The organism is Chromobacterium haemolyticum (genome assembly GCF_002081825.1).
Taxonomy (GTDB): domain Bacteria; phylum Pseudomonadota; class Gammaproteobacteria; order Burkholderiales; family Chromobacteriaceae; genus Chromobacterium; species Chromobacterium fluminis.
This window is the reverse complement of the sequence record NZ_MUKU01000039.1, coordinates 1-49,027: the sequence shown is the minus strand read 5'-3', so window position 1 is coordinate 49,027 and position 49,027 is coordinate 1. Positions and strand designations below refer to the sequence as shown.

Genomic DNA, 49,027 nt, shown 5'->3' with positions numbered 1-49,027 from the left:
AGTTTATGTCTGGTGGCCATAGCGAGGTGGTCCCACGCCTTCCCATCCCGAACAGGACCGTGAAACGCCTTAGCGCCGATGATAGTGTGGCATTCGCCATGTGAAAGTAGGACACCGCCAGACGCCCCATTGCGAAGCCCAGCTCACACGAGCTGGGCTTTATGCATTTGCGCCGCCGTTCGGCCGGTACGATTCCTGTTCTTCATCTCTTTGGCTTTCTCCTTGATTATTAAGCCATTGTTCTTTTTCTTTCTGTATTTTCACTTATTTTTACTGAAAATTCGTCTAATTACTCAGCAAAACCTATTGGTAATGAATAGAATTCCAGCATCAAGATCGGGAATCGAGGCGGGAATTTTGAGAAATTTCAGGCGGGACGGCGTGCATTTATTTGTATTGGCCTGGGCCCTCTGCGCGTTGTTGGTGACGGTGCTGTGGGGGATGGGCGAGCTGCAGCGTTTGAGGGACGAGTTTGAGTCAGTGGCGCAGCGAGCGCACGCAATGGTGGCGCGCAAGCTGGATCAGAATGAGTCTGTGCTGTCCTCTGTCGACGCGTTGATGGCGGCTAGCCGGCCATTTGAGGCGTCCGAGTTGTCTACTTTTGCGCGCGAATTATTGCCTCACTATCCGCAGCTTCATTCCTTTATTTTTTTTCAAAGCGTGCCTTTGGCGGAGCGGTCGCTCTTTTTGCGTCAGATGAGCGGCAAATTCGGTGAAACTTTTTACATTCGCGATTTTGATGTGGCGGGAAGCCGTGCGTGGCGACCGGCCGTCGTGCGTTCGCAGTCATTAGTGATTTCCATGCTGGAGCCCGATCGGCCCGAGGCCGGCCCGATGTTTGGCTACGATATTTTGGGCGATGCCTATTTCCGACCGGCATTGAGCAGGGCCTTGGAGACAGGGCAGCGGGTGGCCAGCGGGGCTTTCGAATTGCACGAGGGGGGAGGGCGGGCTTATTTCTTATTCCAGCCCTTATTCGAGGATAGGGAGAAGACGCCGGGCAAATTGGTGGGCGTGGTGGGCTTGGTTGTATTTTGCGATCGCCTGTTGCAGGCGCAGGCTTTGGAGAGTCTGTTGCCGGGGCTGGATTTGACCTTGTACCAGGAGGGCGTCGTTGCGCCTGGGGCGCCGTTGTTTCAGCGTCCGCATACTTCATCCGAGCGTGATTGGTGGCCGGTGTTGCGTCGGCTGGAGGCTCGACTTCCGCTTTCAAGCGTGGCGCAGCCTTTTGTGCTGGGCGTGGCGAGGGATGTCAGGGTAACGGATTTGGCTCTGTTGCCGTGGTTGTGGCAGCAGTCGTTGTTGTTGGCATTTTTCGTGTTCGCCGGTTTGGTTCACTTGCAACGCATGGCTTTACGGCATGAGCGTCAGCAATCGGACGAGGCGATCTTCCTGCAAAGCGAACGGGCATCCGTTACGCTGAGCGCGATTCACGATGGGGTGATCATTCTGCGCCAGGACCATGCGATCGAACTGGCGAATCCGATGGCTTTGGAACTGATGGGGATGGCGGCGGACGAGGTGGTTGGCCGGGTTTGTCACGAGGTGTTCCATTTGCAGGCCGAATTGGCGGCGGAGTTGGCGGAGGATCCTATTCGGGAGTGTTTCCGGACGGCCCAGCCGGTGGTGTTGGCGGAGCGGATGCAGCTGACGTCGGCGAGAGGGCAGATTCGTTCGGTTGAAGGGGGAGTGTCGCCGCTGTTCTCTCGGGAGGGCGGCTTGATCGGTGTTGTGTGCGCCTTGCGTGATCTGGGACCCTTGCGGCAGCGAACGGTGGCGGCGTTGGAGGCCAGTGAGAGCAAGGTCAAAGAGCATCTGGAGAAACTATCCCATGTGGCTCGGCTGCATACGATGGGTGAAATGGCGTCTGGCATCGCGCACGAGTTGAACCAGCCGTTAACGGCGATCGCGAACTATTGCCAGGCTAGCATCCAGTTGCTGGAGGGGGTGGAGGAGGCGCCCGCCCAGGTGAACGCCGCGTTGCGGCTAGCAGTCGCGCAAGCGGAACGAGCCGGGGAGATCATCAAGCGCCTGCGCGCCCTGGTCAGCAAGCGAGCGATTGAGACGCGGCTGATCGACTTGAATCAGGTGGTAGGTAATTGCATGTTCCTGGCCGAGTACGATCTGAAGGAGCGAGGCATTGAGGTCGTACAGTTGTTGTCGGGTTATCCGGTCGCCGTGTTGGCAGACAGCATTCAGTTGGAGCAGGTGGTGCTGAACCTGCTATCGAACGCGATGGACGCGCTGCGGGACGAGCCGATGATGAAGCGCCATGTGATCGTGCATACCCGGCGGGAAGGCAAGAAGGCGATTCTTGAGGTACGCGATACCGGGCGTGGCATCACGCCAAATTCGTTGGAGGTGCTGTTCCATCCGTTCTTTTCGACCAAACCAAACGGCATGGGGCTTGGTCTGTCGATCTGCCAGACGATTGTGGAGCAGTATGGGGGCTTGATCTCGGCGGAGAATATTCCTGCCAGCGGCGCTTGCTTCCGGATCGAGTTGCCGCTGTCGCGGCAGGGGGAGCCGGAGCGTGCCTCGGTGCCATCGCCGGACGGCTGCGGGGCGGGCGTCTGAGCGTTCTAGTTCTTGGGGGCCGGGGCAGCGGTCTGTGTGTGTGTGCGGTGCGAGCGCTCCTCGCGTGGGGTGATGCCGAAATGATTGCGGTAGGTGCTGGAGAAATGAGGGCCGCTGGAGAAGCCGCAGGCAAGGCCGATCTGTACGATGGATTTACTGGTTTGCTGCAGCAGTTGGCGCGCTCGACTCAAACGTAGTTCCAGATAGTATTTGGATGGCACCGTGCTCAGGTATTGCTTGAACAGGCGCTCCAGTTGGCGGCGGGAGACGCCAACATAGTAAGCAATGTCGTCGGTGCTTAGCGGCTCTTCTATATTTGCCTCCATCAGGCTGACTGCCTCGGTCAGCTTTGGTTGGCTGCCGCCGATGCGAGTGGCCAGTGGAATGCGTTGGCGCTCATTGCCGGGGCGAATGCGTTCCATGCTGAACAGTTCCGACAGCTGAGCGATAAACTCGTGGCCGTGCTGATTGCCAACCAGGGTCAGCATGAAATCGAAGGTGGCCGCTCCGCCCGCGCAACTGAGGCGTTTGCCATCGATCTCAAACAGATTGGACGAGGTGATGACATCCGGAAACTCTTCCGTGAAACGGCTGATCTCCCGCCAGTGCGTGGTGGCGCGCAGGCCGTTGAAGTGGCCAGTGCGGGCCAGCCAGTAGCTGCCGCAGCCAATGCCGCCCAATTGGATTTTTTCCGGACCGCAGGCGTTAAGCCCTTTGCTTAAAACGTCCAGGCTGAAGTCGGGATTGATGTCGTCCGCCAGGATCAGCAGGCAGTCCAGCTTGGGGGCGCCGTCCAGCGGCAGGTCCACCGCTAGCCGCGTGCCGTTGGAGAGCGGCACGGCTTGTCCATCCAGGGAGAGCAGCAGGGTTTCGTAGAGCTTTTTCTCCGCCAGCCAATTCGCGTGCAGTAGAACCTCGGAGGCGATGGCGTAATCAGCCATCGAGGCATGGGGCAAGAGCAGGAAGCCGTAGCGCAGTGGCTTGGCGGGGTGGGACGGATGCTGACCCATTGGTTTTCGCGGCGAAGGATGGAGATTACAAAAACACACCATGCCGGGCATGAGGCCGGCATGGTGTGCGACATCTCCCTATTGTACGATTTATTTCAAGCTGCCGGAGAGGAATTGTACCAATCGTTCGCTCTGCGGGCGGACCAGCACTTCCTTGGGGTGGCCTTGCTCCTCTATCTTGCCTTGGTGCAGGAAAATGACGTGGTTGGATACTTCGCGGGCGAAGCCCATTTCGTGGGTGACGACCACCATGGTGCGGCCTTCGCCGGCCAGGTCCTTCATTACCCGCAGCACTTCGCCGACTAATTCCGGGTCCAGCGCCGAGGTGGGTTCGTCGAACAGCATCACTTCCGGCTCCATCGCCAGCGCGCGGGCGATGGCGACGCGCTGCTGCTGACCGCCGGACATATGGGCCGGATACTTGTCTTCGACGCCGCGCAAGCCCACCTTGTCCAAATATTTGCGGGCGCGGGCGCAGGCTTCGTCACGGCTGAGCCCCAGCACATGCATGGGCGCTTCGACGATGTTTTCCAGCACAGTCATGTGCGCCCATAGATTGAAGTGCTGGAACACCATGGCCAACTTGGTGCGAATGCGCGCCAATTGCTGGGCATCGGCGGCCTTGAGAGCGCCGGTTTTTCGGTCGGAGACCAGCTTTAGTTCTTCGCCGGCGGCGAGGATGCGGCCGCTGTTCGGCTGTTCCAGCATATTGATGCAACGCAGAAAGGTACTTTTGCCTGAGCCGGAGGAGCCGATGATGCTGATGACATCGCCGGCGTGAGCGGTTAGCGATACGCCTTTTAGCACCTCGTGAGAGCCGTAGCTCTTATGCAGGTCGCTGACTTGCAGCTTCAGATTCTTATCGGTGGGTGTGTGCATGATGATGTTCCTGTGTCGCTATCCGCATTAGTGCTTGCGTGGCGCCAGATAGGCCAGCCAGCGTTTTTCCGCCTGTTTCATCAACCAGACCAGCAGGAAGGTGAGCGCAAGGTAAATGGCGCCTGCGGTGAGGAAGGGCTCGAAGGCCATGTAACTATCCGCGTAGATGCGGCGGGCTACGCCGGTGATGTCCGCCAGCGTGACCAAGCCGGCGATCGCGGTGCTTTGCAGCATCATGATGACTTCGTTGCTGTAGGCGGGCAGCGCGCGGCGCAGCGCCGAGGGCAGCACGATGCGGCGCATCATCAGCCATTTGCTCATGCCCATGGCTTGAGCTGCTTCGATCTCGCCCCAGTGGGTGTTTCGGATCTGGCCGGCGATGATTTCCGTGGTGTAGGCCGCCGTGTTCAGGGTGAAGGCGAGGATGGCGCAGAAATAGGCTTCCTGCAGGTAGTTCCAGGCCCAGCTGTCGCGAACCCAGCCGAATTGGGCCAGACCGTAGTAGATGATGAACAGCTGCACCAAGAGCGGCGTGCCGCGGAAGACGTAGCCGTAGACGCGGACCGCGCCGGAGGCCAGCCGGTTTTTGGAGACCTGCATCAGCGCCATTGGCACCGCCATCGCCATGCCCAAGGCCAAGGAAATGAATAGTAGTTCCAGCGTCATCAGCAGGCCGTCGCGGGTGCTCATGACGGCGTTGCCGTCGCCGCCGCCGAAAAAGGCGGGCAGTTTATCCAGAATCAGTTGGAAATCGATCACAGTCCGCTCTCCTTGACGCCCAGCGAATAGCGTTTTTCCAGTCTGCCCAGCAATAGATTGGAAACGCCGGTGATCGCCAGGAACAAAAGGCCCACGATCAGATAGACGGTGAAGGGTTCCTGGGTAGTGGATTTGGCGGCGTCGGCGCGGTACATCACGTCGTTCAGGCCGATGACCGAAACCAGGGCGGTGGATTTGACCAGCACCAGCCAGTTATTGGAGAAGCTGGGCAGGGCGAAGCGGACCATCTGCGGCACGGTGATGCGGAAGAAGACGCGCAGCGGGGTCATGCCGTAGGCCATGCCGGCCTCCATTTGTCCTTTGGGCACCGCCATCATCGCGCCGCGAAAGGTTTCCGTCATATAGGCGCCGAAGATGAAGCCCAGAGTCAGCACGCCGGCGACGAAGGGGTCGATATTAGGACTTGCCCAGCCCATGCGGTCGCAGAGGTCATTGATCATCATCTGGACGCCGAAGAACAGCAGGAACATCCAGACAAGATCGGGCACGCCCCGGACCACGGTGGAATAGAGTTCCGCCAGCCAGACCAGTGGTTTGGAATGGGCGGACTTGAACAACGCGCCAATCAGGCCCAGCACGATGGATACGAGCAGTGCTGAGCCGGCCAGCTGCAATGTGAGCACTGCTCCTTGCAATATGCTGGGAAGGTAACCTTGCAAAAACATGGTGTTACTGCCTCATTCATCAGCCTTGCGCGCAAGGCCGGTCCTTGCTCGGCCTATCGGAGGCGGCCGAACAAAAAAGTCCCGGCTTGCGCGTGGAGCGGGCGGCAGTAAGCCGCCCGGCGCCATGGGGCGCTCGACCGGGACGGTGCGATAGTTGAGGGGATTAGCCGCCGTAGACGTCGAAGCTGAAGTACTTGTCTTGGACTTTCTTGTAGCTGCCGTCCTTGCGTACTTGGTCTATCGCCTTGTTCAGGCGATCGGCCAGCGCTTTGTTGCCTTTTTTGACGGCGATGCCCGCGCCCAGGCCGAAGTATTTGACGTCGGCGTAGTTCGGGCCGACAAAGGCGTAGCCCTTGCCGTTGGCGGTCTTCAGGAACTCTTGGTCGCCAACGGCGCCGTCGACGAAGACGGCGTCAACGCGGCCGGACTTCAGGTCCAGGAAAGATTCGGGCGATTTGGCGTACGGTACGACGGTGGCGCCCGATTTACCCCAGTAGTCCTTGGCGAACTTCTCCTGGGTGGACGCGCGCAGCACGCCGATCTTCTTGCCCTTGAAGCTGTTCTGGTCAACGGCGGTGCCGGATTTGGCCACGATGCGGCTGGCGATGTTGTAGTACTTGCGGCTGAAGTCGACGGCTTTCTTGCGCTCCTCGGTGATCTGCATCGAGGACAGGATGGCGTCGAATTTGTTGGCGTTGAGGGCGGGAATCAGGCCGTCCCAGTCTTGCGGAACGATTTGACAGCTGACTTTCATGGCGGCGCAAAGGGCATTGGCCATATCGATGTCGAAACCTTGCGGCTTGCCATCGGCGCCTTGTTTGGAGAACGGCGGGTAGTTGAGGTCAACCCCAAAACGCAGTGTCTCTGCTTGGACGGAAAAACCGGACAGCAGGGCTGCCGCTGCGGAGGCGATCAGGACTTTTTTCATGGCGTGGTTTTCTACTTCTCTATCGGGTGTTCGCGTCGTTTGGTCGGACGCAAACCCAAGCTTGTAAACCCGGCGCTTGGAACGAGGCTGCTCACGGTGTCTCGCCCAAGCCGGAACCATTGTAGTTATTTCTACTTTTGCCAGTAGTTGGCCGCAGCTTGCAACGGTTATCCGCCGTGCGCAAGATGGGGCCATTGTCTGGCAATCGGTGTGAGCAAGTGTTCGTATTTTAACCGATATTCTTGCTTGATGTGAAATTCCTAAAAAATCAATGAGTTATATTTCGTTTTTGGACTTGTGTACAATGTGGGCCTGGGAGAGAAACTTGTAAGCCGCCGTCGCATTGCTATAAGGCTAAAAGTGGCGTCCGCCACGATTTATTCTTGCGGCATTAGGAGGGGACGAGCGGGCTTTCCCATGAAAATGTACGTCCACGTCGCATTAAGGAAATCCCGGCATGATGGGGGTATCTACAATGCCTCGACACACTCCGTGCACACAACAAGAGAAGCAACATGTCGCTTACCAATAAGACCGAACTCGCGAGCCTGATCGCCGATATTCAGGCCGTAGCAGAGACCAAGCTTTCCGAAAAGGAGAAACACCAGCTCGAGCCTTTCTTCCCGATTTACTTTGAGGAAGCCGAGCACGCCGACCTTAGACAGTTTTCGTCGCTGGACTTGTTCGGTGCCGCGTCGGCGCATTACGCGTTCGGCGCCAAGCGTCTGGGCGGTCAGAACAAGGCGCGCATTTACAACCCCGATTTCGAGCGCGACGGTTGGCAAAGCACCCATACCGTGATTGAAGTGGTCAACGACGATATGCCGTTCCTGATCGACTCCATCACCATGCTGCTGTCGCGCCATAGCCTGAACCTGCACCTGCTGGTGCACCCGGTGCTGTCGGTGGGCCGAGACAAGAACGGCGTGATCCAAGAGGTCAAACGCACCGAGGACCGCAGCCTCCCGCTGGAATCCTTCATCCATGTGCAGATTGATCGCGTGACCGACGCGGCCATCCTCAAACAGCTGGAATCCGAGCTGAATCGCGTGCTTTCGGATATTCGCCTGGTGGTAAGCGACGAACCGACGATGCGCGAAGTGTTGGCCGACATCAGCAAAGACCTGTCCCTGGTCAAAGGTAAGCGCGCGGCGGAAGCCAAGGAAGCGGTGGACTTCCTGGCCTGGATGTCCAAGCGCAACTTCCTGTTCATGGGATATTGCGATTACGATCTGGTGCGCCGCAACGGCAAAGACAGCCTGAAGATCGTTAAAACTTCCGGCCTGGGCATTTTGAAAGACCAGGGCGACAAAGAATATTCCGCCAGCTTTGAACAGCTGCCGCAGGAACTGCGCGAGCTGGCCCATCTGCCGCAACTGATCATTCTGAACAAGTCTCAGACCCGCTCCATCATCCACCGCCCGGCTTATATCGATTTTGTCGGCATCAAGCGTTTCAACGACAAGGGCGAAGTGATCGGCGAGCGCCGTTTCCTGGGCTTGTACACCGCCAGCGCCTACCAGGACTCGCCCAAGGACGTGCCCATCCTGCGCCAGAAAGTGGCGACCGTGGTCAGCAACTGCGACTATGTGGACGACAGCTACAAGTCCAAAACCTTGAGCTTTGTGCTGGAGGCTTATCCGCGCGATGAGCTGTTCGAAATTCCGGCCGAGGTGCTGGGGCCGATCTCCGAGGGCATCGTCAGCCTGCAGGAGCGTCCGCGCGTGCGCCTGTTCGTGCGCAAGGATCGCTACCATCGCTATGTCAGCTGCCTGGTGTACGTGCCGCGCGACAGCTTCAACACTGAAGTGCGCCTGAAGATCGAAAAAGTGTTGATGAACGCTTTCAACGGCACCAGCGCCGAGTTCAGCGTACAGATCAGCGACGGCTCGTTGGCCCGCGTCCATTACATCATCCGCACCAACGCCGCCAAGTTGCCGGAATTCCACGAAGCCGACATCGAGGCCGAAATCGCCCGTCTGGTGCGCGGCTGGGTGGAGGAACTGCATCAACTGCTGGTGGAAACCCACGGAGAGGAACTGGGCAACGCCTTGTTCAACCGCTACAAGGGCGCTTTCCCGGTGGCTTATCGCGAAGAGTTCGCGGTGCGCAACGCGGTGCTGGATATCCAGCATATCGAATCGGTCAACGCCGATTCCCCGTTGGCGATGAAGCTGTACCGGCCCTTCCATCGCGGCGCTTCGGCGTTCAATCTGAAACTGTTCCGCGAAGGCGAGGCGCTGGGCCTGTCGGCCAGTCTGCCGATTTTGGAGAATATGGGCGTTAAGGTCCGCGACGAGCACCCGTACTGCGTGCAGCGCGCCGACGGCCGTCAGGTGTGGATCAGCGATTTCGGCCTGGATGTGGGTTCTGCGGAAGAGCAGATCGCCAGTGAAGAAGTGCAGCTGGATTTCCAGGAACTACTGACCCAGGTATTCGCCAAACGTTGCGAGAACGACGGCTTCAACCGCCTGGCGCTGGTGGCCGGATTGGACTGGCGTGAAATTTCGCTGGTGAGGGCCTTGGCCAAGTACCTGCGCCAGGGCGGTCTGACCTTCAGCCAGGCTTACATCGAGCAGTGCGTGGCCAATTATCCGGCCATCACCCGAGTGCTGGTCGAGCTGTTCTCCGTGCGTCTGGATCCGACGCATGCCGACGACGCGCGCGCCGACGCCTTGCTGGCCAAGCTGCGCGAGCAGCTGGACGGCGTGGCCAATCTGGACGAAGACCGCATCCTGAACGGTTTCCTGTCGGTGATCCTAGCCACCCGCCGCACCAACTTCTGGCAGAAGGGCGCAGACGGCGAGTTCAAGTCTTATATCTCGTTCAAGCTGGAGTCCAATCGGATTCCCTTCCTGCCGCAACCGCGCCCGATGTTCGAAATCTGGGTGTACAGCCCGCGCGTGGAGGGCGTGCATCTACGCGGCTCCAAAGTGGCGCGCGGCGGTTTGCGCTGGTCCGATCGCATGGAAGACTTCCGCACCGAAGTGCTGGGCCTGGTGAAGGCGCAGATGGTGAAGAACTCGGTGATCGTGCCCATGGGCTCCAAGGGCGGTTTCGTCGGCAAGCAACTGCCGGCGCCTAGCGACCGCGAGGCCTTCCTGGCCGAAGGCGTTGCCTGCTACAAGATCTTCATCTCCGCGCTGCTGGACGTCACCGACAATCTGGTGAACGGCCAGATCGTGCCCCCGGCGGACGTGCGTCGTCTGGATCCGGACGATCCGTACCTAGTGGTGGCGGCCGACAAGGGCACGGCCACGTTCTCCGACATCGCCAACGGCATTTCCGCCGATTATGGTTTCTGGTTGGGCGACGCCTTCGCTTCCGGCGGTTCCGCGGGCTACGACCACAAGGGCATGGGCATTACCGCTCGCGGCGCCTGGGAATCGGTCAAGCGTCATTTCCGCCACCTGGGCGTCAACACCCAGGAGCAGGACTTTAGCGTGATCGGCATCGGCGACATGGCCGGCGACGTGTTCGGCAACGGCATGCTGCTGTCCGAGCACATCTGCCTGAAAGCGGCGTTCAACCACCTGCATATCTTCCTGGACCCGACGCCCGATGCGGCCAAGAGCTACGCCGAGCGCGCGCGCTTGTTCAAATTGCCGCGTTCCAGCTGGACCGATTACAACCGTGAGCTGATCTCCAAGGGCGGGGGCATCTTCGAGCGCTCCGCCAAGTCCATCCCCTTGTCGCCGGAAGTGAAGGCCTGGCTGGAAACGGACAAGGACAGCATGGCGCCGAACGAGCTGATCCACGAGATCCTCAAGGCCAAGATCGACCTGCTGTACAACGGCGGCATCGGCACCTATGTCAAGGCGTCCAGTCAAAGCCACGCCGACGCGCGCGATCGCGCCAATGATCCGGTGCGCGTGGACGGCCGCGATTTGCAAGCCCGGGTGGTGGCCGAAGGCGGCAACCTGACGTGCACTCAGCTGGGACGCGTCGAATTCGCGCTGAATGGCGGCCGCATCGCCACCGACGCCATCGACAACTCCGCCGGCGTGGATTGCTCCGACCACGAGGTCAACATCAAGATTCTGCTGGGCGGCGTAATGCAGGCCGGCGATATGACCTTGAAGCAGCGCAACCAACTGCTGGCGGAAATGACCGATGAGGTGGCGCAGCTGGTGTTGCGCAACAATGTCCTGCAGACTCAGATTCTGGCGATCAAGCGTCAGGAGGCCGCCGCGATGCTGACCACCCATGCGCGCATGATCGCGCACATGGAAAAAACCGGCGAGCTGAACCGCGAGATCGAGTACCTGCCGTCTGAAACCCAGATCAATGAGCGCCGTTTGGCCCGCCAGGGTCTGACTGTGCCGGAAATCGCGGTGCTGTTGTCATACAGCAAGATTTCGCTGGATCAGGCGATCTTGGCCACCGATGTGCCGGACGACGCGGACTTCCTGTCCATCCTGACCCATTACTTCCCGAAACCGCTGCAGCAGCGTTTTGGCGCGCAGATGCAACAGCATCAGCTGAAGCGCGAGATCATCGCCAACCAGTTGGCCAACCAGATCATCAACCGCATGGGCACCACTTTCGTGTTCCGCATGCAGGAAGAGTCTCCGTTCTCCGCCGGCGACATCGCCCGCGCCTGGTGGATCGCCAGCCGCGTGTTCGACGCCGAGCGCCTGTGGAGCGAGATCGAAGCTTTGGACAACAAGGTGCCGGCGGATCATCAGGTGGAAATGATGGTGCTGGTCCGCACGCTGGTGGAACGCGTGACGCGCTGGGTGCTGCGCAACAAGCGTCCGTTCACCTCGGTGAACGCCGTGATCGAGCAGTACGCGGCCAAGGTGCAGGCCCTGTTGGCGCAGTTGCCCCAGTTGATCGCTTCCGGCGGCTACCCGGCGGTGGCGGCGCTGGAAGAGCGTCTAAGCCAGCCGGGCATGCCGCAGCCGCTGGCGCAAGTATTGGCGCGACTGGAGTTTGCCGTGCCGCTGATGGACATCATCGAAATCAGCGAAGGCAGCAAACTGCCGCTGGAGCTTTTGGCCAAGAACTACTACCAGTTGGGCCACGCGATGCAGTTGGATTGGCTGCGCGATGCGATCACCAGCCTGCCGCGCGACAACCGCTGGCAGTCGCTGGCGCGCTCCGCGTTGCGCGACGATCTGTACCGCGTGCATCGCAATCTGGTGGGGCAGGCGTTGCAGGACGCCGCCGGCGTGGAGGCCTTTGCGCAACAGTGGATGGAGAAGCGCCACCAGCAGGTGGAGGTTTGCGCGCAGATGTTCGCGGAACTGCAGTCGTTCAGCGTGCTGGATTTGGCCATGTTGTCGGCCGGCATGCGCGAGCTGAGCAACCATCTGCTGTCGTAAGCGACCTGCGGATCGCGTCAATTGAAAACCGGCTCCTTGGAGCCGGTTTTTTTACGCCAGGAAGATAGGGGTTGGAAGCGGAGCCGCTTGGTTTAGAACAGGTCGATTTCGCCGAAACGTTGCGCACTGTCGAGCTGGCCGCCTGCGACCAGTTCTTCGTAACCGCACACCAGATTGCGGCCATGGGTCTTGGCGTAATACAAGGCGCGGTCCGCCTGCTCCACCAGTTGTCCCGGCAACAGCTGCGGCAGGATTCGGGTGAAGCCCAGGCTGACGGTCAGGCGGCCCACCTGGGGGAAGGAGTATTGCTCGACGCGCTGGCGGAAGCGTTCCAGCGCCACCGCCGCTTCGGCCGGAGGCAGTCCTTGAAAGATGACAGCGAACTCCTCGCCGCCGTAGCGGAACAGGCTGTCGTCTTCGCGAAACGACTGCTGCATCAGCTGCGCCAGCAAGAGCAGCACCTCGTCGCCCACCATGTGGCCGAACTGGTCGTTGACCCTCTTGAAATGGTCTACGTCCAGCAGCGCCAAGGTGCAGGCGTGGTTTTCGCTTGGAGATTGCAACTGCGTGGCCATCAGGTTGAACAGGCGCAAATCGAATTTGCGGCGATTGTTCAGCGCGGTGAGCATGTCCCGGTCCGCCTCGAACAGCAGGCGCAGGAAGTTCTCGTGAATCCTGGCCATGGCCTTCAGCATGGCCTTGTTGACTTTCTGTTCGGAGGTCACGTGAATGACTAGCAGGGATACGATGCTGCCCATGCAGCGCAAGGGCAGGCACAGGCCGTGGGGAATACGGAAAATGCCGTCGTCCCTGTCCAGCGCGTTAAGCAGGTCGTAGAGGAAGATCGGCGGAGGCAGCCAGCTGTCGCTGGAGGTTTCCGTAATCTGTGTTTTGCCGTCGATGGAGGCGGCGCTCAGTCTTCGGCGGGTGTAGGGGACGCCGTTGACCCAACGACAGGCGAACAACTCCACCTTGTCCACGCGCATCACCTCGACCAGAGTGGAGGCCAGGCTGCTTTCCAGCATGTCCTGTTCGCGTTGGGAGGTCAGCTCGACGAGATTGTCGAGAATCCGCTTGCTGTCGTCCTCTTGGGGGCTTTGCTTCATGCCGGCGCATCCTTCTTTGCGAGGGTTGGGGACAGCGTGGCGTACCCGGCAAGCTCCGGGCCCGACGGGAGCCGCGTGTGCGGCCACCGCGGCCGCGCGGGATCGCTCCCGTTCAGTGTGAGTATAGGCAATCGCGAGGCGGCCGGCCTCAGTTGCGTCCGGTGCTGCCGAAGCCGCCGTCGCCGCGCTCCGAGCTTTCGAAGTCGTCGACGATATTGAAACCTACCTGAACGATGGGCACGATGATCATCTGCGCGATGCGCTCCAGAGGAGTCAGCCGGAACGGCTCATGGCCGCGGTTCCATACCGACACGAACAATTGTCCCTGGTAATCGGAATCGATCAGGCCCACCAGATTGCCCAACACGATGCCGTGCTTGTGGCCAAGGCCGGAGCGCGGCAGCAGCATGGCGGCCAGGTTGGGGTTGGCGATATGGATGGCCATGCCAGTGGGGATCAACTGGGTTTCGCCCGGGGCGATGGTGATGTCCTGCTCGATGGCTGCGCGCAAGTCGAGTCCGGCGGAACCCGGGGTCGCGTAGTTGGGCAGGTTTTGTTTCAGACGCGGGTCCAAAATCTTGACGTCGATGATGGGTTTTTTCATGAGAGTCCTTTCGTGTCGGCTGCGCGAGGCAGCCGCGGTGTCGATTGCTTATCGGTTTTGCGGCAACAGCTTGGCCAGATGTTGGACAATGGCCTTGGCCACGTCCGGCTTGGGCATGCTGGGCAGGGGGTGGGAGCCGTCGCGGTCCAGCAGCACCACCTGATTGTCGTCGGCGCCCATGGCCTGCTGCGCCAGGTTGGCTACCAGTAGCGGCAATTTCTTGCGCTGGCGCTTGGCTTCGGCGAACTCCAGCAGGTTTTGGCTTTCCGCCGCGAAACCAACACAGAACGGGGCGGCGGGAAGGGAGGCGACAGCGGCGAGAATGTCCGGATTTTCCTCCAGTTCCAGATTAGGCGGCGTGGCGCCTTTCTTGATCTTGTGGGCGGACGGGGTCTTGACCCGGTAATCGGCCACTGCTGCGACGGAAATGAAAATATCGCTTTGGCCCACTTCGGTCATGACCGCATCGTGCATTTGCCGGGCGCTGGCCGCGTCCACGCGACGCATGCCCAGCGGGGCCTCCATGCCGGTGGGGCCGGAGATCAGGGTGACTTCGGCGCCGGCGTCGCGGCAGGCGCGCGCCAGCGCGTAGCCCATCTTGCCTGAGCTGATGTTGGTGATGCCGCGCACCGTGTCTATGGCCTCGTAGCTGGGGCCGGCGGTGAGCAGCACCTTCTTCCCGGCCAGCACCTTGGCGCAGAAAAACCCTTCCAGCAATTCCGCGATCTCCTCCGGTTCCAGCATGCGGCCTTCGCCGGTTTCGCCGCAGGCCTGGGCGCCATTGGCCGGCCCGAAAACGGCGACGCCGTCGGCGCGCAGCTGCGCCATATTGCGCTGATTGGGCGGATTGTCCCACATTTGCCGGTTCATCGCCGGCGCCACGATCAGCGGACAGGCGCGGGCGGCGGCCAGCGTGGAGAGCAGGTCGTCGCAGGCGCCGTGGGCCAGCTTGAACAGGGTATTGGCGGTGGCCGGCGCAATCAGGAAAACATCAGCGCGGCGCGATAGATCGATATGAGCCATCGCGTTGCTGGGGCGCTCGTCCCAGAGGTCGGTGTACACCGCGTGGCCGGACAAGGCCTGGAATGTGGCCGGGGTCACGAAGCGCGTGGCCGACTCCGTCATCACCACTTCCACGCTGTGGCCGGCTTTGACGAGAAGGCGGGTCAACTCCGCCGCTTTGTAGGCGGCGACGCCGCCGGTAATGCCTAGCAGAATTTTCTTGCTTGTCATGGGCTTGTCGCAACAGGCGGTAAATGTCCAATTTTAGCGGATTTCCACGGACTGGGCGCGCTGGCCGGCATGCGGCTTCGATGATATGGTAGGTCATGCTTCATCGCGTTTGGTCTGACCCTGAAAACAGTGCTATAGCCAGAGGAGGAGCGTGCAGATGTCTATCGCCCAGTGGCCGGAGGCCGAGCGTCCCCGTGAAAAGCTGTTGGCCCAGGGAGCCGCCGCGTTGTCGGACTCCGAATTGCTCGCCATTTTTCTGCGCACCGGCATGCGAGGGCTGAGCGCGGTGGAGATGGCCAGACAGTTGATGCTGGACTTTGGCTCGCTGTCCGGTTTGCTCAACGCCAGTTTTGACGAGTTTCGGGCGCGTCGAGGTCTGGGCGCCGCCAAGTACGCGCAGTTGATGGCTTGCAAGGAGTTGGCGCAGCGGGCTTTGGCGGAGGATATGAGCCTGACGGACGCCTTGTGCAATCCGCGGCAGGTGCGCGACTTCTTGAGACTGGCGATTGCGGGCAAGGATGTGGAAGTGTTCGTCGCCGTATTCTTGACTGTGCAGAATCGCGTGATAGCGGTAGAAGAGTTGTTTCGAGGCACCCTGACCGAAACCCGGGTCTATCCCCGCGAACTGGTGCGGCGGGCCCTGGCCAATAACGCGGCGGGGGTGATCATTGCCCATAACCATCCATCCGGCGTATGCGAACCATCCGCCGCCGATCATTCTCTAACCAATACATTAAAAGCTGCGCTGCAGTTGGTCGATATAAGGTTGCTGGATCACTTCGTCGTGACCGGCGCGCGGGCGGAATCCTTTGCCGAGCGCGGCTGGCTGTAGGCGTTGAGACGTTGTGGGGAGCGCTCGCGACGCCTGGAACCAGTACGCGATTGCTGTCTTGTTGGACCTTGTCTCTCACCGCATCATTAGGAGGTCGCCATGAACATCCTGCGTCTGCTGAATGAGTCCGACTATATTCAGGTTAACAATCAGTTCGTGAAGCCGGATTTCCATACGGCTTCCGAAGAGTTTTCCGATGACGATGATGTGGTGCTGGAAGCCAATCTGGATGGCCAGGAGCTTGTGTTGACCGTGGCGGATCTAGAAGAGGCAACGCCGTTGGCCGATGGCGGGTTTTGGTTGGAAGGCGTTGGTTATTTACGTTTTCTGTCGCAGCAGAATCTGCATTGAGTTCATCCGAAGCGTCATGTTCACAGGCCCGGCGATGTCCGGGCCTGTTGCATTGTGGGGCTTCCCCGCGGCTCCGCTTGATTTGGCTCAAATAGCGACCAGGGTTAAAGCTGTTACAGTGCAGTGTTTATTTGATAGTCATATTTGGGTGGCCGCATGGAGCAGATCAAAGTAGGCATGATAGGCGCGGGTGAAACCGGAACGCCGCTGTTGCGGCAGCTGTTGGACGCGCCGTTTGTCGGAATGGTGGGCGTGGCGGACTTGAACCTGGATTCGCCAGGCATTCTGCTGGCCCAGCAGCGTGGTATTTCCGTCACGGATAATTTCATCGAGTTGGCCGAGCAGGGCAGCAGTATCGACATCATCATCGACGTGACCGGCTCGCGCAAAGTGCGGGAGGACTTGCGCCGTTACATGCAGTTTTCCGGCAATACTCATACGGTGATCGTCCACGAGCGCGTCGCCTTGCTGATGCTGTCCTTGGGAGCGGGCAAGCTGGTGGCGACCCGGCATGACGATTCGCTGGCGTATTGATTGAGAAATCCAGGATTTGACTGGCGGGCAGCTGGTTGAATTTTGAGGACGCTGGGGGGCTTTCGCCCCCCTTTTTTATTCTTGACGATTCCTCTCCTCGGCTTGATCGGGCTGCTCTTTCATGCTTAGGTGCTATATTTTGATGGCGGCGTTGGCGCCGCGCCTATTCTGAAGTCCCGGACAAAGCATCCAGGGGCGGCTGTAGTTTCCATTTGATGGGGGGTATTCATGCAGACGTCTTTCATGGCGGGGCGCGCCTTGTTGCTTGGCCTCAGCCTGTTCTCCGGCCCTGCCTTGGCCACCTTGGGGCAGCCCTTGCCGGCGGGGCGCGCGGTTGTCGCTCCGCAAGCTCTGGCCTTGAAGGCTGCGTCGTCGGCGCTCTATTCCGTGGCGCAGAGCCGGGACGAGGCCGGCCGCCTTATTCGCGAGTTCGCCCGGCAGGCGGACGGCGTGGTGTTCGCGGTGGCGTGGCAGGGTGCGTCGCTGCCGGATATGAGGCAGCTGCTTGGCGACTACTTTTCCAGCTATGTTTCCTCTCAACAGTCCAATCAGGTGGGGCTTAATCGCTTGGAGGGACGCAAGCCGGGGCTGACGGTGATCTCCGCCGGGCGCGCTCGCGCTTTTTTCGGTCTGGCCTATGTGCCCGCGCTGGTGCCGGCGGGGCTCGACATCGATCAACTCAAATAATTCGGGCGGGGACGAGATGAAACAGGCTATCTTGTGGCTGGGGCTGACGTGCGCGCTGCTATTGACGGCGTGCGGAGGAGGCGGAGGAGGCGGTGTCGGTAGCGTTGTGCCGCCGGATAACGGCGGGTCGACGGCCAATTCGGTGACGATGACGATAGATGGAGGCCCGGTAGCCAATGTCTATCAGATCAATATGCCCTATGTCTCGGTGACGGTGTGCGCGCCGGGCGGCAGCCAATGCCAGACGATCAGCCGGGTGCTGGTGGATACCGGCTCCAGCGGTTTGCGTTTGTTGGCCAGCGCAGTGGGTGGATCGACGTTGGGCAGTCTGCCCGGAGTGACGACGAATAGCCGGCAATTGGCGGAGTGCATGCAATTCGCCAGCGGCTTCACCTGGGGCAGCGTCCGCTACGCCGACGTTAAAATGGCGGGCAAGACGGCCTCTTCCTTGCCCGTCCAGATCATCAGCGATCCGGCCTACAGTTTTATCCCGGCCGCCTGCAGCGGGGTGGGGAACAATTTGGGCAGCCTGTCGGCTTTGAAAGCCAACGGTATTCTGGGCGTCGGCCTGAGGCAGCAGGATTGCGGGAGCAACTGCGTCAACTTTAGCAATAACGGTTATTACTACGCCTGCCCGACCGCCCTGACCTGTCAGCAGGCCCAGGCGGCTGCGTCCTTGCAGGTGTCCCATCCTCTGGTGGGTTTCGCCGGCGACAATAACGGCGTGATGCTGCAATTGCCCGCAGTGGCGATCAGCGGCGCGCCCAGCGCCGCCGGGACGTTGTATTTCGGCGTGGGCACGCAGAGCAACAACGCTTTGGGTTCGGCCAAGGCCTTCCCCACCACGCTGGACGGCAATGGCGTGGACGCGATCACGACCAGCTATAAATCGCTCAGCTATAGCAGCTTTCTGGATAGCGGTTCCAATGGGCTGTTTTTCCCCGATGCCACGATCGCCACCTGCGTGGTGGGCAGCAGCACTTGGTTCTGCCCCGGCGGCACAGTCAACCTCAACGCCAGCTTGAGCGGCGGCGGCAACAGCAGCGCGGTGGCCTTCAATCTGGGCAATGCCGGGACACTGTTGTCGCAAGGTTATTCCGCTCTTCCGGCGGTGGGCGCGCCGGCCAGCGGCTTTCTTAGCAGCTACTTTGACTGGGGCTTGCCCTTCTTTTATGGCCGCAACGTGTATATCGGCCTGGAAGGAAAGAGCAATCCGCTAGGCAGCGGGCCGATGTTCCTGTTTTGAGAAGGCTTTGCGGGATTCTTGCAACGCAATATAAAGCGTCCTATATCTGGATAGTCATCTCGATGACTTCTCCTTTGTTGACATTAGCAATCTGTACGCCCGGCGAGCGCCGGGCTTTTTTTTATCCGCGTCGGATAGCTATTGGTATCTCCGGCTAGAATAGCCGCTTCGTGTTTTCTCGAGTGTGCCCATGTCCCGTTTGCTCGCAGTCGATCTGGCAAAATCCTATCGTTTATTGAACCATGGTCCTACGGTGTTGGTGTCCAGCGCGGCGGGGGAGCGCAGCAATGTGATGGCGGCGGCCTGGGCGATGCCGCTGGATTTCGATCCGCCCAAGGTGGCGGTCGTCATCGACAAGGCGACCCACACCCGGGAGCTGATTGAGGCGTCTGGCGAGTTTGTGCTCAACGTGCCTTGCCGCGCTCAGGCTGCGGAGGTGCTGCGCGCCGGCGGCGCTGACGGCAGGCAAGTGGACAAGTTTACGCACAGCGGCCTGAGCCGGCTTCCGTCGCAGCGGGTGGGCGCGCCGCGAGTGGACGGCTGTATCGCCTATCTGGAGTGCAAGGTGATCAGCGAGCCGCTGAATCAGCAGCGCTATGATCTGTTTATCGGGGAAGTGGTGGCGGCGGAGGCGGACGCGGAGGTGTTCGCCGATGGCCATTGGCGTTTCGACGACGACGCCAAGCGCAGCTTGCACTATATTGCCGGCGGCGCTTTTTTCGCGACAGGGGAGGCTTTCGAGGTGAAAAAATAAGGTTCCGACGATAAAAAAAGCGGCCGTGACGGCCGCTTGGTCTTATGCGCGCCTTGCGCTCAGCGCCATTCCACCAGCGCGTAATTCTTCTTGCCGCGCTTGAGCAGGGTGTAGCGGCCAAACAGGCGTTCCGCGTCGCTGAAGCGCTGCTCCAGGCTGTCGGCTTTGTCGCCGTTGACGCTGACCGCGCCGCTCTGGATGAAGGTGCGTGCCTCGCTCTTGGATTTGGCCAGGCCGCCGGCGGCCAGCGCGTCGATCAGGCTGTCGGCGTCGCGTTCAAGCTGGATGCTGGGCAGGCCGTCCTGAGCCAGTTGAGCGAAATCGTCGGCGGTGAGGCTGCTCAGGTCATTGTTGAACAGGCTTTGAGTGATGCGCTGCGCCGCTTCCAGCGCTGCGGCGCCGTGCACCATGGCCGTCATCTGTTCGCCCAGGATGCGCTGCGCTTCCGGCTTGCCGTCGCGCGCCTGGTCGGCGGCTTCGATCGCGGCGATTTCTTCCAGCGACAGGAAGGTGAAGTAGCGCAGGAATTTGTACACGTCGGCGTCGGCGGTGCCCAGCCAGAACTGATAGAAGGCGTACGGCGATGTCTTTTTGGCGTCCAGCCAGATGGCGCCGGATTCGGTCTTGCCGAACTTGGTGCCGTCGGATTTCGTCACCAGCGGCACAGTCAGGCCGAATACCTGCTGCTGTTGCAGGCGGCGGGTGAGGTCGATGCCGGCGGTGATATTGCCCCATTGGTCGGAGCCGCCGATCTGCAGCTTGCAGCCGAAGCGGCGGTTCAACTCGGCGAAGTCATAGCCTTGCAGCAGGCTGTACGAGAACTCGGTGAAGGAGATGCCCTGGTCTTCGCGGTTGATGCGTTGCTGCACCGATTCTTTCTTGATCATTGCGTTGACCGAGAAATGTTTGCCGATGTCGCGCAGGAAATCCAGCGTGTTCATTTGGCCGAACCAGTCGTAGTTATTGGCCATCAAGGCGGCGTTGTCGCCTTCGAAACTGAGGAAGGGCTCGACTTGGCCGCGGATCTTCTCCACCCAGCCCTGGATCACGTCCGGCGTGTTCAGTTTGCGCTCGGCGGCTTTGAAGCTGGGGTCGCCTATCATGCCGGTTGCGCCGCCCACCAGCGCTACCGGGCGATGGCCGGCCTGCTGGAAGCGACGCAGCATGAGCACCGGCACCAGATGGCCCAAGTGCAAGCTGTCGGCGGTAGGGTCGAAGCCGCAATAAAGGGTTACCTGCTCCTTGCTCAGAAGTTCTTCCAGCGCAACGGCGTCCGTGGTTTGCGCAATCAGGCCGCGGGCCTGCAGATCCTGAATCAGGGGGGCATGGTTCATTTATCGGGTCTCCAACAAGGTGATGCGCGGCAATGGCGGGATGAGGGCGCCGCCGCAAAAAGTTAGGCCGCCCGTTGGCGGGCGGCGTAGCCGGACTCGCCAAGCGAGCCCAATCAAGGATATTAACCGAAAACCAGTGGTTTTTGCCCCCTTTTTGTCGGTAGAATTGGGTAAAACCCCATTTGGGTTAGGGTTTGTCAGTCCTGCACGGTAATATCATGTTGCAATGCACTAACTCAGGTAATGCTTGGGCGGGCGGATTTTGGATACACGGAGTGAAAGCGCGATGACGCAATTGGTAAAAGTGTGGGATGTTCCCACTCGCTTGTTTCACTGGGCGCTGGTGATTCTGTTCTGCGGCATGTGGTATAGCGGCGAGCAGGGCGGAGATTGGCTGCAATACCATATCTGGTGCGGTTCCGCCCTCGCCAGTCTGCTGCTGTTTCGTTTGATATGGGGCGTGATAGGGAGCCAGACCGCGCGTTTCGGCAATTTCATCAAGGGGCCGCGCAGCATTGTCCGCTATTTGCGCGGCGAGCTGACCGAGAACGAGCAGCCGGGCCACAACCCTTTGGGCGGCCTGATGGTGTTGGCGATGTTGTTGGCCTTGCTGGCCCAGGTGGGCACCGGACTGTTCGCCGCCGATGTCGACAGCTATTTGTACGACGGCCCGTTGGCCAAGCTGCTGAGCGGCGATGCGGCCGAAGCCGCCACCTCGTTCCACAAGGGCTTCTTCAATGTGATCCTGGGGCTGGTCGGCCTGCACTTGCTGGCCATCATCGCTTACCGTTTGTTCAAGAAGAACAATCTGGTGAAGGCGATGATCACCGGCAACAAAGCCATCGCCGGCGATGTGCCGCGTCTGGAGTTCGCGCCGGCCATCATCGCGCTGGTGGCCTTGCTGGTGTCCAGCGGCGGCATTTATGTGCTGTTGACGCGTTTGTGAGCGCAAGTCGCGGAGCGCTGTCCGCGTCACGTAGGCAGGCAAGAAAAAGGGCGGTCAACACCGCCCTTTTTTCATGGTCGCGATTTATTTTTCCGGGCCGCGGAAGGCGTCGTGACAGGACTTGCAGCTTTGCGCCACCGCGCCGTAGTTTTTCTTGATGGCGGCGAGGTCGCCGCCTCGGGCGGCCTGTCTCAGGTCGGCCACGGCTTTGAGGAAGGCGTCCTTGTCGGCCTGGAACTTGGCGGGCTGGCTCCAGATTTCCGGCTTGGCTCGGCTTTTGCCGCTGATGCTGTTGGCGGGGAAGTGATTGAAGGGCTCGGCCGCGATCAGACTCAAGGCGTCCGCCTGACGGATGAAGGCGTCTTTCTGGTACGGATCACGCCCACGCACCACCGTGCCCATGGGTTCGAAGGCCAGCAATACTTTCTTGAAGGATTTGGTGCGTGTTTCGGCCGGCGTGTCGGCCAGTGCCAGCGGCGCCGCGATGGCGCCCAACAGCAATACGGTCAGCAGTTTTTTCATTCCGGGGTCTTCGAGGTGGTGTCTGACTGCGGATAGGCAAGCAAACAGCCCGCTGGCGAGCGGGCTGCGGGGGCCGACGCGAAGGACTTAGTCCTTGCGGAATGCGTCGTGACAGGCTTTACAGGTCTTCTGGGTGGCGCCGAACTGTACCTTGATTGCGCCCAGATCGCCGCCGGCGGCTACTTGCTTCAGTTTGGCGGTGGCGGCTTTGTGGTTGTCGATGGCTTTTTGCCATTCGGCGGGCTTGCTCCAGATTTCCGGCTTGGCGTCGGTCTTGCCGGTCCCGCTGCCGGCCGGGAAATGCTGCCACGGTTTTTGGGACAGAGCTTCCAGCTCGCCGGCCAGCTTGGCGAACTCATCCTTGTTATAGGGCGTTTCGCCCTTCACCATCTTGCCCATGCCGCCAACCACCGGCTTGTATTGCTTGAAGACGTCTTTGCGCTGAGCAATCGGATCGGCGGCAAAGGCCTGGCCGGCGAGAGTGGTGGCAAGGGCGAGCATCAACAGCTTTTTCATGTCATTTCCTTATTATGAGCAATGGGTGGTAAGCCATAAGCCTATCATGGGCATTCTGGGGCACAAAGCTATCATGACTGGCGGGCCTGATAAACCGATGAATGATTAATCCTTGTGAATTTGAGATGTTATACAGTAACATTGCATCCTGATTAAACAAGCGGGTGTCCGAAATGGACCATCAAGCCTATCTGGCCGCTGCGGAGCGGCATTGTGAACGGCGCGGCAGCAAGCTGACCGCCTTGCGCCGCCAGGTGCTGGAACTGGTGCTGCGTTACAGCGGGGTGGTCAAGGCTTATCAGGTTCTGGCGGATCTGCAGCAGGAGCGCGGCGCCGCCGCGCCGCCCACCGTGTATCGCGCGCTGGATTTCCTGGTGGAACACGGCCTGCTGCACAAGGTGGACGCCTTGAACGGCTTCATCGTCTGCGATCACTTCGAATGTCAGCATGAAGGGCTGATCCTGGTTTGCGGCGACTGCGGCCAGGTACAGGAGATCGATGCCGCGCCGGCCTTGAGCGCGTTGCGTCTGGCCGCGCAGGCGGTGGCTTTTTCTCTGTGCCCGCAAAACCTAGTGTTGACGGGGCGTTGCCAGTCCTGCAGCGCCTGAATCCACGAATTCCCTGATACATGAAAAAAACCATAGTCAACTTGTTCACCGGTTTTCTCGGGGTGGGCAAGACCACGGCGTTGCGCCATTTGATTGAGCATCGTCCCGCGCATGAGAAGTGGGCGATCATCGTCAACGAGTTCGGCGAAGTCGGCATAGACGGCGCGGCCCTGAGTCAGGACGACCTGGCGGTGGCGGAAATCGCCGGCGGCTGCCTGTGCTGCGTGGCCGGTCCGCAGATGACCGCCACGGTGGCGACCCTGTTGCGCCGCGAACGGCCGGATCGTCTGCTGATTGAGGCCAGCGGCCTGGCGCACGCGGCCGGCGTCATCGACGAATTGCGCGACAAGCCCTTGGGCGAGGCGCTGGAGGTAGGCGCGGTGCTCACTCTAGTGGACCCCCGCCAGTTCATTCAGCCGGATTATCATCGCCAGCCGCTGTACCGCGACCAGATTTCCATCGCCGACGTGCTGGTGGCCAACAAGATAGACACGGCCGACGTGCCGACGATGGAAACTTTCCGTCAACAGGCGGGGGCTTTGTTTCCGCCCAAGTCGCTGGTGGTCGAAGTGCGCAACGGCGAACTGGATCCGGCCTGGCTGGACGCCGCCGTCGCGCCCAAGCCGCGTTACCGGCCGGCGGTGCCGGACGACGCCGCTGCTCAATGGCGCTCTATGGGCTGGACTTTCGAGCCGGAGCAGGCTTTCGACGGGGAGAAGCTGACCCGCTTCTTTGATGAGCTACCGGCCTTGGTGCCGGGCCTGGTGCGCGCCAAGGGCGTGTTCAAGGTGCTGGACAGCTGGGTGTGGTTGAACTGGGCGGCGGGGCAGTGGGGAGCGGCCCAGGTGTCCTGGCGGCGCGACAGCCGCTTTGAACTGATTGCCGAGGATTTCGACGCCGCCGTGGTCGAGGATAAGTTGCGGAGGTGCTTCGAATGACGCCCAAACATCAGCATGACCATGCGCATCGGCATCTGACGCCGGCCAACTTCAAGGCGCCGTTCAGTCTTCTGGCGATGTCGGCCTGGCAACGGCTGGGGCTGGCCAGCGCCGCGCTGGCAGTCTTGTGGGTCCTGGTGATCTGGGCTTTGAGGGAGGCGGCATGAGCGTCAGTCTGCGGAACCTGACCGTCTCTTATCAGCGCCATCCGGCGGTGCACCATGTCAGCGGCAGTTTCGTCGCTGGGGACGCTACCGCGATTTTCGGTCCCAACGGCGCCGGCAAGAGCACCTTGCTCAAGGCCATGATAGGCGCTTTGAAGCCGGACTCCGGCTCGGTGCAGCTGGGCGGCTTCCGGCGCCGGGACATCGCCTATCTGCCTCAGCAGTCCGAGATCGACCGCTCCTTGCCGGTCAGCGTGCTGGACCTGGTGTGCACCGGCTTGTGGCACGACACCGGCGTGTTCGGTGGCGTTAGCCGTCGCGGCCGCGATCAGGCCTTGCTGGCCTTGGAGCAGGTGGGCCTGGCCGACTTCGCGCTGCGGCCGATCTCGGCGCTGTCCAGCGGCCAGTTTCAGCGCGTGTTGTTCGCCCGCATCCTGGTGCAGGACGCCCGCCTGATCTTGCTGGACGAACCGTTTAACGCGGTGGACGCCAAGACCACCTACGATCTGCTGGAGCTGGTGCGCCATTGGCGGGAAGAGGGCCGTACCGTGGTGGCGGTGCTGCACGATTACGAGCAGGTGCGGGCCTATTTTCCGCACACCTTGTTGCTGGCGCGCGAAGTGGTGGCCTGGGGCGATACCGCCGAGGTGCTGTGCGACGCCAATCTGAAACGCGCGGTGGACACCGCCGCGCATTGGCAATCCCAGGCTGCGGTCTGCGAAGTGGATGGAGCGCAAGCCTGATGTTGCACTTATACGATTTACTGGTGGCGCCGTTCGCCGAGTTCGCCTTCATGCGCCGGGCGCTGATCGGTTGCCTGGCCCTGGCCTTGGGCAGCGGCCCTATCGGCCTGTTTCTGGTGATGCGGCGCATGAGCCTGATGGGCGACGCGATGAGCCACGCCGTGCTGCCCGGCGCCGCGGTGGGCTTCATGATGGCGGGCCTCAGCCTGCCGGCGATGAGCGTGGGCGGTTTCTTCGCCGGCGTGCTGGTGGCGCTGCTGGCCGGTCTGGCCACGCGTTTTACCAGCATCAAGGAAGACGCCAGCTTCGCCGCCTTCTACCTGCTGTCCTTATCCATCGGCGTATTGCTGGTGTCGCGCGGCGGCAGCAATGTGGACTTGATGCACATCTTGTTCGGCTCTGTGCTGGCGGTGGACGACGCGGCCCTGTTCCTGGTGGCCGGCGTTGCATCCTTCACCTTGTTGGCGCTGGCCTTGATCTACCGCCCTCTGCTGCTGGAAAGCCTGGATCCGGTCTATTTGCGCGCCGTGGGCGCGCGTGGTGGCTTGTGGCACATGTTGTTCCTGATGCTGGTGGTGCTGAACCTGGTGGCCGGTTTCCAGGCGCTGGGCACCTTGATGGCGGTGGGCCTGATGATGCTGCCGGCGATCACCGCCCGCTTGTGGACCGAGCGCATCGAAGCCTTGCTTGGCTTGTCGGTGGCCATCGCTTTCCTGGCGGGCTTGGGCGGCCTCTTGCTGTCCTACCATTTCGAACTGCCCTCCGGGCCGGCCATCATTCTGCTGGCGGGCCTGGTCTATCTGCTGTCGTTGCTGTTGGCGCCGGTGGGCGGGGCTTTGCCGCGCTACATCCGCGCCCGGCATCTGGAATCCTGAACCCTTATAAGGAAGTCGCCGATGAAGAAATCAATCATGGCCCTGTTGTTGCTGGGCTTGCCCTTGACCGTCTGGGCCAAGCTGCCGGTGGTCGCCAGCTTCAGCATCATGGCCGATATGACGCGGGAGATCGGCGGAGATCGCGTCGACGTATCCTCGCTGGTGGGACCGGACCAGGACGCCCACGTGTTCCAGCCGTCGCCGGCCGACGTCAAGAAAGTGGCCGGCGCCAAGCTGTTGGTCACCAACGGTCTGGGCATGGAGGGCTGGATGGTGCGGCTGAGCAAGGCCGCTCATTTCAAAGGCGTACAAGTGGAGGCGGGCAAGGGCATCAAGACCCGCGAAGCGGAGGACGAGGATCACCATGGACATGATCACAGCCATGCCGGGCATGACCATGGAGCCATCGATCCGCACGCTTGGCACGATCCCAAGCGCGTGCTGACTTACATCCGCAATATCGAAGCCGGCTTGAGCCAGGCGGATCCGGCCGGCAAGCAGGAATACGCTCGCCGTGCCGCCGACTACGCGGCCAAGGTGAAGGAGATGGACGCCTGGGCGGCCAAGGCCTTCGCCGCCGTGCCGGCAGCCAAGCGCAAGATGCTGACTTCGCACGACGCCTTTGCTTATCTGGGCGAGCGTTACCAACTGCAAGTGCTGGCCATTCAGGGAGTGAGCACCGAGTCCGAGGCGTCGGCCAAGGCGGTGGCGCGTCTGGTACGCCAGGTGCGGCAGGAGAAAGTGTCGGCGGTGTTCATGGAGAACATGACCGATAAGCGTCTGTTGGAGCAGTTGTCGCGCGAGGCCAAGGTGACGATAGGCGGCAAGCTGTATGCCGACGCGCTGTCAGGTCCGTCCGGCCCCGCGCCCAGCTATCTGGCGATGTTCCGCTACAACGTGGATACCATTCTAAAGTCGTTTAAATAAGCGCTCGCAGCAATTGCCAGGCGCCGATGCCAGCAACGACCAGTCCCGCCGTTAGGCGGACTGGTCGTTGTTGCATCCAGCGGCGCAGGCTGTCGGCGAAGGCGCCCATCAGCAAGAGATTAGGCAAGGTGCCGAGGCCGAAGGCCAGCATGGCCAGCGCGCCGCCGGACGTGCTGCCGGTGGCCAGCGCTGACAGCGAAGCGCTGTAGACCAATCCACAGGGCAGCCAGCCCCAGACCATGCCGGCCAGCAAGGCGGATTGCGGCGAGCGGACCGGCAGCAGGCGCCCCAGCAGCGGCTGCAAGCGTCGCCATATCGGCACGCCCAAGCGCTCGATCAGATTGACCGCTCCAGACAAGCCGGCCAGGTAGAGGCCCATGGCCACCAGCATCAGGTTGGCCAACAGCGCCAACGCCAGTTGAAGGCCGCGGATGTTAAGCAGGGCGAGGCTGGTGGCGGCCAGGCCGCCCAGCAGCGCGCCGATCAGCGCGTAGCTGCCGATGCGCCCCAGATTGTAGGCCAGCATGATGCGCCAGCGGCCGGTTTCGGGGGGCAGATTCAGCGTCAGCGCGGCGACGATGCCGCCGCACATGCCCATGCAGTGGCCGCCGCCCAGCAAGCCCGCCAGAAACAATATCCACCCGCTCGTTTCAATCATGCCGCAACCTGTCTCAGAAAGCTCTATGGTAACAGAGTGGCGTCCCTGGCTTGCGCGCGCGGTAGTCATATTTGCTTTTGGCATTTATTGCCTTTATCAAAATTTTACTTGGCATCTCCTTAAAGAAAGTTATAAAAAAAATGATGGTCTTGCTGGTCGACTACTGGTCAAAAGGTCAGTTTGCAATGAGAATGCTGCTTTGGCTTCGGACCTATGCGCAATGGGTCCCCCGCTGAGGATCCAGGCGCTCGACCTGGTCAAAACATATGCATAAGCGATGTAATCCATGGGGATAGAGTGAGGAAAATATGGCCAAGTATCTGACACTTGAGCGGCTGGGCCAGTCAGCGATCGTGACTCTCAAAAACGCGCCGGCAAATCTGCTGACCACGGAGAGCCTGAATGAGCTGGCTACGACGATGCGGTCGCTGGATGCGGATCCGGCTGTGCGTTCGGTGGTGCTGACCGGGGCGGGCGACGCGTTTTTTTCCGCCGGCGCCGATTTGAAGCAGTTCGCGTCCGGCGACGCGGCCGAGGCCGACAAGGTATTCGACGCCTTCGCCGGCGCTTTGCGCAGTTTGCAGCAATACCACGGCGTCACCGTGGCCGCGATCAACGGCTACGCTTTGGGCGGCGGTTTGGAACTGGCGTTGGGCTGTGATTACATGGTGGCCGAGCGCGGAGCCAAGCTCGGGTTGCCGGAGGCCAAAGTGGGTATCATTCCGGCGGCGGGCGGCACCAAGACGCTGGCGGACAAGGTGGGTGTCTCCTGGGCCAAGCGCATCATTCTAGGCGGCGAAGTGGTGACGGCGGAGAAGGCCCTGACCATAGGGCTGATCGAGGAGGTGGTGGATCAGGGCTTCGCCAAGATCGTGGCGATCAGCCTGGCCAACAAGGTGGCGAACCAAGCGCCGGGCGCGGTGGCCGCGGCGCGTCGTCTGATCGAGGAGAGCGGCAACCTGACGCTGGCCCAGCATCTGGAGCGCGAGCGCGCCGCGGTGCGTCAGCTGATAGGTGGCGCGGAGCAGATCGAGGGCGTCAACGCCTTCATCGCCAAGCGCAGCCCCAGTTGGGTCGAGTCCAGCGATGATTGAACATCGCGCATCCCATGCAAAACCGCCTGTCGCCGTTTCGGCCGCAGGCGGTTTGTTTTGATGCCCTGCTCGCGTGGCATCAGTTGTCGCCTGCGAGATAGCTGATCTTGCCGTTGTAGAAGCGAAACTCCGAGCGTCCGCTCAATTCCAGCGTGTCCCCGCCTTGCCGCCGGTAGGCAGAACCTGAGCCAAAAGGGTCTGGCAATAGATGCGGGCGCCGGCGAGGCCGAACGGCAAGGCTTCCGCCGTTTGCCGTCGTTGGCTGAACCATGCCCGTTCCGCCAGATGGCCGCTGTGAGTCGGCGGACGTTCGCCGTTGGTGTCATTCTCGAACACCGCATCCGGGCTGAGTTGAGCCAGCATGCCGGCGATGTCGAATTGCCAGTAGGCGGCGATATAACGGCCAACCAGGGGTTGCATCTGTTGCCGTTGCTTGGCTCTTCTTTCTGCCGGATGGGGCGCGTCAGCGCAGTTGGCGCAACAGGAAGACGTATTCCATCGCCGCGATATCGGCCTCTTGTTGGTGGTTGGCGGCGGCGCCGTGCCCGCCTTCGGTGCGTTCGAAATACTGCACCGGGGCGCCCATCGCCTGCATGGCCGCGAACATCTTGCGGGCATGGCCGGGGTGGACCCGGTCATCCAGCGTCGAGGTCATGAATAGGGTGGCCGGGTAGCGCGCGTCCGGCTTCAGGTTCTGATAGGGCGAATAACGGCGGATATAGGCCCAGTCTTCCGGCAGGTCCGGGTTGCCGTACTCGTCCATCCAGCTGGCCCCGGCCAGCAAGCGGTTGAAGCGGCGCATGTCCAGCAGCGGCACCTGGCAGACCACGGCGTTGAACAGCTCCGGGCGCTGGGTGAGCATCACCCCCATTAGCAGGCCGCCGTTGCTGCCCCCTTTGATGCCCAGATGGCGGGCATCGGCCACGCCTCGCTTGGCCAGGTCCTCGGCGATGGCGGCGAAGTCGTCGTAGGCGTTCTGGCGCAGGTGTTTGCGCGCAGCCTCGTGCCAGGCCGGGCCGTATTCGCCGCCTCCGCGGATATTGGCCAGCGCGTAGACGCCGCCGCGATCCAGCCAGGCTTTGCCCAGCGCGCCGTTGTAGCGCGGGGTCAGCGACACTTCGAAACCGCCGTAGCCGTACAGGAGAGTGGGGTTGGTGCCGTCCAGCTTGATGTCTTTGCGGCTGACCAGGAAGTAGGGCACCCGAGTACCGTCGCGAGAGGCGGCGAACCACTGTTGGATGCGGTAGGGGCTGGCGTCGAAAAAGCCGGGTTGCTGTTTCAGCATCTGGCGTTGATCGCTGCCGGCCTCGGCTAGCGCCAGCGTCGGCGGCGTTAGAAAGTCGGTGAAGCTGTAGAAGTAGCGATTGTCCCGATCAGGGTCGACCGCGCGCACGCTGATGCTGCCGAAGTTCGGGGTATCTACGGTGCGGGATTGCCATTGACCGGCCACGACCTTCCACTCCCGCAAGCGGCTGCCGACATTGTCCAGCGTGGTCAGCAGCAGGCTGTCGCGGGTGGATGTCTGTTCCGCCAGCGAGACGGTGGCGCTGGGCTCGAACAAAGGGGTGAAGTCACGCGTCCCGGCCAGGTAGGCTTCGACATCGATGGCCAGCAGGGAGCCGCCTCGCCAGGTTTTTGCGCCGATTTTCCAGTCCTGCTTGGGCGTCAGTAACAGCCAGTTGTCGAAAAAGTCGACGCCGACATGATCGGGCTTGTCCAGCCGCCGCCATTCTCCGGCGACCAGCAGGCGGGTTTCCGTGGTGAAGAAGGTGGGCGCGCGCGTGATCACGTCGTAGCGGCGGCCTTGGGCGTCAATCCTGGCCGCGTGCACGGCGACGTCGGCTTGCCGGCCTTCGAACACGGTTTGCGCTTGGGCCAGCGGCTGGCCACGGCGCCAGGTTTTGACGACGCGGGGGTAGCCGGAGTCAGTCAGCGATCCAGGGCCGAAGTCGCTCATTACATAAAGGGAGTCATGGTCCTGCCAGCTGACTTCGCTCTTGGCTTCCGGCAACTGGAAGCCATCCTTGACGAAGGCTTTGGCGGCCGGATCGAATTCGCGCACCACCGCGGCGTCGCCGCCGCCGCGGCTCAGGCGCAGTAGGCAGCGCTCTTGATTGGGGCGCAGGCAGTCGGCTCCTTGCCAGACCCAGTTTTCCCCTTCGTCTTTGGCCAGACCATCCAGATCCAGCACCGTTTCCCATTGCGGCGCGGCCTTGCGGTATTCGTCCAAAGTGGCGCGCCGCCACAATCCGCGCGGGTGATCCTTGTCGCGCCAGAAGTTGTAGTACAGCCCGCCTATCTTCTCCACGGAGGGGATGCGGTCGTTGGAGTCCAGGATGGTCAGCAGTTCGCGGCGCAGCGTCGGATAGTCGGCTTGCTGACTGAGGTCCTGGCGCGTGCTCGCGTTTTGCTGGCCAACCCAGGCCAGCGCTTCTTTGCCTTGAATCTCCTCCAGCCATAGATACGGGTCTTGAGCGGCGCTTGCCGCGGCACTGAGCGCGAGCAGGGCGAAGGATAGTGGGGGGCCTAAGGTTTTCATCCGGACGGGTTTCCCTTATTTCAGCCAAAGGCTGTAGACAGTGAATTTGTTTTGATGTGTCCGAATACTGTAGCGCCCGTGAATTTGTTTGTCATCAACTGCCGCGCGGGCGGAGAAGGCGAACGGCGGCCATGTCCAGACGTGGCCGCCGTTGGCGGGGAGGGCGGGGGCGGGGCCTTGGAAGTCGCTCACGGTAGGCTGCGCGGCCTAGAGCGCGACTCGGTGCGTGCCGCATTCGGAATGCTCATGCGTCCCATGAGCAAGGCCGCTTTTTCAGTGCTTGCTTTCACCAGGTCGCGCCCCTGCGCGCGGTTTTGAACAGGTGCTTAGCAGCCGTCCAGTCCGCACATCGGCGGCAGCTCGGCCGAGCCTGAGAGGGTGGCGGCACCGAGTTGCGCCAGGTGCTGGCTAAACATGTCCGGCTTGCCCAGATAGGAGCCCAGATCCAGGGCTTGGAAGCGGCCGTCCACTTCCAGCGCCGCGGACGGGAAGCCGCGCAAGCCCAGGCGGGTCATCAGCCGGCGGCTGTGGTCTATATGCTCGACACTGCGCGCCAGACCGCCGGCGTAGGCGTCGGCGAAGCGGTCGGCGGACACGCCCAATTCGGCCGCTAGCCGGGTGAGCACGGCGACATTGGCAATCTCCAGGCCGTGCAGATAATGAGCGGCTTGCACGCGGGACAGCATGGTTTGTGGCGAGATGCCCAGTTCCGGGGCGGCCAGAACGGCGGCGATGGGCGGCGTCGAGTCCAAGCGCGCGTCGCTGCGCAGCAAGCCGTCGAAGTAGGCGTCGCCGAAGGGCTGGCCGCTAAGGGCGGCGATGCGGTGATCGTGCGGCATTACATAGCCGCGCCATTCCAGGTTCACGCGGCGGTTGTGCGGCGCGCTCAGCATGCCGCCGCCGTGCAGCGCCAGTTCGACTTCCGGCCGCGCCGCGGCCGCCAGCAGCAGCGGCGAGGCGCCGTAGCACCAGCCGCACAGCGGATCGTAAAAGTAGTGCAGCCGGATCGTGGAGGCGCTTACCATTTCATTTCGCCTTTGTTGACCTTGGCGCCGATCTCCAGCGACATGTCTTCGCCCGCTTGCGGGAAGGCTTGCTTCATCGCCTGGATCAACTGGGCGCTATCGGCCGACTTGGCCAGATTCAATTCGAAGCGCTGCAAGTATTGGCGAGTGAAGCGCACTGCGCTCAGATCGGTTTTGTCGCCCGCTTGCATGTGGCCCGGCACCACGATCGCCGGTTGCAGGGCTTCCATTTCATCCAGCTGCTTGATCCAGGCCTGGCGTTCGGCCGGGCTCTGGGTGTCCGCGGTCCAGACGTGCATGCTGGGAGCGGTGACGCCGACATTGCCGACAATCGCGCGGATGGATGGAATCCACACATAGCCGCGGTGGGCCAGTACGCCGCGAGTGCCCTTGATTTCCAGCGTCTTGCCTTCCAGTTCCAGGCGTTCGCCTTTCAGTTCATCGGGCAGCAGCGGCGCGCTGGGCGCGTTCGCGCCCATTTTCGGGCCCCAATAGGCGAGCTTGCCCTGGATATTGGCCTTTATCTTGGCCAGGGTCGGACCGTTGCTGAGTACTTCGGCCTGCGGGAAGGTCTTCTTCAGTTCGGCGGTACCGAAGTAGTAGTCGGGATCGGCCTGGCTGATATAGATGGCTTTTAGTTGCTTGCCGCTGTCCAGCACCTTGGCGGCGATGCGATGGGCGTCAGCGCGGGTGAAGCCGGTGTCGATCAGGATGGCGTCTTTTTCGCCGCTGACCAGCACCGAGCTGACGTTGAAGCTATTGCCGTCGGCGTTGTAGATGGACAGTTTCAGCGGTTCGGCGGCGAAGGCGGCCGTTGCCGCCAGGGTCAGGGCGCCGGCGATCAGGGTTTGACGGGGCATCGATTCATTCTCCATATGGCCCGATATCTATCGCGGGCAGTGGGTGGTGGATAGCGACGCTCACTATAAAACGCGCGATTAATGGGAATAAACAATCTAAATCGTACTAAATTGTTGCTTATTTCGATCTAATTGGCACTGAGACCGGAGCGTTCGCCATACCGTCCACGCAGTCTGCCGCAATCTCCGATGCGATGACGCGGCCGCATGGAAGTCGGTTGCGTATCGAAGGCGCGCCGCCGCACCGGGGCGTGTGTTGGCGGTTCTATAAGACAAGTTGCAGCCAAGATGGGTCGGATGGGCTATGTTTTAGCCATAAATGTGTTCAGCGAGGAATGTCGGATGGGCGCTGAATGCGATGGTCTCGTTTTTGCTTGATGTACGATGCGTCGCGCTGTGTAATTTTTGTCTGCGTCGGGTGTCTTTTTGGGAGATTGTATCCATTCGAATCACGAAAGCGATCGAATGTTGTAATGCGAATTCTTTGATGGGTGTCTTTTCGAAAGCGAACATATTTTGCGCAGAAGCATGATCAAAATCTGAAAAACAACCTGCTGGCTTAGGGTTTGTCTTTATCCAGAGAAATTCAAAATTTCTTTGGCCGGTTTCGTCTTGTTTTTCAAAAAAATATATGAAAAACAATGTATTATATTGTTTTTAAATGAGCTTGATTTGGTGCCATTTTAACCAATCTTTAAGATTGACAGTCGCTCGAATCCACCTACATAATCCGTTCGCCTGTCTGACAGAATCCAAATAATCAAGGCTCGTCCGGGCACTCAAGAACAGGCAGCAGCCAATAAGAGGGAAAGCCCCGCAAGCTGCCGGTCGTCAATACAAAGGAGATCTCCCAACGTGGACATTTTTCTGCAACAAATCCTGAACGGTCTCGTTCTGGGTAGCATTTATGCGTTGATCGCATTGGGCTACACCATGGTGTACGGGATCATGGGGCTCATCAACTTCGCTCACGGCGAAGTGGTGATGTTCGGCGCCATGGTCACCATCTCCGTCGTCAACGCCTTGTCCGGTTCCGGCCTGCCCGGTCCCGCCCTGGTGCTGATCGGTCTGCTGGTGGCGATTGCTGCCTGCATGCTGCTGGGCTTCACCGTAGAGCGCATCGCTTACCGCCCGCTGCGCGGCAAGCAAAGACTGGCGCCGCTAATCACCGCGATCGGCCTGTCCATCGTGCTGCAGCAGGTGGCCATCCTGATCTGGGGCCGCAACTACATTCCGTTTCCGCAAATCCTCGACCATGACGTGGTGTCCTTTTTCGGCGCCAGCATCACCAAGCTGCAGATCACCATCATCGTGCTGTGCCTGGTGATCATGGCCGGCCTGCTGTTGATGGTGGAACGCACCAAGCTAGGCCGCGCCATGCGCGCCACCAGCCAGAACCCGGCGGTGGCCGGCCTGATGGGCGTCAACGTCAACACCATCATCTCCGCCACCTTCGTCATCGGCTCCGGGCTGGGCGCAGTGGCCGGCGTGATGGTCGCCACCAACTACGAGCAGGCTCATTACTATATGGGCTTCATGATTGGTCTGAAGGCCTTCACCGCCGCGGTGCTGGGCGGCATCGGCAATCTGGGTGGCGCGGTGGCTGGCGGCTTGCTGCTGGGCATCATTGAAAGCCTGGGCGCCGGTTATATCGGCACGCTGACCGGCGGTTTCCTCGGGTCCAACTATCAGGACATCATCGCCTTCATGGTGCTGATCCTGGTGCTGATTTTCCGTCCGTCCGGCTTGCTGGGCGAAAAGATGGCCGATCGCGCCTGATCACGGAGCAGACATATCATGACCATGGCACTCAATATCAATAAGATGGACACCGGCAAGAAGGTCGGCCTGTTCATGCTGTCCGCGGTTGCGCTGGCGGTGCTGCCTTTTCTGGTGGGCGGCTTGCTGGGCAATTCCTGGGTCCGCATCGTCGATTTCGCCTTGCTTTATGTGATGCTGGCGCTGGGCCTGAACATCGTAGTGGGCTTTGCCGGCTTGCTTGACCTGGGCTTCATCGCCTTCTACGCAGTGGGCGCCTATACCTTCGCCTTGTTGGGCTCGCCGCATTTCGGCCTGCATCTGCCGTTCTACATCAGCATTCCGCTGGGCGCGGTGGTGGCGGCGTTCTGCGGCATCTTGCTGGGCACGCCGGTATTGCGGCTCAAGGGCGACTATCTGGCTATCGTGACGCTGGGTTTCGGGGAGATCGTGCGCATCTTCATGAACAACCTGAACACCCCGGTTAACATCACTAATGGCCCGCAGGGCATCAACCTGATCGATCCGATCAAGGTGGGCGGCGTGTCGCTGGGCGATACCATGGAGTTGTTCGGACTCAGCTTCCACAGCGTCTATCTGTACTACTACCTGTTCCTGGTGTTGACCGTGGGCGTGGTGATCATGGCCTGGCGCTTGCAGCATTCGCGAATCGGCCGCGCCTGGGTGGCTTTGCGCGAAGACGACATCGCCGCCGCGGCGATGGGCATCAACATCCGCAATATCAAACTCCTGGCCTTCGCCTTGGGCGCTTTGTCCGGCGGTGTGGCCGGCGGCCTGTTCGCGTCTTTCCAGGGTTTCGTGTCTCCGGAATCGTTCAGCCTGCTGGAATCCATCATGATTCTGGCGATGATCGTGTTGGGCGGCATGGGTCATATCCCTGGCGTGATTCTCGGCGCCGTGGTGTTGACCATCGCGCCGGAAATCCTGCGCGATGTGATTGGCCCGCTGCAGATGAAAACCTTCGGCAAAATGCTGATCGATCCGGAAAACGCCCGCATGCTGTTGTTCGGCTTGGCGATGGTGGTGATGATGCTAGTGCGGCCGGAGGGCATGTGGCCGTCCAAGCGCCGTAAAGCCGAATTCCGTGACGATAGAGAAGCCGCAGGGCAGAAAGGTTGAGCATGGCTGAAGTTTTGCTGAAGATAGAAGGCATCCATAAACGCTTTGGCGGCCTGCACGCGCTCAACAATGTGGCGCTGACCATCAACAAGGGCGAGATTTACGGCCTGATCGGCCCCAACGGCGCGGGCAAGACCACGCTGTTCAACGTGCTGACCGGCTTGTACGTGCCGGACGAGGGCGTGTTCGAGTTTGACGGACACAATCTGTTCCAGCAAAAGCCCCATGTGGTCGTGGCCGCCGGCATCGCGCGCACCTTTCAGAACATCCGCCTGTTCGCCGAAATGACGGCACTGGAAAACGTGATGGTGGGACGCCACATTCGCTCCAAGGCTGGAGCGCTGGGCGCAGTGCTGCGCGACAGGCGCACCATGGCCGAAGAAAAGGCGATTACCGACAAGGCATGGGAACTGCTGGAATACGTGGGCATCGCCGACGTTGCGCATGAGCGCGCCCGCAATCTGTCCTACGGCCACCAGCGCCGGTTGGAAATCGCGCGCGCGTTGGCCACCGAGCCCAAGCTCTTGGCCTTGGACGAACCGGCCGCCGGCATGAACCCGCGCGAAACCGAGGAGTTGAAGAGCCTGATGTCTAAAATCCGAGCCGGAGGCGTGACCGTGCTGCTGATCGAGCACGACGTCAAATTGATGATGGGCCTGTGCGACCGCATCGCGGTGCTGGACTACGGCAAGAAGATTGCCGAAGGCGTTCCCGAAGAGGTGCGCAAGAACCCGAAAGTGATTGAGGCTTACCTGGGAGCGGCACACGCATGAGCATTTTGGAAGTCAAAGACCTGCAAGTGGCCTATGGCGGCATTCAGGCGGTCAAGGGTATCGATTTTCACATCAAGCAGGGCGAGTTGGTGACCCTGATCGGCGCCAACGGCGCCGGCAAGACCACCACGCTGAAAACCCTGGTGGGCATGGTGAAGAAATCCGGCGGCAGCATTCACTACGACGGCAAAGATATCTCCACTATCGCGCCGCACAACTTCGTGCGCCACGGCCTGGCCATGGTGCCGGAGGGCCGCGGGGTGTTCGCCAAGCTGACGGTGGAAGAGAACCTGCTGATGGGCGCTTACTATCGCGACGACAAGGCCGCGATCCTGAGCGAGGCCGAGCGGGTGTACGAGCTGTTCCCGCGCTTGAAGGAGCGGCAGAAACAGCTTGCCGGCACTTTGTCCGGTGGTGAGCAGCAGATGGTGGCCATGGGCCGCGCGATGCTGTCCAAGCCCAAGCTGCTGCTGCTGGACGAACCGTCCATGGGCCTGGCTCCCATCATCGTGGAGAAGATCTTCGAGATCATTCAGATGGTGGCTAAGGAGGGCGTGACCATGCTGTTGGTGGAGCAAAACGCCAAGCTGGCGCTGGAAGTGTCGCAGCGCGGCTACGTGATGGAAAGCGGCCGCATCACCATGAGCGGCCCGGCCAAGGACCTGCTCAACGACGAACGCGTGCGCAACGCCTATCTGGGCGAGTGAGTTCGCCGCGCGTCGCCAAACCCCGGACTTGTCCGGGGTTTTTTGTTTTCAGAGCGCGGCGTCAATGGCGGCTTGCAACATGGCCTGGACGCCCGGATGTTGCAGCCGGCGACGGTTGGCGATGGCGTAATAATGTTCCCAGACGCCGTCGACCTCGCCCAGCGCCTGCGGCGCGTTCGCGTCCCCGCCGCTGGGTGCCGTGGTGGGGAACAGACCGAAGCCCTGGCGGCCGAAGGCGTCCAGCAAGGCGCCGTCGTCGAACTCCGCCACGATGTCCGGCTTGATCCTGCGTTCTTCAAACCACTGGTCCAACTGGCTGCGCAGCACATGGTGGCGGCTGGGCAGCAACATCGGCGCTTGGTTCAGGCTGGCGGGGAATCCCTCGGCGTAGCGCCGCCATAATTCCGCCGCGCCGGCGATCTTTACCGGGCAGCGCATCAGCAGCCAGGATTGAAAGGGCTGCGATCCGCCGGCCGCCATCGGCCGGTCCGCCAATACCACGTCCAGCCGGTGGCGGGTCAAGTCGGCCAGCAATTCGTCGAAATCGCCTTCGCCGCATTGCAGCCTGACCTTGGCGTCCAGCCGCAGCGCCGGTTCCAACAGCTTGAGCGCGATGGCCTTGGGCAGCACATCCGAAATGCCAGCCGCCAGGCGGATGGTCTTGTCCAGCTGGGCGTCTTCCAGCGTTTCCTGCAATTCCTCGCCCAGCATGAAGATCTGGTCGGCGTAGCGCAGCGCCACATGGCCGGCTTCGGTCAGAACCAGCTGGCGTCCCTGTTGTCGGAACAAGGTTCGCTCCAGGCTCTGCTCCAGTCGCGAAATCTGGCCGCTGACGGTTTGAGCGCTGACGCCCAGTTGTTCCGCCGCGCGGGTGACGCCGCCGGTGTGGGCGACCGCCCAAAAGTAATGCAGATGCTTGAAGTTGATCCGTTCGGACATAATGGTTCGAAAAAACTTGATGTATTTTCTGATTATATTTGATTTTTTCCGAGGAACGCAGCGTCTAGAATGCACTTTGTCGAGCGTTCCGCGGAATGCCGTCGAATTCAACGCAAAGGCCAACACCATGAAACGAGTCATCCTATTAATCGCCACCAACATCGCCGTGATGGTGGTGCTGAGCATTGTGGCCAGCTTGTTGGGGCTGAACCGCTACATGACGGGCAACGGCCTGAACCTGGGCACGCTGCTGGGCTTCGCCGCGGTGATGGGCTTTGGCGGCGCCTTCATCTCGCTGATGCTGTCCAAGACCATGGCCAAATGGAGCACCGGCGCGCGCGTGGTTGAAACGCCCAGCAACGATACCGAGCGCTGGCTGGTGTATACCGTGCAGAAGCTGGCCAGCCGCGCCAATCTGCCGATGCCCGAGGTGGCGGTGTACGAGGGCGAGCCCAATGCCTTCGCCACCGGCCCGAGCAAGTCCAACTCGCTGGTGGCGGTGTCCACCGGACTGCTGGCCTCGATGACGGAAGAAGAAGTGGAAGCGGTGCTGGCGCACGAAGTCGCCCATATTCAGAACGGCGACATGGTGACGCTGACGCTGATCCAGGGCGTGGTCAACACCTTTGTGTTCTTCCTGGCGCGCGTGGTCGGCTATCTGGTGGACAACTTTTTGCGCCGCAACGACGAAGAATCCCGCGGGCCGGGCATTGGCTATATGGTGACCGTGATCGTCTGTGAGATCGTGTTCGGCATCCTGGCCTCCGCCATCGTGATGTATTTCTCGCGTCAGCGCGAATTCCGCGCCGACGCCGGCGCCGCCACGCTGCTGGGCGGTCCGCGTCCGATGGTCAACGCCTTGCGCCGCTTGGGCGGCGTCGCCGCCGGCGATCTACCGCAGAACATGGCGGCCTCCGGCATCTCCGGCGGGCGCGGCGGCCTGATGGCGCTGTTCTCCAGCCATCCCAGCATCGAGGAGCGCATCGGCGCGCTGGAACACGGTCGTTAAGCTTTGATCCGCCTCCGCGTTAGCGGGGGCGGCGTTTGTGAGTTCAGGCCCCGGGGCGGTTCGCTCGGCCCGGGGCCTTTCTATTGCCGAAAGGAATGCTTATGGAATGGTTGAGCGCCGGCTTTGCCGGCTATCCCTTGTGGGTTTGGCTGATGTTCATGGCCATCGTGCTGGCCCTGCTGGCTTTTGATTTGGGCGTGCTGCACAAGGAAGAAAAAGAGATCGGGGTCAAGGAAAGCCTGATGCTGTCTGCTTTCTACATCGGCGTCGGTCTGGCCTTCGGCGGCTGGATCTGGTGGTATCAGGGCGCGGACGCCGGCATGCAGTATCTGACCGGCTATGTGGTGGAGAAGTCGCTGTCCATGGACAACGTCTTCGTGATGTCGCTGATCTTCTCCAGCCTGGCGGTGCCGCGCTTGTACCAGCACCGGGTGCTGTTCTGGGGCATTCTCGGCGTGATCGTGATGCGGGCCTTGATGATAGGCCTGGGCGCGGCGCTGGTGGCGCAGTTCCAGTGGGTGTTGGTCTTGTTCGGCCTGTTCCTGATCGCCACCGGGATCAAGATGCTGTTTTCCGACGACGAACACGCGCCCATCCAGGAAAACCGCATGTACCAGTGGTTGCGCGGCCATTTGCGTTTGACGCCGGACTTGCACGGCAAGCATTTCCTGATACGCGGTGAGAAGCATGGCTTGGCGCGCGGCTGGTGGGCGACGCCGCTGCTGTTGGCGCTGATCATGGTGGAGAGCGCCGATCTGGTGTTCGCGGTAGACAGCATTCCGGCCATTTTCGCCATCACTCAGGATCCGTTCCTGGTTTACACCTCCAACATCTTTGCGATTCTGGGCCTGCGCGCGCTGTACTTTGCGCTGGCGGCGATGGTGCATCGTTTCCACTACCTGAAGTACGCCTTATCGCTGGTGTTGGTGATGATAGGCGTCAAGGTGGGCCTGGTGTTCTTCAACGATGTGGGTTGGGTGACTTTCAAGATCCCCACCGCTTGGTCCTTGGCGGCGACGCTGGGCTTGCTGCTGGCGGGCGTGCTGTATTCGCTGCACAAGACGCGCGACCAGAATCCCAACGATTGAGGCGGGCGCATAGTCAGCGCCGGAGCATGGCTCCGGCCGAGAAAGAGAGGCCGGCCACGCGAGATGCGCGTGGCCGGTTTTTTGTAAACCTTGTGTAAACCTTTCTCATTTCCCCACGATTTCTCCCTCAGCCCTGCGGGCGGGCGCGGTATCCTAATAACAAAGCCGCAATGGAGATGAGCTGTTATGACTGTCGATTTGCCAAGACTGCTGGTAGTGGATGACGACCCCGATCTGCGCGATCTGCTGCGCGACTACCTGGGCAAGCAGGGCTTCGCCGTCGACGCCGTCGGCGACGGCCAGGCCATGCATCAGGCGATTGCCGCGCAGAACTACAATATGTTGATTCTGGACCTGATGTTGCCGGGCGAGGATGGGCTGACCCTGTGCCGCAATCTGCGCGAGCGCTCCTGCATGCCCATCCTGATGCTGACCGCGCGCGGCGACGAACTGGACCGCATTATCGGTCTGGAAATGGGGGCGGACGACTACCTGACCAAGCCATTCAGCCCGCGCGAGTTGCTGGCGCGGATCAAGAGCATTCTGCGCCGGGTGTCGGATCAGCCCGCGAATGCGGCTAGCGTGCGCCGGCTGCGCTTCGCCGGCTGGATGTTGGACCTGAACGCCCAGCATCTGCTGGACGAGGCCGGGGTGGTCACTCCGCTGTCCGGCGGCGAATTCAAGCTGTTGCAGGCTTTGGCGGAAAACGCCAACGCCGTGATGTCGCGCGATCAACTGATGGAGGCGATGAACGGCAAAGAAGCCGGACCCTTCGACCGCACCGTAGATGTGATGATAGGACGGGTGCGCCGCCGGCTGGGAGAAGACGCGCGCGAGCCCGTGCTGCTCAAGACCATACGCAGCGGCGGCTATATGCTGGCCTGCGAGGTGGAAGCGCTGAGATGAAGTGGTTGCCGCGCACATTGTATGGCCAGATTTTGCTGACCTTGGTGGGGGGCTTGCTGTTGGCCAACGCCTTGGGCATCTATTTCATTCTCAGCGACCGTGATCGCTTGAGCAACTCCTTGCGCGTGCAATACACCGCGCAACACATCGCCGACATCGTCAATCTGTTGGACGAGTGCCCAAGCAAATATCGGGAACAGGTGATTTCCGCCCTGAACCAGCCCACGCTGCTGGTGCGCATGGACCGGTTTTGGGAGCAGCCAGAAAATACGCTGAGCCGGCATGGCCGCTCGTTTCAGCAATTGATCAAGCGCGACCTTATCAAGCCTTATCAGCTGCAGGTGTTGTCCAAGCAGCAGGACTCGTCGGCGGGCGGCCGCGCGGCCTTGATCGATAGGGTGGGCGGGCTAGGGATGAAAAACTTCACGCCCACGCGGGACGCCGGCCTCGCCGGCTCCATTGTCAGTGAGGAGTTGACCGCGCTGGGCCCGCTGGCCGAGTTCAAGACCCACCTGGCCACGGTGCAGGCCAGGCTGAGCGACGGCACGGTGCTGACCTTCAACGCCTCGCGGCCCATTTCTCTGGCCGATCAGCCCATCCGCATCCTGGCCTGGCTGCTGCTGGTGGCCTTGACCGCCGCTATTCTGGGCGCCTGGGCGGTGCGGCAGCTGATCCGGCCGCTGGGTCTGTTCGCGCAGGCGGCCCGGGGTCTGGCCAGCAATCTTAATCAGGCGCCCTTGCCGGAAACCGGTTCCGAAGAGGTGGCTGAAGCCGCCAGAACCTTCAACCGGATGCAGACCGAGTTGCAGCGCTTGCTGAAAACCCGCAATCAGATGCTGGCCGGCGTGTCGCACGATCTGCGCTTGCCCATCACCCGCATCCGCCTGCGTCTGGAAGGTTTGGCCGAATCGTCGGAAAAACAGGCGATCGAGCGCGACCTGCTGGAAATGGACCAACTGATCAATGATTCGCTGACCTATTTGCGTGGCGGTTGCGGCAGCGAGCAGGTGGTGAAGTTTAATCTCAACGCCTTGCTGGAAAGCGTGGTGGAGGATATGGAGGCCTTTGGCGCCGACATCCAGCTGCACAGCGAGCCGGTGGCGCCGGTGACCGGCAAGGTCGGCGCCTTGCGCCGCTGTCTGGGTAATCTGCTGGAGAACGCTCGCCGCTATGGCGGCGCGGCGATTGAAGTCAGCCTGCGGCAGCGGGAGGACTGGGTGGAGGTGCGTATTCAGGATCAGGGGCCGGGTATCGCTGAAGCCGACCTGGAACGGGTCATGGAGCCTTATGTGCGTTTGGAGGACTCCAGGGCGCGCCATACCGGAGGCAGCGGCCTAGGCCTGGCTATCGCGCGGGCGATTGCGCGCGACCACGGCGGCGACCTCAAGCTGAACAACCGGCCGCAAGGCGGCTTGTGTGTGCAATTGAGTTTGCCTGCTGGACATTAAACGCGTTGATCTTATGGCAAGCCGCGCTAGCGCGGCTTTTTTCTTGGCCTTTCGCCTGGAGATGATGGGGGAAAGTGCCGGGAGGTGGCTTTGTATCCGCCGAATTCTCAAAATTTACGATGTGTTCACACTCTATTTACATTAAAGCCGTATTGTAAATGGACATTTACAAAGTGATTGATTACAATCAGTGTCAGAATTCACTGATACAGATTCTTTTTCGCTTCTTTGAATTCGAGTCAAGTCTATCCAATCTTCAGCCCGCCGCGTGCGGGCATTTTTTTGCTCAAATGCTTGTGGTTAATGAATTTTAACAAGTTGAGGGTGAAACTTCGTCTGAGTGTTCCAGTCTGATTGCCTGAAGTCTGATGTTGTTTTTTTGACACTACTGTTGTTTAATGACCACAAGTTTGCATGGCTAGTTGCAAATGTGAAACACAGCAACTAGTATTCGCTCACTTCCTAAGTAAACAAGAAGGATAGCCACATCATGAAAAAAAGTCTGATCGCTCTGATGGTTGCCACTCTGCCGGCAGCCGCTTTCGCCGACGTTACCGTGTTCGGTACCATCAAAGGCGGCGTTGAATACGTCGACAGCAGCAAGGGCACCAAGCAAACCAATATCGACGACCTGGGTTCCCGTATCGGTTTCAAGGGCAATGAAGATCTGGGCAATGGCCTGAAAGCCATCTGGCAAGTTGAAACCGGCTTCGGCATCGACGGCCAGAGCCGCACCGGCGATAGCAGCGGCACTTTCGCCAGCCGCGAATCTTTCGTTGGTCTGTCCTCCAACTTCGGTACCTTCCGCCTGGGCCACCTGGCCAACTACGGCGAGTCCGATATGGCTCAAGTTAACCCGTGGGAAAGCAGCAGCAACGCGCTGCAACTGAACGCCTTCACCCGCGGCGACGGCTATGTTAAGAACGCCGTGCGTTTCGACACTCCGGAATTCGCCGGCTTCAAGGCTGCCTTCCTGTACGGCACTAAAGAAGACAAGCGTGGCTTTGATGCCTCTGGTAACCCGAACGTTGTTCAGAACACCGATCGTGAAACCTACAACCTGGGCTTGTCCTACGAGAACAGCGGCTTCTTCGGCAAGTACCAGTTCATCCACGAAAGCCCGATCGTTGCCGGTCTGAACCTGAGCAGCAAGGCTAATAACAAGCACCGCATCGAAGCTGGCTACAACGCCAACAACATCTTCGTGGCGCTGGGCTATCGCAATGACAAAGGCGACTTCTCCGTTACCCCGTTCAGCTTCTTGAGTGACAGCAGCGCTGTTAACAACAGCAAGTACGAGTCGCAAGAATACGCGCTGACCGCCGGCTACCAGATTGGCGCCTTCATGCCCAAGTTCACCTACGCTCAGTCCAAAGACTACAAAGTTGATGGCGTGAAGAAAGACGACAGTGGCTACAAACAGTACCTGCTGGGCGTTGATTACAGCCTGTCCAAGCGCACCGTTATCGGCGCTCAGTACGGCGAAATCAAGGCTGATAGCGCTTTCCTGAAGAGCAATAGCAACAACACCGACAAGATCAAGGCCTTCGGTCTGAACGTCGTACACAAGTTCTAAGCGTTACGGGCTAGACGTAAAGCTGCGAACAGTTTGGAATGCCGCCCCTGGCAACAGGGGCGGCATTTTTCATGTTCGTCGCGCGTTAGCCGTACGGGAGCGAAAGCTTGTCGCGTCGGATCGGGGACGGCGAGTTTGGGGCGCAACCGGGCATCCCTCTTCTTGGCCGGGGCTCCTGTTGTGGAGGCGCGGATGAATGGCGTGATTCAGGCGCGGTTCAGGGCTTCAAGCGGTCCGCCGCTCGCGGCCGGTCACTCAGGCCAGCAGCTTGGCCACCGCGCTTATTGCCTTGGCGGTCAGCTTGATGGCGTCGCCCACGCGTTGCAGCTGCCGCCCAGCGTGGTCGGCCGCCTCGGTCGCCGCTTGCAGCGCGGCGATAGCGTGTTGGAAGTCTTCTGTGTCGGCGTTCAAGTCCCGCGCGATCAGCGCCAGGGTCTGGTTGGCCAGTTCATCCTGCTGCGCCAGCAAGGTTCGGCTGTCCGCGCCCAGGCTGGCGACCGCCAGGTTGTTGATGCGGGATGCCAGGCCGCTGGCAAGCTCGGTGACTTGGTGGTTGTCCATATGCTGCCTCCTTTATTTAGCGGGCAGATCGCGATAAAAATTGCGCAGCCGCCTGGCCTCGGCGGCGAAGTCGCGCAGCGCTTGCAGTTTGGGTTGGGGCGTGTCCAGGCTTTGCAGCAACTGGCGGTTGGTATCGGGAAAGCCTTGAATCGCTTTGTCGCTAGCCTGCAGCGCGGCTTCGATCTGCTCGAATTCACGCAGCCGGTCGGAGATGGAGAGGTCAAACTGGTAGCGCTCCCAGCTGCCGTAGGGCGGTCGGCTGAAATTGGCGTGACGCAGCAGGCTGTCCCTGAGCACGCTCAGGTAGCCGGGTAGCGCGCTCAAGACGCGGTGGCTGTTGAGGGCCAAGAGGTCTAGTCCGGGCTGGGCGGTGGCCATGGTGTTGCGCAGCGCGTTCTTGCGCTGCGCGGTGGTGAGCTGGCGACCCAGCGCGTCGGCCGCGGTGGCCAGAATCTTGGCGGCGGTCTCGTCGCCGCCGCGCAGTTTGAGATCCTGAACGCTGTCGGCCAAGTCCTGGGCTGCGGCGTCGACCCGGGCCTCGGCCTCCCGGTCTCCAGCCAGGCTGCGCAGGGTTCGGGCGTATTTTTCCAGCGCGTCCAGCGTCGCCTGAAGCTGGGCCAGGGCGGGGCTGAGGTCGTAACTGGCGCCGTTGCCGGCTTGAGGGCGGAAGGTGTCCGCGCGCAGCGGGGCGTTGGGTGCAGTGAGCACCGCGTTGAGTCGCGCATTCTGCTGGATGCGCGCAAAGGTGCCGGTGGAGCTTTGAGTGACGCTGCGGGCGGCGTTGTCGAAATCGGCGAATGGCGTGTCCGGAGCATTGGCGCAGGCGGCCAGCAGCGGCAGCAAAGGCAGCAAGCGAAGAAGGGGGCTGGCGGGCATGGCGCTGCTCCATCGGCAGGCGGGCGCTGACGCGACCGGGCGGTTTGCGGGATGAAACGTGCGCGGACGCTATGGCGGGCGCATGTCGTGGTATAGACGATCCGTTATCGTCGCGAGCCTGTACCAATGATACGGCAATGAAAAGGGCGCTCCGGTACTCCCTTGGGTTTGGCCGCTTTCATCGTTCTATCGAGGTTGGCTAGGGTGGTTCCCTCACACGTGAGCGCATCTAAGCGGGTTTCGAGCTTTATCATCAGCACCGCGGTGGCGAATGGCGAGCATATCGACATCTGAGCGCAGGGTGGTGGGCCAGTCGTTTGCCTGCGGCCCGCCAGAACTTCGGCGATGGCGAGTTCGGTCGCCCGGTGCGTTGCGGAAATGTCACCGGCGGCTATGCCGCAACTGGCTTGGCCGGAGGCGGTTTTGGGCGACGGAGGCGCGACTTGATAGCGGGTAAAATACTGGTCTTACTGGTAATACCAGTTAGACCAGTGTAGTTTGCCGTTTATGACTAATCATGTTTTTGATCGCCTGACCGCCATGTTCACTTCTTCCAAACTGGGCGATGTCGCCGCCCGCAATATTCTTGATGCCATCAAGCGCGGCATTTGGCTGCCTGGAGAGATGCTGCCGTCGCAGCGCGATCTGGCAGAGCAGTTTGGCATCAGCCGCCCACCGCTGCGCGAGGCGATTTCGGTGCTTGAGGCCTTGGGTTTTGTCCGCTCCCATCCCGGCAAGGGGGTGTTTGTGCTTAGCACCGATCCCCAGGGCGAGCCGTTGGCGCCGCCGACGGTGCGTCCGGAGGACGTGTTTCAACTGCGTCTGGCGCTGGAGCCATTCGTGGTGGGCTTGGTCGCGCAGTCGATAACTTCCGAAGAACTGATGCAGTTGCGGCTAACGCTGCTGGATATGCGCGAGGCGCTGGCTGCGGGCGAAATGGCTGCGGCGGTGGAGGCGGATATTTTGTTCCACCGGCAGTTGGTGGGATTTAGCCGCAACCCAGTGTTCAAGCAGTCGATGGAGCAGGCCAGCGAAGCCATCGGTCACGCCCGGGCCATCATGCTGGCGCGGCCGCAAGAGTTGCAGGCGGCGCTGATCGAGAAAGAGGCCATTTTGCGGGCTATCAAGGCGCATGACAGCGCGGCGGCCAGCGCCGCCATGCAGCGGCACATCATCCATGCTTGCGAACGCTTGGCGATTCCTGTTCGCGGCGCATCTGTCGTCTGGTCACAACAAGGGGGGGATGGTGCCTGAGCCAGTTGGGTGTTAGAAGCCGTCCCCGAAGGGTCGCCGCGTCATCCGTTTCGGCCCGGATGATCCATCTGGGGCGGCTTCTCGCCATGCCTCCTCGTCAGGAGAAAGGGAAGCCATGCTGCGTTTGACTAAGAAGTCGTTGTTTATGCGGGTCATGATCGGACTTGTCCTTGGCATCTGCGCCGGTTTGTTGTGGCCGGAGCAGGCGCTGCATTTGAAACCGCTGGGCGACGGCTTTATCAAGCTGATCAAGATGTTGATCGCGCCGATTGTATTCTGTGTGGTGGTGAGCGGGATTACAGGCGCCGGTGACTTGAAAAAAGTGGGCCGGGTGGGTTTGAAGGCCATTGTGTATTTTGAGCTGGTCACGACTCTGGCTCTGGCTTTGGGCTTGCTGTTGGCCCTGCATAGCAGCATCGGTCTGGGGATGAACGTGGATGTCGGCTCGTTGAATACCCAAGCGATGGCCGCCTACACCGATAGAGCCCAGGCTTTGCAGCATGGCAGCGCCTGGTCGTTTTTCATGAACTTGATTCCTGGTACGGTGTTTGGCGCGTTGGCCTCGGGCGATATCTTGCAGGTGCTGGTGTTTGCGCTATTGTTCGGCTGCGCCTTGAATTTGGTGCGCGATTCCGCTGGAGGGGTGATTCGGCTGGTGCATGAGGCTGGCCATGTGTTTTTCAAGCTGATCGGTCTGGTGGTGCAATTGGCGCCGCTGGGAGTGTTCGGCTCCATTGCCTTTACCACCGCCAGTTACGGGGTATCGTCCTTGCAGCAGTTGGGTGGTCTGGTGCTGATGTTTTATCTCACTTGCGCTTTGTTTGTGCTGGTGGTGCTGGGGACGATTTTGCAATTGGCGGGTCTTAACATCGTAGCGTTTTTACGCTATCTGAAAGACGAGTTATCTATCGTGGTGGGGACGGCTTCGTCCGACGCGGTGTTGCCGCAAGTCATGCGCAAGCTTGAACATCTGGGCATCGGCAATGCCACCGTGGGCCTGGTGATTCCCACCGGTTATTCGTTCAATCTCGATGGTTTTTCCATTTATCTGACTCTGGCGGCGGTGTTTATCGCCCATGCCACCAATACGCCGCTGTCCAATTACGATTTGTTGACCATTCTCGCGGTGTCGTTGGTGACTTCCAAGGGCGCGCATGGAATTCCTGGCTCTGCCTTAGTGATTCTGTCGGCGACTCTGTCGGCGATACCCGCCATTCCGGTGATCGGGCTGGTGTTGGTGTTGTCGGTGGACTGGTTCATGGGCATTGCTCGGGCGTTGACCAATTTAATCGGCAATTGCGTGGCCGCGGTGGTAGTGGCGCGCTGGGAGCGGGATATGGACTTGGAGCGGGCGCGCAATGTGTTGAGACGCAAGCAGGGTTATGAATATGTGGCAGAGCCCGCTGTCAGCGTCGGTTCCTTGGCGGATCGTTGAATCAGGTTTTAGCGGCGGAGGCTTTAGAGCCTGTTCAAAGTCTCGCGAGCTAAGGCGAGACAAGGCGAAAACGGCTGAGAAAGCGGAATGTACGCGTGGTACATGAGCATTTCGAAGGTGTTTTCAACGCCGTATCGCCGACGCGCAGCAGACTATGAACAGGTTCTTAGAGCCTGTTCACGATCTTTTCGTCCTGAGATAATTGCCGCATGCGAAGAAGCCATTATCCAAGCGACGTAAGTCGTGAACAGTTCGAACAGATCAGACCGCTATTGGAAAGCGTACGCAAGAAAAC

The 49,027-nt window shown here is 60.8% G+C and carries 46 protein-coding genes, 1 rRNA gene and 1 pseudogene; 29 read left to right on the top strand and 19 right to left on the bottom strand.

What is annotated here, in order from left to right; translation table 11 throughout:
• Positions 1-8: 8 nt before the first annotated feature.
• Positions 9-123, top strand: a 5S ribosomal RNA gene (gene rrf, locus B0T39_RS20915).
• A gap of 99 nt (positions 124-222) precedes the next feature.
• Positions 223-2,577, top strand: coding sequence for an ATP-binding protein (locus B0T39_RS20910; protein WP_141111333.1), 2,355 nt, complete (start codon positions 223-225; stop codon positions 2,575-2,577).
• Positions 2,578-2,582: 5 nt separating this feature from the next.
• Here the strand turns inward: B0T39_RS20910 and B0T39_RS20905 are convergent, their stop codons facing one another.
• The 5 genes from B0T39_RS20905 to B0T39_RS20885 all read right to left on the bottom strand — a co-directional run bounded on the left by B0T39_RS20905 (position 2,583) and on the right by B0T39_RS20885 (position 6,839).
• A complete protein-coding gene (locus B0T39_RS20905; protein ID WP_081550076.1) occupies positions 2,583-3,587 on the bottom strand; it encodes a GlxA family transcriptional regulator in 1,005 nt (334 codons plus the stop codon).
• A 90-nt stretch (positions 3,588-3,677) separates the two neighbouring features.
• Positions 3,678-4,466 (bottom strand): ABC transporter ATP-binding protein, encoded by a 789-nt coding sequence (locus tag B0T39_RS20900; protein ID WP_081550074.1) that lies wholly within the window; start codon positions 4,464-4,466, stop codon positions 3,678-3,680.
• Between the two features lie 27 nt (positions 4,467-4,493).
• Positions 4,494-5,225: an ABC transporter permease gene (locus B0T39_RS20895; protein ID WP_081550072.1), complete on the bottom strand. Its 732-nt coding sequence runs from the start codon at positions 5,223-5,225 to the stop codon at positions 4,494-4,496.
• Positions 5,222-5,911, bottom strand: coding sequence for an ABC transporter permease (locus B0T39_RS20890; RefSeq protein WP_081550070.1), 690 nt, complete (start codon positions 5,909-5,911; stop codon positions 5,222-5,224). The genes B0T39_RS20895 and B0T39_RS20890 overlap by 4 nt, the downstream gene beginning before the upstream one ends.
• Before the next feature lie 163 nt (positions 5,912-6,074).
• Entirely contained in the window at positions 6,075-6,839 is a 765-nt protein-coding gene (locus B0T39_RS20885) for an ABC transporter substrate-binding protein (protein WP_081550068.1), read from the bottom strand.
• A 515-nt stretch (positions 6,840-7,354) separates the two neighbouring features.
• On the opposite strand from B0T39_RS20885, the gene B0T39_RS20880 reads away from it, so the two are divergent.
• Positions 7,355-12,166, top strand: coding sequence for an NAD-glutamate dehydrogenase (locus B0T39_RS20880; protein ID WP_081550066.1), 4,812 nt, complete (start codon positions 7,355-7,357; stop codon positions 12,164-12,166).
• Positions 12,167-12,258: 92 nt separating this feature from the next.
• Here the strand turns inward: B0T39_RS20880 and B0T39_RS20875 are convergent, their stop codons facing one another.
• The 3 genes from B0T39_RS20875 to coaBC all read right to left on the bottom strand — a co-directional run bounded on the left by B0T39_RS20875 (position 12,259) and on the right by coaBC (position 15,109).
• Entirely contained in the window at positions 12,259-13,272 is a 1,014-nt protein-coding gene (locus B0T39_RS20875) for a GGDEF domain-containing protein (RefSeq protein ID WP_081550064.1), read from the bottom strand.
• 148 nt (positions 13,273-13,420) lie between these two features.
• Positions 13,421-13,876 carry a dUTP diphosphatase gene (gene dut / locus B0T39_RS20870; protein ID WP_081550062.1) on the bottom strand — a complete coding sequence of 152 codons (456 nt, stop codon included), beginning with the start codon at positions 13,874-13,876 and terminating at the stop codon, positions 13,421-13,423.
• A 48-nt stretch (positions 13,877-13,924) separates the two neighbouring features.
• Positions 13,925-15,109: a bifunctional phosphopantothenoylcysteine decarboxylase/phosphopantothenate--cysteine ligase CoaBC gene (gene coaBC, locus B0T39_RS20865; RefSeq protein WP_081550060.1), complete on the bottom strand. Its 1,185-nt coding sequence runs from the start codon at positions 15,107-15,109 to the stop codon at positions 13,925-13,927.
• Between the two features lie 157 nt (positions 15,110-15,266).
• Here coaBC and radC point away from each other — a divergent pair, with 157 nt between their 5' ends.
• The 6 genes from radC to B0T39_RS20835 all read left to right on the top strand — a co-directional run bounded on the left by radC (position 15,267) and on the right by B0T39_RS20835 (position 19,513).
• Positions 15,267-15,941, top strand: coding sequence for a RadC family protein (gene radC / locus B0T39_RS20860; RefSeq protein ID WP_081550058.1), 675 nt, complete (start codon positions 15,267-15,269; stop codon positions 15,939-15,941).
• 99 nt (positions 15,942-16,040) lie between these two features.
• A complete protein-coding gene (locus tag B0T39_RS20855; RefSeq protein WP_019101157.1) occupies positions 16,041-16,292 on the top strand; it encodes a hypothetical protein in 252 nt (83 codons plus the stop codon).
• A 156-nt stretch (positions 16,293-16,448) separates the two neighbouring features.
• Entirely contained in the window at positions 16,449-16,826 is a 378-nt protein-coding gene (locus B0T39_RS20850) for an oxidoreductase (protein WP_081550056.1), read from the top strand.
• Between the two features lie 228 nt (positions 16,827-17,054).
• A complete protein-coding gene (locus B0T39_RS20845; RefSeq protein WP_081550054.1) occupies positions 17,055-17,513 on the top strand; it encodes a DUF2844 domain-containing protein in 459 nt (152 codons plus the stop codon).
• On the top strand, positions 17,464-18,759 hold the full coding sequence (locus B0T39_RS20840; protein ID WP_368651291.1) for a DUF3443 domain-containing protein: 1,296 nt from the start codon (positions 17,464-17,466) through the stop codon (positions 18,757-18,759). Before B0T39_RS20845 ends, B0T39_RS20840 begins: the two co-directional genes overlap by 50 nt.
• 190 nt (positions 18,760-18,949) lie before the next feature.
• Complete coding sequence (locus B0T39_RS20835) at positions 18,950-19,513, top strand: flavin reductase family protein (RefSeq protein WP_081550050.1); 564 nt, start codon at positions 18,950-18,952, stop codon at positions 19,511-19,513.
• Between the two features lie 59 nt (positions 19,514-19,572).
• Here the strand turns inward: B0T39_RS20835 and tyrS are convergent, their stop codons facing one another.
• Positions 19,573-20,847, bottom strand: a complete 1,275-nt coding sequence (gene tyrS, locus B0T39_RS20830) for a tyrosine--tRNA ligase (RefSeq protein WP_019101162.1) — start codon at positions 20,845-20,847, stop codon at positions 19,573-19,575.
• 286 nt (positions 20,848-21,133) lie between these two features.
• Here tyrS and B0T39_RS20825 point away from each other — a divergent pair, with 286 nt between their 5' ends.
• Positions 21,134-21,793 carry a cytochrome b/b6 domain-containing protein gene (locus B0T39_RS20825; RefSeq protein ID WP_019101163.1) on the top strand — a complete coding sequence of 220 codons (660 nt, stop codon included), beginning with the start codon at positions 21,134-21,136 and terminating at the stop codon, positions 21,791-21,793.
• 84 nt (positions 21,794-21,877) lie between these two features.
• Here the strand turns inward: B0T39_RS20825 and B0T39_RS20820 are convergent, their stop codons facing one another.
• Together B0T39_RS20820 and B0T39_RS20815 are read right to left on the bottom strand one after the other, a co-directional pair.
• Positions 21,878-22,315: a c-type cytochrome gene (locus B0T39_RS20820; protein ID WP_019101164.1), complete on the bottom strand. Its 438-nt coding sequence runs from the start codon at positions 22,313-22,315 to the stop codon at positions 21,878-21,880.
• Positions 22,316-22,402: 87 nt separating this feature from the next.
• The gene (locus B0T39_RS20815) at positions 22,403-22,831 is read right to left on the bottom strand and encodes a c-type cytochrome (RefSeq protein WP_043632984.1); all 429 of its coding nucleotides are present in this window, start codon (positions 22,829-22,831) and stop codon (positions 22,403-22,405) included.
• Between the two features lie 173 nt (positions 22,832-23,004).
• On the opposite strand from B0T39_RS20815, the gene B0T39_RS20810 reads away from it, so the two are divergent.
• From B0T39_RS20810 to B0T39_RS20790, 6 genes are read left to right on the top strand one after another with little or no spacing between them, the layout of a single operon-like run.
• Positions 23,005-23,439, top strand: coding sequence for a Fur family transcriptional regulator (locus B0T39_RS20810; protein ID WP_081550048.1), 435 nt, complete (start codon positions 23,005-23,007; stop codon positions 23,437-23,439).
• A 20-nt stretch (positions 23,440-23,459) separates the two neighbouring features.
• Positions 23,460-24,377 (top strand): CobW family GTP-binding protein, encoded by a 918-nt coding sequence (locus B0T39_RS20805; protein ID WP_081550046.1) that lies wholly within the window; start codon positions 23,460-23,462, stop codon positions 24,375-24,377.
• On the top strand, positions 24,374-24,544 hold the full coding sequence (locus tag B0T39_RS25740; protein ID WP_166452104.1) for a hypothetical protein: 171 nt from the start codon (positions 24,374-24,376) through the stop codon (positions 24,542-24,544). Before B0T39_RS20805 ends, B0T39_RS25740 begins: the two co-directional genes overlap by 4 nt.
• Positions 24,541-25,284 (top strand): metal ABC transporter ATP-binding protein, encoded by a 744-nt coding sequence (locus B0T39_RS20800; protein WP_081550044.1) that lies wholly within the window; start codon positions 24,541-24,543, stop codon positions 25,282-25,284. Before B0T39_RS25740 ends, B0T39_RS20800 begins: the two co-directional genes overlap by 4 nt.
• A gap of 2 nt (positions 25,285-25,286) precedes the next feature.
• Positions 25,287-26,159 carry a metal ABC transporter permease gene (locus B0T39_RS20795; RefSeq protein ID WP_176219620.1) on the top strand — a complete coding sequence of 291 codons (873 nt, stop codon included), beginning with the start codon at positions 25,287-25,289 and terminating at the stop codon, positions 26,157-26,159.
• Positions 26,160-26,180: 21 nt separating this feature from the next.
• The gene (locus B0T39_RS20790; RefSeq protein ID WP_081550040.1) at positions 26,181-27,086 is read left to right on the top strand and encodes a metal ABC transporter solute-binding protein, Zn/Mn family; all 906 of its coding nucleotides are present in this window, start codon (positions 26,181-26,183) and stop codon (positions 27,084-27,086) included.
• Here the strand turns inward: B0T39_RS20790 and B0T39_RS20785 are convergent.
• On the bottom strand, positions 27,079-27,744 hold the full coding sequence (locus B0T39_RS20785) for a sulfite exporter TauE/SafE family protein (RefSeq protein WP_081550038.1): 666 nt from the start codon (positions 27,742-27,744) through the stop codon (positions 27,079-27,081). The genes B0T39_RS20790 and B0T39_RS20785 overlap by 8 nt on opposite strands.
• Positions 27,745-28,052: 308 nt before the next feature.
• Here B0T39_RS20785 and B0T39_RS20780 point away from each other — a divergent pair, with 308 nt between their 5' ends.
• Positions 28,053-28,838, top strand: a complete 786-nt coding sequence (locus B0T39_RS20780; protein ID WP_081550036.1) for an enoyl-CoA hydratase — start codon at positions 28,053-28,055, stop codon at positions 28,836-28,838.
• A 141-nt stretch (positions 28,839-28,979) separates the two neighbouring features.
• Here the strand turns inward: B0T39_RS20780 and B0T39_RS20775 are convergent, their stop codons facing one another.
• The 4 genes from B0T39_RS20775 to B0T39_RS20760 form a co-directional block, all read right to left on the bottom strand.
• Complete coding sequence (locus B0T39_RS20775; protein WP_081550034.1) at positions 28,980-29,258, bottom strand: hypothetical protein; 279 nt, start codon at positions 29,256-29,258, stop codon at positions 28,980-28,982.
• A gap of 43 nt (positions 29,259-29,301) precedes the next feature.
• On the bottom strand, positions 29,302-31,377 hold the full coding sequence (locus B0T39_RS20770) for a prolyl oligopeptidase family serine peptidase (protein WP_081550032.1): 2,076 nt from the start codon (positions 31,375-31,377) through the stop codon (positions 29,302-29,304).
• Positions 31,378-31,703: 326 nt separating this feature from the next.
• Positions 31,704-32,402 (bottom strand): DsbA family protein, encoded by a 699-nt coding sequence (locus B0T39_RS20765; RefSeq protein ID WP_081550030.1) that lies wholly within the window; start codon positions 32,400-32,402, stop codon positions 31,704-31,706.
• Complete coding sequence (locus B0T39_RS20760) at positions 32,396-33,262, bottom strand: MBL fold metallo-hydrolase (protein ID WP_081550028.1); 867 nt, start codon at positions 33,260-33,262, stop codon at positions 32,396-32,398. The genes B0T39_RS20765 and B0T39_RS20760 overlap by 7 nt, the downstream gene beginning before the upstream one ends.
• A gap of 855 nt (positions 33,263-34,117) precedes the next feature.
• On the opposite strand from B0T39_RS20760, the gene B0T39_RS20755 reads away from it, so the two are divergent.
• From B0T39_RS20755 to B0T39_RS20740, 4 genes are read left to right on the top strand one after another with little or no spacing between them, the layout of a single operon-like run.
• Positions 34,118-35,041: a branched-chain amino acid ABC transporter permease gene (locus B0T39_RS20755; RefSeq protein ID WP_081550026.1), complete on the top strand. Its 924-nt coding sequence runs from the start codon at positions 34,118-34,120 to the stop codon at positions 35,039-35,041.
• A gap of 18 nt (positions 35,042-35,059) precedes the next feature.
• On the top strand, positions 35,060-36,160 hold the full coding sequence (locus tag B0T39_RS20750) for an ABC transporter permease subunit (protein WP_081550024.1): 1,101 nt from the start codon (positions 35,060-35,062) through the stop codon (positions 36,158-36,160).
• Between the two features lie 2 nt (positions 36,161-36,162).
• Positions 36,163-36,933 carry an ABC transporter ATP-binding protein gene (locus B0T39_RS20745; RefSeq protein WP_081550022.1) on the top strand — a complete coding sequence of 257 codons (771 nt, stop codon included), beginning with the start codon at positions 36,163-36,165 and terminating at the stop codon, positions 36,931-36,933.
• A complete protein-coding gene (locus B0T39_RS20740; RefSeq protein WP_043633035.1) occupies positions 36,930-37,640 on the top strand; it encodes an ABC transporter ATP-binding protein in 711 nt (236 codons plus the stop codon). The genes B0T39_RS20745 and B0T39_RS20740 overlap by 4 nt, the downstream gene beginning before the upstream one ends.
• Before the next feature lie 48 nt (positions 37,641-37,688).
• On the opposite strand, the gene B0T39_RS20735 is transcribed toward B0T39_RS20740, so the two are convergent.
• A complete protein-coding gene (locus tag B0T39_RS20735; protein ID WP_081550020.1) occupies positions 37,689-38,579 on the bottom strand; it encodes a LysR family transcriptional regulator in 891 nt (296 codons plus the stop codon).
• 127 nt (positions 38,580-38,706) lie between these two features.
• Here B0T39_RS20735 and htpX point away from each other — a divergent pair, with 127 nt between their 5' ends.
• The 5 genes from htpX to B0T39_RS20710 all read left to right on the top strand — a co-directional run bounded on the left by htpX (position 38,707) and on the right by B0T39_RS20710 (position 44,606).
• A complete protein-coding gene (gene htpX / locus B0T39_RS20730; RefSeq protein ID WP_081550080.1) occupies positions 38,707-39,588 on the top strand; it encodes a protease HtpX in 882 nt (293 codons plus the stop codon).
• A 101-nt stretch (positions 39,589-39,689) separates the two neighbouring features.
• Positions 39,690-40,676, top strand: a complete 987-nt coding sequence (locus B0T39_RS20725) for a TerC family protein (protein WP_081550018.1) — start codon at positions 39,690-39,692, stop codon at positions 40,674-40,676.
• Positions 40,677-40,862: 186 nt separating this feature from the next.
• The gene (locus B0T39_RS20720) at positions 40,863-41,582 is read left to right on the top strand and encodes a response regulator (RefSeq protein ID WP_081550016.1); all 720 of its coding nucleotides are present in this window, start codon (positions 40,863-40,865) and stop codon (positions 41,580-41,582) included.
• Entirely contained in the window at positions 41,579-43,030 is a 1,452-nt protein-coding gene (locus B0T39_RS20715) for an ATP-binding protein (RefSeq protein ID WP_081550014.1), read from the top strand. The genes B0T39_RS20720 and B0T39_RS20715 overlap by 4 nt, the downstream gene beginning before the upstream one ends.
• A gap of 490 nt (positions 43,031-43,520) precedes the next feature.
• Positions 43,521-44,606 carry a porin gene (locus tag B0T39_RS20710; RefSeq protein ID WP_081550012.1) on the top strand — a complete coding sequence of 362 codons (1,086 nt, stop codon included), beginning with the start codon at positions 43,521-43,523 and terminating at the stop codon, positions 44,604-44,606.
• A 255-nt stretch (positions 44,607-44,861) separates the two neighbouring features.
• Here B0T39_RS20710 and B0T39_RS20705 read toward each other — a convergent pair whose 3' ends face one another.
• Complete coding sequence (locus tag B0T39_RS20705) at positions 44,862-45,167, bottom strand: hypothetical protein (RefSeq protein ID WP_081550010.1); 306 nt, start codon at positions 45,165-45,167, stop codon at positions 44,862-44,864.
• A gap of 12 nt (positions 45,168-45,179) precedes the next feature.
• The gene (locus tag B0T39_RS20700; protein WP_081550008.1) at positions 45,180-46,043 is read right to left on the bottom strand and encodes a hypothetical protein; all 864 of its coding nucleotides are present in this window, start codon (positions 46,041-46,043) and stop codon (positions 45,180-45,182) included.
• A 540-nt stretch (positions 46,044-46,583) separates the two neighbouring features.
• On the opposite strand from B0T39_RS20700, the gene B0T39_RS20695 reads away from it, so the two are divergent.
• The 3 genes and pseudogenes from B0T39_RS20695 to B0T39_RS25265 all read left to right on the top strand — a co-directional run.
• Complete coding sequence (locus B0T39_RS20695; RefSeq protein WP_081550006.1) at positions 46,584-47,297, top strand: FadR/GntR family transcriptional regulator; 714 nt, start codon at positions 46,584-46,586, stop codon at positions 47,295-47,297.
• Positions 47,298-47,412: 115 nt separating this feature from the next.
• A complete protein-coding gene (gene dctA, locus B0T39_RS20690) occupies positions 47,413-48,732 on the top strand; it encodes a C4-dicarboxylate transporter DctA (protein WP_081550004.1) in 1,320 nt (439 codons plus the stop codon).
• A gap of 209 nt (positions 48,733-48,941) precedes the next feature.
• Positions 48,942-49,027 (top strand): annotated as a pseudogene (locus B0T39_RS25265) (IS5/IS1182 family transposase); the annotation flags it as partial.

What these genes read in the sequence shown, in the direction of transcription:
- B0T39_RS20905 (WP_081550076.1), bottom strand. Translation starts at nt 3,587, where the DNA reads ATGGGTCAGCATCCGTCCCACCCCGCCAAGCCACTGCGCTACGGCTTC.
- B0T39_RS20900 (WP_081550074.1), bottom strand. Translation starts at nt 4,466, where the DNA reads ATGCACACACCCACCGATAAGAATCTGAAGCTGCAAGTCAGCGACCTG.
- B0T39_RS20890 (WP_081550070.1), bottom strand. Translation starts at nt 5,911, where the DNA reads ATGTTTTTGCAAGGTTACCTTCCCAGCATATTGCAAGGAGCAGTGCTC.
- B0T39_RS20885 (WP_081550068.1), bottom strand. Translation starts at nt 6,839, where the DNA reads ATGAAAAAAGTCCTGATCGCCTCCGCAGCGGCAGCCCTGCTGTCCGGT.
- B0T39_RS20880 (WP_081550066.1), top strand. Translation starts at nt 7,355, where the DNA reads ATGTCGCTTACCAATAAGACCGAACTCGCGAGCCTGATCGCCGATATT.
- B0T39_RS20875 (WP_081550064.1), bottom strand. Translation starts at nt 13,272, where the DNA reads ATGAAGCAAAGCCCCCAAGAGGACGACAGCAAGCGGATTCTCGACAAT.
- dut (WP_081550062.1), bottom strand. Translation starts at nt 13,876, where the DNA reads ATGAAAAAACCCATCATCGACGTCAAGATTTTGGACCCGCGTCTGAAA.
- coaBC (WP_081550060.1), bottom strand. Translation starts at nt 15,109, where the DNA reads ATGACAAGCAAGAAAATTCTGCTAGGCATTACCGGCGGCGTCGCCGCC.
- radC (WP_081550058.1), top strand. Translation starts at nt 15,267, where the DNA reads ATGTCTATCGCCCAGTGGCCGGAGGCCGAGCGTCCCCGTGAAAAGCTG.
- B0T39_RS20855 (WP_019101157.1), top strand. Translation starts at nt 16,041, where the DNA reads ATGAACATCCTGCGTCTGCTGAATGAGTCCGACTATATTCAGGTTAAC.
- B0T39_RS20850 (WP_081550056.1), top strand. Translation starts at nt 16,449, where the DNA reads ATGGAGCAGATCAAAGTAGGCATGATAGGCGCGGGTGAAACCGGAACG.
- B0T39_RS20845 (WP_081550054.1), top strand. Translation starts at nt 17,055, where the DNA reads ATGCAGACGTCTTTCATGGCGGGGCGCGCCTTGTTGCTTGGCCTCAGC.
- B0T39_RS20840 (WP_368651291.1), top strand. Translation starts at nt 17,464, where the DNA reads ATGTGCCCGCGCTGGTGCCGGCGGGGCTCGACATCGATCAACTCAAAT.
- B0T39_RS20835 (WP_081550050.1), top strand. Translation starts at nt 18,950, where the DNA reads ATGTCCCGTTTGCTCGCAGTCGATCTGGCAAAATCCTATCGTTTATTG.
- tyrS (WP_019101162.1), bottom strand. Translation starts at nt 20,847, where the DNA reads ATGAACCATGCCCCCCTGATTCAGGATCTGCAGGCCCGCGGCCTGATT.
- B0T39_RS20825 (WP_019101163.1), top strand. Translation starts at nt 21,134, where the DNA reads ATGACGCAATTGGTAAAAGTGTGGGATGTTCCCACTCGCTTGTTTCAC.
- B0T39_RS20820 (WP_019101164.1), bottom strand. Translation starts at nt 22,315, where the DNA reads ATGAAAAAACTGCTGACCGTATTGCTGTTGGGCGCCATCGCGGCGCCG.
- B0T39_RS20815 (WP_043632984.1), bottom strand. Translation starts at nt 22,831, where the DNA reads ATGAAAAAGCTGTTGATGCTCGCCCTTGCCACCACTCTCGCCGGCCAG.
- B0T39_RS20810 (WP_081550048.1), top strand. Translation starts at nt 23,005, where the DNA reads ATGGACCATCAAGCCTATCTGGCCGCTGCGGAGCGGCATTGTGAACGG.
- B0T39_RS20805 (WP_081550046.1), top strand. Translation starts at nt 23,460, where the DNA reads ATGAAAAAAACCATAGTCAACTTGTTCACCGGTTTTCTCGGGGTGGGC.
- B0T39_RS25740 (WP_166452104.1), top strand. Translation starts at nt 24,374, where the DNA reads ATGACGCCCAAACATCAGCATGACCATGCGCATCGGCATCTGACGCCG.
- B0T39_RS20800 (WP_081550044.1), top strand. Translation starts at nt 24,541, where the DNA reads ATGAGCGTCAGTCTGCGGAACCTGACCGTCTCTTATCAGCGCCATCCG.
- B0T39_RS20790 (WP_081550040.1), top strand. Translation starts at nt 26,181, where the DNA reads ATGAAGAAATCAATCATGGCCCTGTTGTTGCTGGGCTTGCCCTTGACC.
- B0T39_RS20785 (WP_081550038.1), bottom strand. Translation starts at nt 27,744, where the DNA reads ATGATTGAAACGAGCGGGTGGATATTGTTTCTGGCGGGCTTGCTGGGC.
- B0T39_RS20780 (WP_081550036.1), top strand. Translation starts at nt 28,053, where the DNA reads ATGGCCAAGTATCTGACACTTGAGCGGCTGGGCCAGTCAGCGATCGTG.
- B0T39_RS20775 (WP_081550034.1), bottom strand. Translation starts at nt 29,258, where the DNA reads ATGCAACCCCTGGTTGGCCGTTATATCGCCGCCTACTGGCAATTCGAC.
- B0T39_RS20770 (WP_081550032.1), bottom strand. Translation starts at nt 31,377, where the DNA reads ATGAAAACCTTAGGCCCCCCACTATCCTTCGCCCTGCTCGCGCTCAGT.
- B0T39_RS20765 (WP_081550030.1), bottom strand. Translation starts at nt 32,402, where the DNA reads ATGGTAAGCGCCTCCACGATCCGGCTGCACTACTTTTACGATCCGCTG.
- B0T39_RS20760 (WP_081550028.1), bottom strand. Translation starts at nt 33,262, where the DNA reads ATGCCCCGTCAAACCCTGATCGCCGGCGCCCTGACCCTGGCGGCAACG.
- B0T39_RS20750 (WP_081550024.1), top strand. Translation starts at nt 35,060, where the DNA reads ATGACCATGGCACTCAATATCAATAAGATGGACACCGGCAAGAAGGTC.
- B0T39_RS20745 (WP_081550022.1), top strand. Translation starts at nt 36,163, where the DNA reads ATGGCTGAAGTTTTGCTGAAGATAGAAGGCATCCATAAACGCTTTGGC.
- B0T39_RS20740 (WP_043633035.1), top strand. Translation starts at nt 36,930, where the DNA reads ATGAGCATTTTGGAAGTCAAAGACCTGCAAGTGGCCTATGGCGGCATT.
- B0T39_RS20735 (WP_081550020.1), bottom strand. Translation starts at nt 38,579, where the DNA reads ATGTCCGAACGGATCAACTTCAAGCATCTGCATTACTTTTGGGCGGTC.
- htpX (WP_081550080.1), top strand. Translation starts at nt 38,707, where the DNA reads ATGAAACGAGTCATCCTATTAATCGCCACCAACATCGCCGTGATGGTG.
- B0T39_RS20725 (WP_081550018.1), top strand. Translation starts at nt 39,690, where the DNA reads ATGGAATGGTTGAGCGCCGGCTTTGCCGGCTATCCCTTGTGGGTTTGG.
- B0T39_RS20720 (WP_081550016.1), top strand. Translation starts at nt 40,863, where the DNA reads ATGACTGTCGATTTGCCAAGACTGCTGGTAGTGGATGACGACCCCGAT.
- B0T39_RS20715 (WP_081550014.1), top strand. Translation starts at nt 41,579, where the DNA reads ATGAAGTGGTTGCCGCGCACATTGTATGGCCAGATTTTGCTGACCTTG.
- B0T39_RS20710 (WP_081550012.1), top strand. Translation starts at nt 43,521, where the DNA reads ATGAAAAAAAGTCTGATCGCTCTGATGGTTGCCACTCTGCCGGCAGCC.
- B0T39_RS20705 (WP_081550010.1), bottom strand. Translation starts at nt 45,167, where the DNA reads ATGGACAACCACCAAGTCACCGAGCTTGCCAGCGGCCTGGCATCCCGC.
- B0T39_RS20700 (WP_081550008.1), bottom strand. Translation starts at nt 46,043, where the DNA reads ATGCCCGCCAGCCCCCTTCTTCGCTTGCTGCCTTTGCTGCCGCTGCTG.
- B0T39_RS20695 (WP_081550006.1), top strand. Translation starts at nt 46,584, where the DNA reads ATGTTCACTTCTTCCAAACTGGGCGATGTCGCCGCCCGCAATATTCTT.
- dctA (WP_081550004.1), top strand. Translation starts at nt 47,413, where the DNA reads ATGCTGCGTTTGACTAAGAAGTCGTTGTTTATGCGGGTCATGATCGGA.